This is a genomic window from Desulfuromonas acetoxidans DSM 684, assembly GCF_000167355.1.
In the GTDB taxonomy this organism is placed as follows: Bacteria; Desulfobacterota; Desulfuromonadia; order Desulfuromonadales; family Desulfuromonadaceae; genus Desulfuromonas; species Desulfuromonas acetoxidans.
On the sequence record NZ_AAEW02000001.1, the window covers coordinates 1 to 57,671 of the forward strand.

The 57,671-nt window shown below is 54.2% G+C and carries 50 protein-coding genes (1 of these 50 running past the window's edge); 20 read left to right on the forward strand and 30 right to left on the reverse strand.

Going from position 1 to position 57,671, the window contains the following annotated elements:
- Positions 1-22 precede the first annotated feature (22 nt).
- Positions 23-925: a DnaJ C-terminal domain-containing protein gene (locus DACE_RS00005; RefSeq protein WP_005997297.1), complete on the forward strand. Its 903-nt coding sequence runs from the start codon at positions 23-25 to the stop codon at positions 923-925.
- Positions 926-2,078: 1,153 nt separating this feature from the next.
- On the opposite strand, the gene DACE_RS00010 is transcribed toward DACE_RS00005, so the two are convergent.
- From DACE_RS00010 to DACE_RS00020, 3 genes are read right to left on the reverse strand one after another with little or no spacing between them, the layout of a single operon-like run.
- Positions 2,079-3,137, reverse strand: a complete 1,059-nt coding sequence (locus DACE_RS00010; RefSeq protein WP_005997302.1) for a type IV pilus twitching motility protein PilT — start codon at positions 3,135-3,137, stop codon at positions 2,079-2,081.
- Between the two features lie 39 nt (positions 3,138-3,176).
- Positions 3,177-4,622, reverse strand: a complete 1,446-nt coding sequence (locus DACE_RS00015) for a type IV pilus twitching motility protein PilT (RefSeq protein WP_005997307.1) — start codon at positions 4,620-4,622, stop codon at positions 3,177-3,179.
- A 19-nt stretch (positions 4,623-4,641) separates the two neighbouring features.
- The gene (locus DACE_RS00020; RefSeq protein ID WP_005997308.1) at positions 4,642-4,992 is read right to left on the reverse strand and encodes a DUF6812 domain-containing protein; all 351 of its coding nucleotides are present in this window, start codon (positions 4,990-4,992) and stop codon (positions 4,642-4,644) included.
- Between the two features lie 248 nt (positions 4,993-5,240).
- Between DACE_RS00020 and DACE_RS00025 the strand changes: the two genes are divergently transcribed.
- Complete coding sequence (locus DACE_RS00025; protein WP_005997309.1) at positions 5,241-5,930, forward strand: M15 family metallopeptidase; 690 nt, start codon at positions 5,241-5,243, stop codon at positions 5,928-5,930.
- Between the two features lie 359 nt (positions 5,931-6,289).
- The gene (locus DACE_RS00030) at positions 6,290-6,562 is read left to right on the forward strand and encodes a hypothetical protein (protein ID WP_005997310.1); all 273 of its coding nucleotides are present in this window, start codon (positions 6,290-6,292) and stop codon (positions 6,560-6,562) included.
- 18 nt (positions 6,563-6,580) lie between these two features.
- On the opposite strand, the gene DACE_RS00035 is transcribed toward DACE_RS00030, so the two are convergent.
- From DACE_RS00035 to DACE_RS00075, 9 genes are all read right to left on the reverse strand, one after another.
- Positions 6,581-6,976 carry a hypothetical protein gene (locus tag DACE_RS00035; RefSeq protein WP_005997311.1) on the reverse strand — a complete coding sequence of 132 codons (396 nt, stop codon included), beginning with the start codon at positions 6,974-6,976 and terminating at the stop codon, positions 6,581-6,583.
- Positions 6,977-7,021: 45 nt separating this feature from the next.
- Complete coding sequence (gene hemH / locus DACE_RS00040; protein ID WP_005997312.1) at positions 7,022-7,990, reverse strand: ferrochelatase; 969 nt, start codon at positions 7,988-7,990, stop codon at positions 7,022-7,024.
- Between the two features lie 142 nt (positions 7,991-8,132).
- Complete coding sequence (locus DACE_RS00045; RefSeq protein WP_005997313.1) at positions 8,133-11,201, reverse strand: sulfurtransferase; 3,069 nt, start codon at positions 11,199-11,201, stop codon at positions 8,133-8,135.
- Between the two features lie 27 nt (positions 11,202-11,228).
- The gene (locus DACE_RS00050) at positions 11,229-12,062 is read right to left on the reverse strand and encodes a hypothetical protein (protein ID WP_005997315.1); all 834 of its coding nucleotides are present in this window, start codon (positions 12,060-12,062) and stop codon (positions 11,229-11,231) included.
- A gap of 317 nt (positions 12,063-12,379) precedes the next feature.
- A complete protein-coding gene (gene hemE, locus DACE_RS00055) occupies positions 12,380-13,417 on the reverse strand; it encodes a uroporphyrinogen decarboxylase (protein ID WP_005997316.1) in 1,038 nt (345 codons plus the stop codon).
- Between the two features lie 46 nt (positions 13,418-13,463).
- Positions 13,464-14,573 (reverse strand): radical SAM/SPASM domain-containing protein, encoded by a 1,110-nt coding sequence (locus tag DACE_RS00060; RefSeq protein ID WP_005997318.1) that lies wholly within the window; start codon positions 14,571-14,573, stop codon positions 13,464-13,466.
- 71 nt (positions 14,574-14,644) lie between these two features.
- Positions 14,645-15,160, reverse strand: a complete 516-nt coding sequence (locus DACE_RS00065) for a shikimate kinase (protein WP_005997321.1) — start codon at positions 15,158-15,160, stop codon at positions 14,645-14,647.
- Positions 15,161-15,777: 617 nt separating this feature from the next.
- Complete coding sequence (locus tag DACE_RS16860) at positions 15,778-16,395, reverse strand: SH3 domain-containing protein (RefSeq protein ID WP_005997323.1); 618 nt, start codon at positions 16,393-16,395, stop codon at positions 15,778-15,780.
- 119 nt (positions 16,396-16,514) lie between these two features.
- Positions 16,515-17,567: an NAD(P)H-dependent flavin oxidoreductase gene (locus DACE_RS00075; protein WP_005997325.1), complete on the reverse strand. Its 1,053-nt coding sequence runs from the start codon at positions 17,565-17,567 to the stop codon at positions 16,515-16,517.
- Between the two features lie 165 nt (positions 17,568-17,732).
- On the opposite strand from DACE_RS00075, the gene DACE_RS00080 reads away from it, so the two are divergent.
- From DACE_RS00080 to DACE_RS00090, 3 genes are all read left to right on the forward strand, one after another.
- A complete protein-coding gene (locus DACE_RS00080) occupies positions 17,733-18,686 on the forward strand; it encodes a sensor histidine kinase (protein WP_005997328.1) in 954 nt (317 codons plus the stop codon).
- Complete coding sequence (locus DACE_RS00085) at positions 18,683-19,402, forward strand: response regulator transcription factor (protein WP_005997329.1); 720 nt, start codon at positions 18,683-18,685, stop codon at positions 19,400-19,402. Before DACE_RS00080 ends, DACE_RS00085 begins: the two co-directional genes overlap by 4 nt.
- Positions 19,403-19,543: 141 nt before the next feature.
- Complete coding sequence (locus DACE_RS00090; protein WP_040365798.1) at positions 19,544-20,536, forward strand: NAD(P)H-quinone oxidoreductase; 993 nt, start codon at positions 19,544-19,546, stop codon at positions 20,534-20,536.
- 91 nt (positions 20,537-20,627) lie between these two features.
- Here the strand turns inward: DACE_RS00090 and mltA are convergent, their stop codons facing one another.
- Positions 20,628-21,683 carry a murein transglycosylase A gene (gene mltA / locus DACE_RS00095; RefSeq protein WP_238326376.1) on the reverse strand — a complete coding sequence of 352 codons (1,056 nt, stop codon included), beginning with the start codon at positions 21,681-21,683 and terminating at the stop codon, positions 20,628-20,630.
- 329 nt (positions 21,684-22,012) lie between these two features.
- Between mltA and DACE_RS00100 the strand changes: the two genes are divergently transcribed.
- Together DACE_RS00100 and DACE_RS00105 are read left to right on the forward strand one after the other, a co-directional pair.
- A complete protein-coding gene (locus DACE_RS00100) occupies positions 22,013-23,218 on the forward strand; it encodes a DUF898 family protein (RefSeq protein ID WP_005997332.1) in 1,206 nt (401 codons plus the stop codon).
- A complete protein-coding gene (locus tag DACE_RS00105) occupies positions 23,215-24,279 on the forward strand; it encodes a M48 family metallopeptidase (protein ID WP_005997333.1) in 1,065 nt (354 codons plus the stop codon). The genes DACE_RS00100 and DACE_RS00105 overlap by 4 nt, the downstream gene beginning before the upstream one ends.
- Positions 24,280-24,299: 20 nt before the next feature.
- On the opposite strand, the gene msrB is transcribed toward DACE_RS00105, so the two are convergent.
- From msrB to DACE_RS00130, 5 genes are all read right to left on the reverse strand, one after another.
- Complete coding sequence (gene msrB / locus DACE_RS00110) at positions 24,300-25,406, reverse strand: peptide-methionine (R)-S-oxide reductase MsrB (RefSeq protein WP_394708507.1); 1,107 nt, start codon at positions 25,404-25,406, stop codon at positions 24,300-24,302.
- Positions 25,407-25,636: 230 nt separating this feature from the next.
- Positions 25,637-26,653, reverse strand: a complete 1,017-nt coding sequence (locus tag DACE_RS00115; protein WP_005997336.1) for a sensor domain-containing diguanylate cyclase — start codon at positions 26,651-26,653, stop codon at positions 25,637-25,639.
- 137 nt (positions 26,654-26,790) lie between these two features.
- The gene (locus tag DACE_RS00120) at positions 26,791-27,453 is read right to left on the reverse strand and encodes a DUF2959 domain-containing protein (RefSeq protein WP_005997337.1); all 663 of its coding nucleotides are present in this window, start codon (positions 27,451-27,453) and stop codon (positions 26,791-26,793) included.
- 28 nt (positions 27,454-27,481) lie between these two features.
- The gene (locus DACE_RS00125) at positions 27,482-29,692 is read right to left on the reverse strand and encodes a primosomal protein N' (protein WP_005997338.1); all 2,211 of its coding nucleotides are present in this window, start codon (positions 29,690-29,692) and stop codon (positions 27,482-27,484) included.
- A gap of 6 nt (positions 29,693-29,698) precedes the next feature.
- Entirely contained in the window at positions 29,699-31,036 is a 1,338-nt protein-coding gene (locus DACE_RS00130) for an alanine/glycine:cation symporter family protein (protein ID WP_005997339.1), read from the reverse strand.
- 234 nt (positions 31,037-31,270) lie between these two features.
- Here DACE_RS00130 and trmB point away from each other — a divergent pair, with 234 nt between their 5' ends.
- The 7 genes from trmB to DACE_RS00160 all read left to right on the forward strand — a co-directional run bounded on the left by trmB (position 31,271) and on the right by DACE_RS00160 (position 37,483).
- Positions 31,271-31,981: a tRNA (guanosine(46)-N7)-methyltransferase TrmB gene (gene trmB, locus DACE_RS00135; RefSeq protein WP_005997340.1), complete on the forward strand. Its 711-nt coding sequence runs from the start codon at positions 31,271-31,273 to the stop codon at positions 31,979-31,981.
- On the forward strand, positions 31,966-33,168 hold the full coding sequence (truD, locus tag DACE_RS00140; RefSeq protein WP_005997341.1) for a tRNA pseudouridine(13) synthase TruD: 1,203 nt from the start codon (positions 31,966-31,968) through the stop codon (positions 33,166-33,168). The genes trmB and truD overlap by 16 nt, the downstream gene beginning before the upstream one ends.
- A gap of 554 nt (positions 33,169-33,722) precedes the next feature.
- Positions 33,723-34,505, forward strand: a complete 783-nt coding sequence (locus tag DACE_RS00145; RefSeq protein WP_005997343.1) for an IclR family transcriptional regulator — start codon at positions 33,723-33,725, stop codon at positions 34,503-34,505.
- A gap of 130 nt (positions 34,506-34,635) precedes the next feature.
- The gene (locus DACE_RS16865; RefSeq protein ID WP_005997346.1) at positions 34,636-36,135 is read left to right on the forward strand and encodes a CHAD domain-containing protein; all 1,500 of its coding nucleotides are present in this window, start codon (positions 34,636-34,638) and stop codon (positions 36,133-36,135) included.
- Entirely contained in the window at positions 36,132-36,896 is a 765-nt protein-coding gene (locus DACE_RS00155; protein ID WP_005997348.1) for a ParA family protein, read from the forward strand. Before DACE_RS16865 ends, DACE_RS00155 begins: the two co-directional genes overlap by 4 nt.
- A gap of 16 nt (positions 36,897-36,912) precedes the next feature.
- A complete protein-coding gene (locus tag DACE_RS18390; RefSeq protein WP_005997350.1) occupies positions 36,913-37,089 on the forward strand; it encodes a hypothetical protein in 177 nt (58 codons plus the stop codon).
- Between the two features lie 28 nt (positions 37,090-37,117).
- The gene (locus tag DACE_RS00160; protein ID WP_040365799.1) at positions 37,118-37,483 is read left to right on the forward strand and encodes a helix-hairpin-helix domain-containing protein; all 366 of its coding nucleotides are present in this window, start codon (positions 37,118-37,120) and stop codon (positions 37,481-37,483) included.
- 6 nt (positions 37,484-37,489) lie between these two features.
- Here the strand turns inward: DACE_RS00160 and DACE_RS00165 are convergent, their stop codons facing one another.
- The 3 genes from DACE_RS00165 to coaE all read right to left on the reverse strand — a co-directional run bounded on the left by DACE_RS00165 (position 37,490) and on the right by coaE (position 41,877).
- Positions 37,490-38,752: a radical SAM protein gene (locus tag DACE_RS00165; protein WP_005997354.1), complete on the reverse strand. Its 1,263-nt coding sequence runs from the start codon at positions 38,750-38,752 to the stop codon at positions 37,490-37,492.
- On the reverse strand, positions 38,745-41,186 hold the full coding sequence (locus tag DACE_RS00170; RefSeq protein WP_005997356.1) for a glycosyltransferase: 2,442 nt from the start codon (positions 41,184-41,186) through the stop codon (positions 38,745-38,747). The genes DACE_RS00165 and DACE_RS00170 overlap by 8 nt, the downstream gene beginning before the upstream one ends.
- A 79-nt stretch (positions 41,187-41,265) precedes the next feature.
- Complete coding sequence (gene coaE, locus DACE_RS00175; protein WP_005997358.1) at positions 41,266-41,877, reverse strand: dephospho-CoA kinase; 612 nt, start codon at positions 41,875-41,877, stop codon at positions 41,266-41,268.
- 196 nt (positions 41,878-42,073) lie between these two features.
- On the opposite strand from coaE, the gene hemL reads away from it, so the two are divergent.
- The 3 genes from hemL to DACE_RS00190 all read left to right on the forward strand — a co-directional run bounded on the left by hemL (position 42,074) and on the right by DACE_RS00190 (position 46,523).
- The gene (gene hemL, locus DACE_RS00180; RefSeq protein ID WP_005997360.1) at positions 42,074-43,357 is read left to right on the forward strand and encodes a glutamate-1-semialdehyde 2,1-aminomutase; all 1,284 of its coding nucleotides are present in this window, start codon (positions 42,074-42,076) and stop codon (positions 43,355-43,357) included.
- Between the two features lie 268 nt (positions 43,358-43,625).
- Positions 43,626-45,197 carry a HEAT repeat-containing protein gene (locus DACE_RS00185; RefSeq protein WP_005997362.1) on the forward strand — a complete coding sequence of 524 codons (1,572 nt, stop codon included), beginning with the start codon at positions 43,626-43,628 and terminating at the stop codon, positions 45,195-45,197.
- 3 nt (positions 45,198-45,200) lie between these two features.
- A complete protein-coding gene (locus DACE_RS00190; protein WP_005997365.1) occupies positions 45,201-46,523 on the forward strand; it encodes an HD-GYP domain-containing protein in 1,323 nt (440 codons plus the stop codon).
- Positions 46,524-46,531: 8 nt separating this feature from the next.
- Here DACE_RS00190 and DACE_RS00195 read toward each other — a convergent pair whose 3' ends face one another.
- Positions 46,532-47,098: a HEAT repeat domain-containing protein gene (locus tag DACE_RS00195; protein ID WP_005997367.1), complete on the reverse strand. Its 567-nt coding sequence runs from the start codon at positions 47,096-47,098 to the stop codon at positions 46,532-46,534.
- Positions 47,099-47,147: 49 nt separating this feature from the next.
- Positions 47,148-48,572 (reverse strand): pyruvate kinase, encoded by a 1,425-nt coding sequence (gene pyk, locus DACE_RS00200; protein ID WP_005997369.1) that lies wholly within the window; start codon positions 48,570-48,572, stop codon positions 47,148-47,150.
- A 103-nt stretch (positions 48,573-48,675) separates the two neighbouring features.
- Between pyk and DACE_RS00205 the strand changes: the two genes are divergently transcribed.
- Positions 48,676-49,110 carry a hypothetical protein gene (locus DACE_RS00205; RefSeq protein WP_005997371.1) on the forward strand — a complete coding sequence of 145 codons (435 nt, stop codon included), beginning with the start codon at positions 48,676-48,678 and terminating at the stop codon, positions 49,108-49,110.
- Here the strand turns inward: DACE_RS00205 and DACE_RS00210 are convergent.
- Positions 49,074-49,619 carry an O-acetyl-ADP-ribose deacetylase gene (locus tag DACE_RS00210; RefSeq protein ID WP_005997374.1) on the reverse strand — a complete coding sequence of 182 codons (546 nt, stop codon included), beginning with the start codon at positions 49,617-49,619 and terminating at the stop codon, positions 49,074-49,076. The genes DACE_RS00205 and DACE_RS00210 overlap by 37 nt on opposite strands.
- A 138-nt stretch (positions 49,620-49,757) precedes the next feature.
- Here DACE_RS00210 and DACE_RS00215 point away from each other — a divergent pair, with 138 nt between their 5' ends.
- A complete protein-coding gene (locus DACE_RS00215) occupies positions 49,758-50,909 on the forward strand; it encodes a pyridoxal phosphate-dependent aminotransferase (RefSeq protein WP_005997376.1) in 1,152 nt (383 codons plus the stop codon).
- A gap of 1,354 nt (positions 50,910-52,263) precedes the next feature.
- On the opposite strand, the gene DACE_RS00220 is transcribed toward DACE_RS00215, so the two are convergent.
- The 6 genes from DACE_RS00220 to DACE_RS00245 all read right to left on the reverse strand — a co-directional run.
- Positions 52,264-52,845: an O-acetyl-ADP-ribose deacetylase gene (locus tag DACE_RS00220; protein ID WP_005997378.1), complete on the reverse strand. Its 582-nt coding sequence runs from the start codon at positions 52,843-52,845 to the stop codon at positions 52,264-52,266.
- Positions 52,846-52,902: 57 nt separating this feature from the next.
- Positions 52,903-54,315: an NADPH-dependent glutamate synthase gene (gene gltA / locus DACE_RS00225; protein ID WP_005997379.1), complete on the reverse strand. Its 1,413-nt coding sequence runs from the start codon at positions 54,313-54,315 to the stop codon at positions 52,903-52,905.
- The gene (locus DACE_RS00230) at positions 54,312-55,151 is read right to left on the reverse strand and encodes a sulfide/dihydroorotate dehydrogenase-like FAD/NAD-binding protein (protein WP_005997380.1); all 840 of its coding nucleotides are present in this window, start codon (positions 55,149-55,151) and stop codon (positions 54,312-54,314) included. The genes gltA and DACE_RS00230 overlap by 4 nt, the downstream gene beginning before the upstream one ends.
- Before the next feature lie 181 nt (positions 55,152-55,332).
- Positions 55,333-56,001 (reverse strand): cytochrome c3 family protein, encoded by a 669-nt coding sequence (locus DACE_RS18020; RefSeq protein WP_005997381.1) that lies wholly within the window; start codon positions 55,999-56,001, stop codon positions 55,333-55,335.
- Positions 56,002-56,129: 128 nt separating this feature from the next.
- Positions 56,130-57,311, reverse strand: a complete 1,182-nt coding sequence (gene purT / locus DACE_RS00240; RefSeq protein ID WP_005997382.1) for a formate-dependent phosphoribosylglycinamide formyltransferase — start codon at positions 57,309-57,311, stop codon at positions 56,130-56,132.
- 219 nt (positions 57,312-57,530) lie between these two features.
- Positions 57,531-57,671 carry the 3' portion of a carbon starvation CstA family protein gene (locus tag DACE_RS00245; RefSeq protein ID WP_005997383.1) on the reverse strand. Its footprint extends 1,284 nt past the window's final position, so 141 of the gene's 1,425 nt are visible here — the last part of the coding sequence; the start codon falls outside the window, past its right edge; its stop codon occupies positions 57,531-57,533.

Genomic DNA, 57,671 nt, shown 5'->3' on the forward strand with positions numbered 1-57,671 from the left:
ATCCGGAAGACAGGAGTTTTTCATGGCAAAAGACTATTACGCAACTCTCGGCGTGACCAAACAGGCTTCGGAGCAAGAGATCAAAAAAGCCTATCGCAAGCTCGCCGTTAAATATCATCCCGATAAAAACCCCGGCGACAAGCAGGCCGAGGAGAAGTTCAAAGAGATCAGTGAGGCCTATGCGGTGCTCAGTGATCCGGAAAAAAAGACCCAGTACGACCAGTTTGGTGACACGGGCTTTCATCAGCGTTATTCACAGGAAGATATCTTTCGCGGTGCTGATTTCGGCGATATTTTCCGCGAATTCGGCATGGGTGGTGACGACATCTTCAGCCAGCTGTTCGGTGGCATGGGTGGCGGCCGTGGACGGCGCTCGGCGTTTCATCAGGGGCGTCCCCAGCAGGTCAAGGGCCAGGATTATGTGATGCGCGTCAACCTGCCGTTTCGTCAAGCGGTAACCGGTGGCGAACGGATGATCAATTACAGCCACGACGGCCACAATGAGCAGATTCAAGTGCGGATTCCGCCCGGCATTGAAACCGGCCAGAAGCTGCGAGTCGGCGGCAAAGGTGGTCCCAGCCCCACCGGTGGCAAATCAGGCGATCTGCTGCTGGAGATTACCGTCGACAAGGACGCCCATTTTACCCGCGATGGCAACAACCTGCAGGTTCAGGTTTCGGTACCGTTCAGCGGTGCCTGCCTCGGCACCAGTGCAGCAGTGCCAACCCTTGATGGTGAAAAGCGGATCAAGGTTCCGGCGGGCACGACTAATGGCAGCCGTATCCGTTTGCGCGGTCATGGAGTGCCGGCTCATGGCAAACACCCGGCCGGGGATCTTTACGCTCAGGTGATGGTGAAGGTGCCCAAGCAGTTGACTGATGAGCAGAAGGCGTTGTTGGAGGAGCTGCAGAAGCAGGGACTCTAGCTGGCACGTTCAAATCGACACCAAAAAGGCTCCGCAATGCGGGGCCTTTTTTATTTCCCCCTATCACCAGAACGAAACAGATCGCATTGGCAAACATCATCCGTTCACCATACTTGGTACGCACGTGACGTGGGCTTCCGCGCCCACACCTCGGGCCACATTTTGCGTCGACAAAAGTGGCGCAAAATCGACTCCCAAGGGGTTGCCGACAACCATCGCGCTGACGTTCATTGCGTTCGGTGCTGCTGAACGGGAGGGCTTGGCTGCAAAATAACTCGCTGAAGGGTGGGCACTGCCCACCCGTTTTGTCGGAGCCACGGAAGAACTAGAAAGCGACGTCAAATCGTTATCAACGTTTTACGCCAGAGATGATGAATTGCACGATTTGCCGAGCTAAAGGGAGGCAAGCCGAATTCATAAAGCATAACGGAAACAGATACATTGTCGGTTAATCCAGGTCCAGGAGGTGTTCAAGCTGGTTTTTGCATACTTTTGAGCGGCCAGTCAAAAGTATGTCGGCTGCCGGGACGAAACCCGGCGACATTGACTTTGGTTTTCGGTGGTTCGTCATTCGGAACGGATTGCTCTGGCAGACATCATCCGTTCGCGATGGTGGTACGCACGTGACGTGGGCTTCCGCGCCCACACCTCGGGCCACATTTTGCGTCGACAAAAGTGGCGCAAAATCGACTCCCGAGCTTCGCGCTCTTCGAGTTCCCTCACTCCATCCGCTTACGCCGTGATATCGGCAAAAACTCGCTATCGCTCAAACAGTTTGCCGAAAACCATCACGACGACGCTCCTTGCGTTCGGCGCTGCAGTACGGGAGGGCGAAGGTGCAAAATAAGGAAGAGCAGGGTGGGCTCCACCCCACCCGTTAGATCGGTGCCACACCAGAGATAAAGAAAGATGAAAGAGTGTTATCAACGTTTTACATCTAAGATGATGAGTCGCAAGATTCGTCGACCTAAAGGGCGACGAGCCGAATTCGTGAAGCATCTCAGAAACAAACTCAGTGTAGGTATATCCAGGTTCAGGAGGTGTTCAAGCCGGCTTTTGCATACTTTTGAGCGGCCAGTCAAAAGTATGTCGGCTGCCGGGACGAAACCCGGCGACCTTGACCTTACCGCTCACAACTCCGAACAAAACGAAATTATCCTTCATCCTTCGGCTTAAACCGATTTTTATCCTGCGCCTTGAGATACGCCTCATCCGGGCTGATCAGTTCATCTTTGAGGTAACTGGCCAGCACATCATCCATCATCTGCATACCCAAGCTCTTACCACCCTGGATGATGTTACGGATATTGCCAATGTTATTTTCACGAATACTCGCCGCCAGCCCCGTCGTACCGATGAGAATCTCATTGGCGGCAATCCGCCCGCCCCCCTCTTTTTTCAGCAACAACTGAGCGCAGATGCCGCGCAGCGAATCGGCCAGCATGGTGCGCGCCATGCCCTGCTGATCTGAGGGAAATACATCGATAATCCGGTCGATGGTCTTCACCGCCGAGTTGGTGTGCAGGGTGCCGAACACCAGCGTGCCCATCGACGCGGCGGACAACGCCAGAGAAATGGTTTCGTAGTCGCGCATCTCACCGACCAGGATGACATCACAATCCTGGCGTGAGGCGGTATGCAGACCATCGCCAAACGAATGCACGTCACTGCCCACCTCACGCTGACAGAACACGCTACGCTTGTTGGGGTGAACAAACTCGATGGGTTCCTCAATGGTTAGAATATAACGCGAATAATTGTCGTTGATGTAATCGATGATCGCCGCCAGTGTGGTGGACTTACCACTGCCGGTCGGCCCGGTCACCAGCACCAGCCCGGAGCGCAATGCGGCAAACGATTTCAACACCTCGGGCAGGTGCAGCTCCTCCATGGTGAGAATCTTGGTGGGAATAACGCGAAACACTGCGCCCATACCATGCAACTGGCCGTAGTAGTTGGCGCGGAAACGCGCTTTTTCATCTTTTTCGTAGGCAAAGTCGAGATCTTTATTGGCCAGAAACTCGGTCCAGCGCTCCGGTACACAGATCTCCTTGAGGTAGCCAATCATCTGCTCCTCATTGATGGGCGCTTCGCCGTCAATGGCCACCATCCGGCCATGCTCACGGATCTTCGGCGGTTGGCCCTGCAGCAGGTGCAGGTCAGACGCTCCCCGGTCCAACATAATATCAAACAAGCGGTCAATCTGAGCCACAACATCCCTCCTTTGCGACAGCAACACAAACAGCCATCATCATTCCCCGGCCACCTGTTCAGGTTGATACTGCTTGAACGGTGATTTGTTGGCGGCGGCATACCACGCCTCGGTGCCGTCGATCTGCTCCTCCTGCACCAGCGTTTGCAGCGAATCCTCCAACTGACACATGCCTTTGTCGCGATTGATCTGCATCATGGTCGGCAACTGGAACATGCGATCTTCGCGAATCAGGTTACCGATGGCGGTGTTGTTATACATGATCTCCAGCGCCAGTACGCGCCCCTCACCCTCTTTACGCGGCATCAATCGTTGACAGACAATACCGCGAATCGACTCGCTGATCATCGAGCGCACCTGACCCTGCTGATCCGCCGGGAAGAAATCGAGAATCCGGCTGATCGTCTGTGCTGCGCCCGTGGTATGAAGCGAAGCAAACACCAGATGACCGGTCTCTGCCGCCGAGATCGCCAGCGTGGCGGTCTCTCGATCACGCAGCTCACCGATCATGATCACGTCCGGGTCTTCACGCAGTGCCGCGCGCAACGCGGCGGAGAAACTCATGGTGTGATCCCCTACCTGCCGCTGGCTGATATGCGACATCTCAGCGCTATGCACATATTCAATCGGATCTTCCATGGTGATGATATGGTCTTCACGATGCTGGTTGATCAACTGAATCATCGCCGCCAGAGTGGTAGTTTTGCCACTTCCCGCCGGACCAGCCACCAGCACCAGGCCCTGATGGTATTCGGTTAACTGCTTGAGATGCATGGGCAACTGCAATTGCTCAAATGTTGGGATGGTCTGATCAACAATACGAAATGCCCCGTCCCAGCCACGGCTCTGCTTGGCAAAGCAGGTGCGGTAACGACCCAGGCCGGAAAACTCGCAACAGGTATCCAACGCCAGTTGCTCATAGAGCAGTGATCTCTGATCACCATCCAAGGCACTGAACAACAGCGCTTCCGTTTCCTGCGCGGTAAACGGCTCCCGCTCCAGTGTCATCAGCACACCGTCTTTACGCAACAGCGGCGGCGAACCGGCATTGATGTGTAAATCCGAAGCCCCTTGGCGACGGGCAAAGGACAGATAATCCTCCAGAGTCGTCAATGACCCAACATCGTTCGGCGCAGCAGAGACCGCTGGTGATGGCGCAACCGCCGCTGCCGGTGCTGCCTCAGGTTCAAAAGCCGGTAACGCCCCTTGATCGACAGGTGGCGGTGGAGGCGGAGCGGCGGCTGGAGCAGGTTGAGGAGCCGGTGCCGCAGGCTCGGCAGGCGCAGCCGACGGTTGGCTGGCCTCAAACTTATCGCGAATCATCGTGACCTGCTGAGGTTTGAGCACCTTGGCCCGCACCAGAAGATCGGCCAGTTCCAGTTCAGGGTGGCTTTCCAGATAGGCTTTGGCTTTTTGCAGCAGCTCGGCATTCACCAGCTTGTTATGCACCACCACTTTTTCAACGAATTGATCAAACGGCGTCATTCGACTCTCCTGTTGTTACTCACTCAACATCAAGATCAAGTTCCTGCTGATCCTCATCCGTGTCGTGGCGTCGCTGAAGCAGCCAGGTTCCCAAACTGCCCATATCATCACACTCGCAGTCTACGGCATCGGCAGGAAGGATAATCTCAATCTCGTCACGGCTGACATTGATGAAACCCGCCTGCAGCAGATGGTTCCCGGTCTGACGCTCCCACACCTGCGCCTCAGCCACGGCAATAAACTGGCGCGCCTCACACACGGCATCGGTCAACCGGGCACCTTTTTTGACATACACCCGCCCGACAACCCGATAATTATGGGTCAAAATAACCACTTTCATCATGGTGTTTGGTTCACGACTGACAGTCATGTGCAATCCTCCCTCCCAAACCGGCTCAGTGATTCAATAGGTTGTATTTATTCTCAAATCAGGTTAACCGAAATGACTTGATCAGCAAACTGATTTTCAATTTTTTCGGGTAAATATGCCATTCACAGAAATCAGAGCAAAATTCCACTCGCTTCTTCATTGGGAAATAAAATTATTAAAGAAATTGTAAAAACAATCTAATGGGCGTAAGTTACGTATATATTTTTAGACAACCACCAAGGATCAGTGTGGACGTAATTAAGATAAAAATCCCCCGAGTCATTGTTGTTCTTTTTCTGTTACTCGCTACATTTTCTCCCCAGGCTGATGCCAATGAGATCGAAAAGCGATTCATATCGGCTGGGCTTGTTGACATTTCAACAATTGATTCCACGATACAAATTGACCTAGTCAACTCTGATCCTGCCAAAAACTTCTTTCGGGAAAACTTCTACAATGGTCTTAGTACCACCTACCTGCAACGCGAGGTGGCGATAAAATTGGCCAAAGCTCAGAAAATCTTAAAATCAAAACATCCCTCCTATTCCTTACAGATTCTGGACGCAGCACGACCTCGCAGCGTATCTCAAGCCATGTACGATAAAATGAAGGGCACCAAGTTCGAACGGTTTGTCGCCAATCCGGCAAAAGGATCTATGCATAATTACGGAATCGCCGTTGATATCACCATTGTCGATGGCACTGGTGAGGAGCTGGACATGGGCATCACACCGTTCAGAAGAAGCACTGTCCGACTTTACTGGGAATACGCCCTGAAAAAGCTCGGCAAACAGCTTTCACCAGAACAGAAAAGCAACCGACAACTTCTTTCCGAGACGATGAAACAGGCAGGATTTTTACCGCTGCGCTTTGAATGGTGGCATTTCAACGGAATGGAAAAAGACTTAGCTCGGAAGAAATACACCATCATTGAATGAGTTTTTGAAAATACATGGGGAAATTTTGTAAGTGCTGGCAAATTTTTTAAGTGCCGAACTTTTAAAACATTCTGCCGATGCGATCTTTGCAAGCAAAGGGAACATCCCTGAAAAAAAAATTACATTTCACTTGGCCTTCAGGGAATAAGATTCCTCTTCAATATTGCCGTTGGCACCTGGCTATTCTACCAGGCTAAAGACTTGAAATTTAATAGGTTCCTGTGGCCTTTGTTTGGTCTGGCAAAACCCTCTGGAGCCATTGTTATCTTTATGCTTATTCTAGTTTATGAATGCAGGAAAACCCAATCGGAGAATCTTGAAACGCAAGCCTGATTTTCACTATTTTTTGCAGAGGCAGGATGGGAAAGGATTATAAACCTTCGACGGGAGAAGTTTTATTTTTAGTTGCGGTTTCTTTATTTATCGCTCTCAATGTATTTTTCCGTCAGCTATTTATCAACACGTCCAACAGCCCCTTCTCTCTTGAAAATGTATTCACAAAGGAAAATCTCTTGCTCACGGCTGCTCAACTAGCATTTCTTTTCTTCGCTTATTTGATTGCACTCGGTATCAGGAAAAAAATGAGCTCATTCAAAAAAGAAAAGCAACGCCACAAAGACTTTAAATCTTAGAGCATCTCCTTTAAAGGCTCACCAAACCACCATATCAACATATTCACGATCTTTATACGTATCAAAACCTCTGATTTTGTTGAATTCAAAGGTCATGGGATTGACCTCCCACACCGCAGCATATTCACTCCAGGGGTCGACAAGAAACTCCACGATCTCTGGAGTTTTCACCCGAATGGCGTGAACCCACTTTATCTCAGCATGGTCAATGCGTTCGATTCGATCTGGCGTCCAAACGATTAACGACTCCCCGGCAATAATCGCCCAACGATGATTTTTGTCGATCAATCCGCAGCCGGGTTCACCGTACAAGTCATCCTCAAAGAGAACCTTACCCGTGGCTTTTTCTTTTAAGGTCACTGATTCGTAGTGATGTTCAAGAATCAGCAGGTCTGTTTCATCAAGAACCGGCATATAAATAACGCCTTTTGGTCAGAAGTTGTCCGCTCTTGTCTGTGGCTAATCAACGCCCTCGTCTTTATCAACCAACGCCGCCAAAGCCTCAATAAACGACTCCCGATCATTCAACGCCGGAACCCGCCCAAACCAGGACACTCCATGTTCCTCGGCATGGTCACGAAACTCCACATCCACCTCTTCAAGGGTTTCAATGTGATCGGAAACAAACGACACCGGAATCACCAACAAACTGCGTCGCTCCTTACCGGCAGCGGCAATCAGATCGAGCGTATCGGGTGACATCCATTTGACCGGACCACTGCGACTCTGGTAGCCGATCTGACACGGATAATCACCGACACGCTCCATTACCCCGGCCACGGTCTCTTCAACATGTTGCTGATACGGGTCGCCACGATCAATGAACTTCTGCGGCAGGGCGTGGGCGGAAAACAGTAAGGTCAATTTGCCACGTTTGGCCTCGGGTACCTGCGCTAAACCATCCTGCACACATTCAGCCAGGGCATCAAGGTATTGATCCTGATCGTGCCACTCTTCGATGTAGCGGCATTGCAAATCCGGCGCATGCTGACTGACGGCACGCTTGAAATCTTTGATACTGCTGCCGGTGGTGGCGCCGGTGTAATGTGGATAAAGGCTGACGACCACGGCCTCTTTAATCCCCTGGGCAACAATGCGCTGCACCACCTCATCGGCACGCGGCCCCCAGTAACGCATGGCGACAAAGGCCTGCCAGTCTTCGCCCAGTTTGTCACAGGTTTTTTCCGCCTGCAGGCGTGACCAGTGCAGCAATGGTGACTTACCACCGATACGGCGGTAATTTTCGCGCACGGTTTTGGCCCGGAAGTGAGAGATCATTTTGGCGAACGGCTTTTGCAACAGCGCGCCAAGAGGCAGTTGAATCAGGTCGCGATCGGAGAAGAGTTGGTAGAGAAACGGTTCAACGGCTTCCACGGAATCGGGGCCGCCCATATTGAGTAACACCAGCGCTTTTTTCGGTTCAGACATGTGGACCTCCTCTGGCGAATCATTTTATAGCAACACACGCTCTGGTCTGAATATCGCCGAGAGTTTACCACAGGATTGATCCATAAAAAAAGCCGACCTGAGCAATCTCAGGTCGGCGGAAATAACAATGAGGATCAGGAACCTATTCTGGCCCCTCAATCACAATCGGGTTGAGCACTGGATCGGCACCGGCATAATCAGAACCTTCACCCATACTCCATTCGAACCAACCACTATCGAAGTTGTAGTTGCGCTCGTAGCCCATCATGTAGCCGTAGAACCAGGCCAGACTGGAACGCCAGCCGGTGCCGCAGTAATAGCTGAGGGCTTTGTCAGAGGTGATGCCCTGTGAGGTCCAGTAGGTTTCGATCTGCGCAGGAGCAACCAGGGTGTTATCGCTATTGACATAAGCTTCCATGGTCCACGGGCCATCACCGGCTTTGCCCCACAGGGCACCGGGGATGCGACCAATGGTCGGGATGTAGCTATACGGTGCACCATTTTCGCTGTCACCGATATATTCATCCCAGGTGCGGATATCGACGATGACGCCATCGGCTTCAACACCGCTGACCACGTCACGCACGTAAGGAATCTCCGACTTGTAGTCAGAGTTGATGGCCACACTGCGCCCTGGAACCTCGGGGTCAAACTCGTCAACAGGAGTCCGCTCTGCGGTTTCAGTGGAACCTTCGTAACCGGCAGCTTCCCAGGCAGCATAACCCCCTTCCATGAGACGCACATCTTCAACTCCGGCATAGAGAAGTGTCCACACCAGACGGGCTGCTGCAGTCTGATCACTGCCATAAACAACCACGGTGGTCTCTTTGTCGATGCCCATGTAGGCAATGCCGGGCAGCAAGTATTGGTCGGGGTAGATGTTCCACCAGTTGCGCGGCAGTGAATCATCCGGGCCAAGACCTTTGGCAGCATCTTGCTCTTCAGTGGTACTGCGATCCCAGCACGCCGGATCACCGGCATCGACCGGCCAGTCGTTACGGGCATTAAAACAGTCGTATTCGATCTCATCGGTATTGACGTGGATGGCGCCGGGCACATGGCCGTTATTGTACGCATCACCCGCCGGACCCCAACCAACTTCGGCAATCACATAGGGGTTATCGAAGTTGTTGTTTTCCAACAGCACTTCTTTAACCCAGCGCGCGTCCACCACGTGGTTGACATTGGGATAGGCATCAAAGTCCCACTCGGGATGGACGCCAAAGGAAACCGGACGCACTGAACGTTCCTGACGCCAGCCGTCGGTGCTGCCGGGAACATCCTCTTCAGCGACGTAGGAGGCATCTTCGACGTAGTTGGTACTCCAACCTTCCCAGCCGTCGGAGTAGTTGCGTACATTGCTGATCCCCATCAGGTGAGCATAGAGGTAGCTGATACTCGAGCGGTAGCCGCTGCCACAGTAGAAAATAACCTCTTTGCTGAAGGTGGTGTCGGTGGCGTTTTCAATACCGATACCGTTCCACATGGTGGCCACTTCGCTGTAGTTGCGGAAGGTGCCGTCATCGTCGAGATACTCACGATCCGGGTTATCGGCATGGAACGCGTAGGTTGCACCGGGGATGCGCCCTTTGTTGACCACATAGCTGTAGCCACTTACTTCACCGGCATACTCCTCATACATCCGCACGTCGGCGACCAGGGTATGGGCATTGTCATAGACACCAGCCACGTAGTCCGTGGTGGCAACGACTTCGGGCAGCGTGCTGCCGTTGTAGGTGGTGGCAACCGGCTCGTTGATGGTGGTCTCACCGTCATATCCGGCGGCAGCCCAAGCATCATAACCGCCGTTGAGCAGGCGCACATCATCGACCCCGGCATAGAGCAGAATCCACCACAGGCGGGCGGCAAAAATCGGGCTATTGCTGTAGACGATGACGGTCGTGTCTTCGGTAATACCCATGTTGCCGACAGCGGCTTTCAGCTCGTCATCGGGCAGCATGAACCAACGCGGGTAACCGTTTTCATACACATCGGAGTTGGAGTGGATCGCTCCGGGGATATGGCCGTCGAGGTAGGAGGCATCGGCCCAGCCATTGGCCATATCGGAAAAGCTGCCCCACTGGGTTTCAAAGATCAGGTATTTGTGATCGCGATCATAACTGTAGTTTGCCGGAGCAGCGCTGGTGCTGCCAGCGGCATGATAATCAATCACCCCTTTGACCCAGCCGGGATAGACCAAATCGGCGTAGTTGGGCAACGCTTCCATGGGATAGGTGGTAGAGTCTGCAGCGGCCCAGTCCCACATGGAGGCATCATAGTTGGCAACATTTTCAAAGCCCATCAACCGGCCGAGGAAATACGCGAAACCGCTGCGAATACCGGCAGTGCAATACGCGGCCACCTGTTTGTCGGCGGTAATACCCCGCGCATCAAAGTAAGCCTTCATGGTGGTGTAAGGCACCAGGGTAAGATCATCGGCATAAGACCACTCATAAGGCAGATGCACCGCACCGGTGATGTGCCCTTCGCGCGCTTCACCGTAGAGTTGCCAGCCATTGTACTCTTCATCGGTACGGGTATCGATCAGTACAAAATCATTGTCGCCCAAGCGGGAGGCAATGGTTTCTTTGTCGATCACCACCGAGGTGTTGACCGAAGCGGTAAAGGTGGTTTCTTCAAGGGTGTTTTCAGCCAGTTCGGTGGTACGGCCGTCGGCACTCCATTTGTCCCAGCCACCGTTGAGCAGGTGGACATCGGTACAACCGAGGTATTCCAACGCCCAGAACACCCGCCCGGCAGACCCCCAGGAGGTGATGGTATCGTCGTAGAGAACAATTTTGGCGTCAGTCACCAGACCTTTGGCACTCAACAATGCTTCCAGCTCGGCAACAGATTTGAGATTGAGGCTGCCATCGGCCAGTTCGCTATGAGCCATGTGAATGGCACCTGGAATGTGACCGGCAGCGTAAGCATCAGCAGAGCGGGTGTCGATCACAATCAGGGTACCGGTGGTGGCCGCCGCAGTGGCCTCACCGGTCAGCAGAGTCGCCAGATCATCTGCGGAGAACAGCAGATCGGCGTTGGGATACGGAGTGGAGGCAGTGTCACCACCGTCATCACCGCCAGTGTTTCCACCGTCTGTTGTTGTGGTGGTTTTATGGGTCACGGATTCACCGCAGCCACTGAGCATGAAGGCAGTCATCGCCACCAGCATCAGCAACAGCAGCATCGATTTAAGTCGTTGCGTCATGGTCATCATCCTTTTCTACTGTGCGGGTTAACGAAGCTGATAGGTCAACGCTAGGGTGTAGGTGGCACCAACAGCGGTATTTTCACCGCACAAAGCCGGGGTGTACACGGCTTCCCAGCCCCAGGCATCATCAATACGATAGCCAACCGCCACATCAAGCTTGAGCAGGTCGTATTCGGTGGTAATGGTCGGATTACCTGAGGCATCGACCATTTCGTCGCCGTTGTTGGCACTGAGCAGACCATCGAGTTTGACCCGCGCATACCATTGGTCGGTCAGATCACTGCCTACCTCGATCAGGTAGCGGTATTCATCGCTGGGTTCTTCGAACCGCCAGCGATAGCCCAACTCAAAATTGCAATAGCCGGGAAACAGGTAGGCCAGGGAATGGCCGAACAAGATGCGCGCTTCAACATCGTACTGACCGTTGCCCAGCGGCAGGGAATCATTTTCATCGTACAGTTCAGGAATTTTGACCAAGCCCTGAACAGCCAGCACACCGCCGGAGAACTGCACCAAGCGGTATTTGAGCCCCAGATCGACATCACCGAAACCATAGGTTTTCATCTCAATCGTGTCGTCGTCGTGTTTGATCTGTTTGTAATAGACCGACGCAATCACCGTTGCAGCATCGGTGACGCCATATTCAACATAGTAGTTGAGGTTGACATCAGTGAACTTGCCGTCATTGGCCATTTTTTTACGGTCGCCATCGTCATCGAAATTACGATCGGCAGCATAATAATTACCGGAAAGACGATTGTAGGCGGTTCCGGCTTGTTGGGTCCAGGCACCGGCAAACACCTGGCTGGCACAGCACAGAACCAGCAAAAACAGTGGCAGTAGTGTTTTTTTCAACATCAGGGGGGAGACCTCTCTTCCATAGAAATACGAACTGATGAGAACAACAGAATGAAGAACACATCAGCTCATTAAGCTAAGCGATACTAGCCTCTTATTGCATAAGAAAAGTCGAAAACACAAATAAGTAATCCAGATGGAAAGAAGATTCATTATTTAATATTTTGATAGTGGCGACAAAAAGCGCCCTCGGTGGCATTAAAACAAACGATATCTGACCAGGCGATTAACTGAAACGGTTGGAAAAAACTCGGAAAGGAGGTCGCAGAGCAAAAAAAAGCCTCGCAGATCACTGCGAGGCCTTGAGGTTTATCTCATTACTTCTGGCTGAGGCGGTGTACCGCATCAACCATGAAAATGGCATTTTCCGGTGGCACCGTCGGCATAATGCCATGACCGAGGTTGAAAATAAAACCGGGACGACCAGCATTTTCATCAAGGATGCGTTGCACCTCTTTTTCAATGTACGGCTTGGGTGCGAAAAGCACGGTCGGATCAAGGTTCCCCTGCACGGCAACGTCTTCGCCGAGAATGTCACGGGCTTTGCCGAGATTGACATGCCAGTCGAGGCCGATCACGTCACTGCCGGCTTCTTTGACCAATTCGAGCATGGTGCCGGAGTTTTTCACGAAGTAGATCACCGGAATGTCTTTGCGGTTGAGCCCGGCAATCAGCTTTTTAGTGTAAGGCAGGACGAACTTCTCAAAGTCATGCGGTGCCACCAGGCCACCCCAGGTATCAAAGATCTGAATCGCCTGAGCACCGGCTTCGATCTGCATGTTGAGATAGCGGCGGTCCATCTCGGTGATCTTTTCCATCAGGGCATGATACAGGCTCGGATCGCCGTACATCATCTGCTTGAGTGCGGCGAAATCTTTGCTGCCTTTGCCTTCAACCATGTAGCAGGCCAAGGTGAACGGCGCGCCACCAAAACCGATCAGCGGCACACGCCCTTCAAAGGCAGTGCGCAAGCGCTTGATAATGGCCGGGACATAAGAAACGGCTTCAGCCATGTTCTCGGGAACAATAAGCTTGTCCACATCAGCCTGGGTGCGGATCGGGTTGGCAAACACCGGACCGGGGTTGAAGTCGAGGTCCATGCCCATCGGCTCAATCGGCGTGAGGATATCAGAAAACAGGATCGCCGCATCCGCATCGAGAATATCGATGGGCTGAATGGTCACCTCGGCAGCACGCTCGGGATCTTTACACAGATCAAGAAAGGTGCCTTCACCACGAGAGCGCACTTCACGGTACTGCGGCAGATAACGGCCGGCCTGACGCATCAGCCATACGGGGATTCGGTCGACGGGCTGGCCCCAGCAGGCCTTGAGAAAGTCGTATTCAGTCGCCATTGAACTCATTCCTTTTTTTTATTGATGAAATCGGGTTGTCTTTGCGTTATTCGCCGCGGTTTTCCGCAGCCTCTTTTTCCATGCGCAAACGTGTCTTGCGCGGGATGTAATTACAGAACGGCTCTTCGGCCATGTAATCGCCATACACCGCATCGGCACGGGCGCGGCAGCCGCCGCAAACGTTGATGAACTCGCATTCGCCACATTTGCCTTTGTATTTGGAAAAGTCGCGCAGATCGTTGAACACTTTGGAGTTAAACCACAAATCCTTGAACGGAATCTGCTTGACGTTGCCCACCGACGAGTGGAAATAGGAGCACGGCTTGAGATTGCCAAAGCAGTCGATCAGGCAGATAGTTTGAGCGGCAATACAGCCTTTACCACCACCAGTGGAAAAGGTCAGGCTACGTCGCTTGAAATCCACCCCTTCGGCCTTGGCCATCTGCGGCACAATGCGGTAATAGTGCGGTGCACAGGTGGGGCGCATGAGAATGTCGTCTTCGTTCTTCTCCTGCTCGTAGTGCCAGGAGAGAATCTCTTCGTAATCTTCCTTGGACACCAGCTCGTTCATGATCTCTTCACCACGACCGGTGGGCACAATCATAAACATGTACCAGGCCGTGGCTCCCAACGATTTAGCCAGTTTGAACGTATTGGCGATATCGTGCTGGTTGCGTTTGGTGAAGGATGAGTTGATAAGAAACTTGATACCGTTGCGGGTGAGGGTTTCCGCCGCGCGTTTCACCCCTTCAAAAGCACCGGGGCATTGGCGGAAATCGTCATGAATTTCAGCAGTGGAACCGTCGAGAGACAGGGACACCATTTTGATGTCAGCCTTGTTCATCTTGGCGCACACCTCATCCGTGATCAGTGTGCCGTTGGTGGCCATGCACATGCGCAGCCCTTTTGAGGTGCCGTACTCGGCAATCTCGAAAATATCGGGACGCATCAGCGGTTCGCCGCCAGACAGCACCATCACCGGTTTGGACACTTCACAGATGTCGTCAATCATTTTAAACGCTTCCTCGGTGGTAAAATCTCCGGAAGCGGCTTCCATATCGGAAGAGCAACGGCAATGGACACAGGTCAGGTTGCAGCGACGGGTGGTTTCCCAGGCAATCCACTTGGGGATAAATTTTTCTTCTTGATCAGCCATGCGGCGATTTTCTCCTGAGGGTCAAAGGGTTTAGCAGGTCTTTTCACCGTGTTTTTCAGCGAAACGCGATTCTAACCCAGATCGCTTTGTGAGACAAGTTCCGCGATGGTTTCGGCCATCTCGTCCTGATCCATCACATTGCCGTCTACGGTGACTTCCGCATAGCGACGATAGAGCTGCAAACGTTCCTGATAGAGATCTTCGAAGGTCTGGTTTTCGGCGCAGGCAATGCCCCGAGTATCGAAGTTATGAATTCTGCGGCAGATTTCATCGAACGACACATCGAGAAACACAATGGTGGAGATAGTTTTGAGGTGAGCCATGGTTTTTTCGCTGTATACGGCACTGCCGCCGGTGGCGATAATCTGATTGGTAATATTCAAGCGGAGAATTTCCTGTTCTTCAACCCGACGCAGGTTGAGATAGTCGGATTCATCGAGAATCTCCTGTAGGGTCTTCTGCTGGTTGATCTGAATCAGGATATCGGTGTCGATGTAACCCATGCCGAGGTTTTTGGCGAGGATGATGCCGATGGTGCTTTTGCCGGCACCGGGCATGCCGATCAGAGTAATGTTGCTCTTTTTCATGGGGTTCCTTTTTATGCAGTGCAATGTTGCGTGTACTTTAAATTCTTATGGTCAAGATCAAGGTCAAAGTCAAGACCGCCGGGTTTCGTCCCGGCAGCCGACATACTTTTGACTGGCCGCTCAAAAGTATGCAAAAACCAGCTTGAACACCTCCTGAACCTGGATCCACCGACAATGAATCCATTTCCGTCAAGCTTCACAGATTCGGCTCGCCGCCCTTTAGGTCGACGAATCGTGCACATCATCAACGCTAGCGTAAAACGTTGATAACATGCTCATGCCTCGCTCTATTTCTGGTGTGGCACCGTTCAAACGGGTGGGCAGTGCCCACCCTGCCTGGGTTTGTTATTTAGCAGCCAAGCTCTCCCGTTCAGCAACACCGAACGCAATGAATGTCAGCGCGATGGTTGTCGGCAACCTGTTTGAGCGTTAGCGAGTTTTGCCGACATCGCGGTGTAAGAGAATGGAGAGAGGGAACCCGATAGGGTGCAATGACGGGAGTCGATTTTGCGCCCCTTTTGTCGACGCAAAAGGGGCCCGACGTGTGGGCGCGGAAGCCCACGTCACGTGCGTACCAAGCTCGCAAACGGATGAAGCCCAATCAATCGTCCCCCTGATCAAGGCGCCACGACCTCACCCCGCACAAACTGCCGCCACACCCATCCAAATCCACCATCAGGCAGACGCACATAATACCACTCCGGTGCCTGCCCCAGCACGTATAATCGATCACCGGCTGCCACATGATCATTGACCGGATGCAACCGACTCGGTCCGCCACGCACATTGAGCACTTCCACAGTAACCGTGACGGTTCCAAGGGCCGATGCTGGAACCGCTGTCACATCCGGCTGCGGCGGAGGCGGCGCAGTCGGCGGCGCTTCAACCACGCGGTAGCCACGCCGTAGGGGCTCATAGTAGATATCGTTGTAGCGAGCATAGAGCCGGTTGCCGAAACGGACATCGACATAGCCATAGGGCAGCGTTGAAACCACCAGCCCAACCGGCGGATACACCACCCGGTAAAAGCTGTCATAGGGAGAATAGAAAATGCCGTTACGGTAAAAATAGGTGCTGCGATGATGGTGGATTTTATGGTGGCCGCGTGGCAACACCTTCACCACCTCGCCGTAGCCCGGACGATGATGGGAGTGGCCCCGTTTTGCCCAGACAAACGTGCTGCTTGTAACAAGCAACGCAGCGACGACCAATAAGAATAGGGAAAGTGGTTTCATGGCAAAGCTCCTTTCAAACAACGGGAGCTTCTATTTTACCACACAGGTCCACTACACATAAAAACAGCGCACCGTTTTTACGGTGCGCTGAACGATTCTTTACAATATGTGTTGAGATGCTAATCAAACAACTCGGCAAAAATTTCTGCCACGGTCTCCATCTTGTGAGCTTTCCAGGCATTGGTGCCGCAGAAGATCAGGCCGGTATCGCGGTCACCGCGCTGAGCACGATCCAGTGCGTGAACGATGCAGAACCGTTCTTTGTCTTTTTTATAGGCACACTTTTTCAGACAACCTGACGGGCAGGAGATGTTGCCGTCAATATCGTGAGCACGAACCTGATCGATATTGGCTTTGAGGGCACGGCCCGGCAGACCGGCGGGACTCATGATCAAACCGATATCTTCCTGGGTGCAATCAAGATAAGCTTGCTTGAACGCCGGGTCAGCATCACACTCTTCGGTGCAGACAAACCGGCTGGCCATCTGCACGCCATCAGCGCCTTCGGCCAGGGCACGTTCCAGATCGTCGCGATCCCAGATGCCGCCAGCGGCAATGATCGGCATGTCGAGTTGCCATTTCTCTTTAAAGTAGGCTTTAACACCGCGCACGGTTTCATACTGATCGTAATCGCCGTTGCCGATATTCTCCAGCTTCTCACCCAGGTGACCACCAGCTGTATCGGGATCTTCCACCACCACGGCATCGGGCAAACGACCAAAACCCTTGTGCCATTTACGGGCAATCAGTTCAGCGGCTTTCACCGAGGAGACAATAGGCACCAGAGCCACATCAGGATAATCCACAGTCAGACCAGGAAGATTGAGCGGCAGTCCGGCACCGGAGACAATCACTTTGGCGCCGGCTTCACAACTGGTGCGGACAATATCGTCATAATCAGATACCGCCACCATACAGTTGGTGCCGATCACGCCGTCCGGTGCAATTTCATAAGCTTTGCGAATTTCATCCTTGAGCGCGAGCAGATCGGCCTCAAAGTATTTCTTATCAGTATGATCGCTGTTGAGCGCCAAACCCGCAGTGGCAATCAGACCGACCCCACCACATTTGGCCACGGCTCCGGCTAATCCAGCCGCAGAAACACGCACTCCCATGCCTCCCTGGATCAGAGGATAAGGTACCGTATGCTTGCCAATGGTCAGAGATTTCATAGTGATTGAATCCTGTTATCGTTTTAAGCTATCTTTAATTTGTTATTTCGCCAACTTTAGAGCGCCATGCTAGCAGAAGCACGGCTTATCCCAATGTAATACTTGTGTAAAAGCTCCCACGCTTTGCGCTTGTATTCTCTAAAACAACAATGGTAAACCAGTGTCATGAAGCTGCAACGCCCCTCCATCAACCCTTTACTGGCCTTTATCGCCATCCAGTTCACCTGGATTGTCGTGGTCGTATTCTGGATTTACTGGTTTCTCGGCAGTCACCGCCGCCTGCGCAGTATTGCTGAAAAATACAGCCCGGAACTGCTGCAACCCGGCATCGACTGGGTCATCCTCACCGAGGGCCTGCTGCTGCTGTTTGTGATTCTTGCCGGGGTTTATGTCATTTTCCTCTACTGGCGTCGCCAACTGGCTCTCAACCGCGAACAAAAAAGCTTTGTCTCCCAGGTCACCCATGAGCTCAAGTCGCCGGTGGCATCCGTTCAACTGCATCTGGAAACGATCCGCCGTCACCACCCGGCTGAAGAACAGCTCGACGGATTTATCGATACCATGCTGGCCGATACCGAGCGGCTCAACAGCCTGATCAACAAGATGATCACAGCCAACCGCCTGGAACAGAGCCGCTGGCGACTGACCCTGCGACCTTGCAACCTGTCCGAATTTCTTGACGATTACATGCGCCAGTGGCGCAACACCCAAGATGACTCACTGCAGCTCAGTTGCGAAATTGCTCCGGATATTCATGCCAATATCGAACCCGATTCGTTCTCCATGGTTCTGCGCAACCTGCTTGAAAACGCTGTGCTCTATTCCGATCCGCCGGTTAAAATCAGCGTGGAGCTTAAAGCTTCCCATCAACGCTGCCATCTGCTGGTCCGTGATCAGGGCCGCGGCATTGCCGCCAGCGAGCAACACAAAGTATTTCGTCTGTTCTACCGCCTGCACCGCGAAGACAGCCACGTCAAGGGCTCCGGACTGGGCCTGTTCATTGTCCGCGCTCTGGTCAAACGTCATAAAGGTCAGATCATGCTGCACAGCCACGGTCCAGGCAAAGGGACAACCTTTCACATCATTCTGCCTGAACTGGTTACGGAGACGAACGCATGAGTGATGACACCATCCGCATCCTGCTGGTGGAGGATGAACAGCATATTGCTCAGGGGTTGATTTTCAACTTGCAGCAGGAAGGGTATGAAGTGATCCATGCGATCACCGGCGAAGAAGCGTTGCACAGCTTGGACAAGGAATCTTTTTCTCTGGCCATTCTTGACCGCATGTTGCCGGGAAAGATCGATGGCCTGGAGATCTGCCGCCACATTCGTCGCGCTGACCCGCAACTTCCTGTGCTGATGCTCACGGCCATGAACCGCGAACAGGACCGGGTTGCCGGACTGGGTGAAGGTGCTGACGACTACCTGGGCAAGCCGTTCAGCCTCGATGAGTTGCTACTGCGTGTTGCCGGCATGTTGCGCCGTCAGGCCTGGTATCGACCGGCAGCCCCACGCCAGAACAACTATCACCTCGGCCAGTATGATGTTGATCTGAAAACCGGCCAATTGACCGATGCTGAGGGCCACAATCAACAGACCCTGACCGAACTGGAACTGAAAATGCTCCGCCTGTTCATCGACAATGAAGGTGAAATTCTCAGTCGGGCGTTTCTGCTCAAATCGGTGTGGGGCATGGCACCGGATACCGAGACCCGTACGCTCGACAACTTCATTGTTCGACTGCGCAAATATTTTGAACAGCGCCCCTCCCATCCCCGCTATTTTCTCACAGTGCGTGGTCGCGGCTACCGTTTCACCAATCACCAACAATAATCTGAATCTGCAACCAGCCGGGCCGTATACGGTTTTCGGTTGCATGACACAGCGGATTCTCTATAATCAACACAGCGTTTTATTCCATGTTGAACCCTGTTCAACCGTGATTTTTCGATGCATTTTAAAGGAGATACCCGTATGAAAGCAGTTCTGCTTGACGATTTTGGCGGTCTTGACGTCCTCAAAGTGGGCGAAGTCGATAAACCCTCGCCCAAAGAGAAAGAGGTCCTTATCAAGGTCGTTGCGACCAGCATAAACCGTCCCGATCTGGTACAACGCGCCGGAAAATATCCGCCCCCTCCGGGCGATTCGGAAATTCTCGGCCTGGAAGTGGCCGGTGTTATTGAGGAACTCGGCAGCGAAGCCTCGGGCTGGCAAGTCGGCGACCGGGTTATGGCCCTGGTCGGTGGTGGCGGTTATGCCGAATACGCCGTTGCCTACGACAACCACGTGATGCCGATTCCCGACAGCATGAGTTTTGAAGAAGCCGCGTGCGTGTGTGAAAGCTACATCACCGCGTTTCTCAACGTGTTCATGATCGGCGATTTGCAGGACGGCCAAACCGCTATCCTTCACGGCGGCGGTGGCGGCGTCAACACAGCCGCTATCCAGTTGGCTAAAGCCCTGACCCCCAACACCAAGCTGATTGTCACAGCCAGCCCCGAGAAATTGGATCGCGTCAAAGAACTCGGTGCCGACCTGGTGATCGACTACACTCAGACCCCGGACTTTGCTCCCCAGGTCAAGGAATTCACCAATAAAAAAGGCGTTGATGTGATCCTCGACCATGTGGGTGCCAAGTATCTGGCGCCGAACATGAATTCACTGGCCTACAAAGGCAAGCTGGTGATCATCGGTATCATCAGCGGCATCAAGGCGGAACTCAATCTGGCCCTGATGATGGTCAAGCGCCAGCAGATCATCGGCTCGGTGCTGCGTTCCCGTCCGGTCTCGGAAAAAGGCGAGATCATCAGCGAGTTCACCAAGCGCGCCCTGCCCCACTTCGCCAAACGAGACATCGTACCGATCATCGAGAAGGTATTCACCATCGATGAGATCGTTGACGCTCACGGCATGATGGAAGAGGACAAGCACTTCGGCAAAATCGTTCTAAAAATTGCCGAGGCTTGATCACTCCCACGACACGGTAAAACCCACAAAGGCCGTTGCAGCAATCTGCAACGGCCTTTGTGTTGTCAACAACGAACACAAGCACTCACGCTTATCTTGCTGGCGGCTCCATACCCAGCGGCAACAGCAACCACAAACGCCCGGAGTATTTCATGCGTCCGGCCATGGCCCCGGCCTCGTCACCAATACCCCAGAAAAAATCAGCACGCACCCGGCCTTTGATGGCACCACCGGTATCCTGAGCGACCATGGCCTGCTGCAGCGGTTCATTGCGGTCCGGCCAGCGGGTGGCTACATAAACGGGTGCTCCCAAAGGGATATAGCGCGGATCCACGGCCAAACTCCGCCGACTCGACAACGGCACGCCCAAGGCCCCCGGAGGACTGCACACCTCACCATCCAGTTCACGGAAAAACACATAACTGGGATTTTCATTGAGCAGCTCCTGCACTGCGACTGGGTGTTGACGTCCCCAGGCTGCGATGTTCTGCATCGACATCTGGTCGCGGGTCATCTCCCCCCGCTCCAGCAGTAACGCGCCAATGGAACGATAGGGGTGACCGTTCTGCTCGGCATAGTTGACCATCACCTGAGTGCCGTCATCAAGGTTGATCCGCCCCGATCCCTGAACCTGGAGAAAAAACAATTCTACCGGATCGCCGACCCAGAACAGTTCTTCACCGTGCAATGGTTGTTTAAAACCGTCAATATCGCGACGCTCCCAGTAAGGAACAACTCGTTGGCCGTCGAGACGGCCACGCAGACGGTAATCACCCAGCTCGGGATACACCGATGACAGGTCGATCACCAGAAGATCGTCGGGACGACCATAGACGGGATAAGGATAACGGGAGCTGGATTGACGACTGCCTTCGAGATCGGGGACATAATATCCGGTAATCAGCCCTTCCTCCGTGCCATCCTCATTGATCAAGGCCCAGGGCTGAAACGAGCGCTCAAAAAAAACTCTTGCCGCTGCCGGAGTCTCAATGGTTGCCGCTTCTTCACACACCGCCTGCCAGCCGGAGCGATACTTGAGCGATTGGCAACTGACCACAAAGGTCTTAAGCAGTGCCAAAGGGTCATCTTCATTCCAACCCGGAAGATCGCGCCATCCCACCTGCTGAACCAAGTCAGCGGCAGACACGTCTTTTTTCTCTGCACGGGAAGGCTCTTTCTTCGGAGTAAGCGTACACCCCGTCACCACCAACATAAGGCTTAACAGCGCAAGCCACATCAGACGACAAACTCGCCGCCTCGTTATCACAAAATTCACACATCCTCCATGTGGATGACGTTCCTTCAATCATAGCCGTTGCCCAATTATCATCATGAGCTGAACCCGACTGTCAACCACCAGTGTCGGGAAATCACATTCGATAGTAAATTTTCCCTCATTGAATCGACAACGACTTTTTTTTATGATAGCGTGTTCACGATCTTTTCTAAAGTCTCCCCCCCAAGACGAGGAAAACGATGCCGACGATTCGCTGCCCCGAGTGTTCTTACAGTAAGGACACTGCACCCTCAATAATTCCAACAGGTTGCTACCTGATCACCTGTCCGGTTTGCGGCCATAGCTTTCCACCGCATCAGCCGGAAAAGCCCTCAGAAAAGCCCCTATCCAACACACCGGAAATTCGTGAGATTCCATTTACCTTTCATGGAAAAAGCGGCGAATACTTTGGCATCTGGATCGTCAACACACTGCTGAAAGTTCTGACTCTGGGGTTCTATTCACCTTGGGCCAAGGTGCGCAAGCGGCGTTACCTGTACGGCAACACCCAGCTTGAAAACCACCCGTTTGACTATATCGCCGATCCATGGGTGCTGTTCCGAGGGTTTCTGATCGGAGTCGCCTTATTCGTCAGCTATACGGTACTCAATCAGCTCAACCCCTTGCTGGCGCTGCCTTTGACGTTGGCCTTCTTTATTGCCATGCCCTGGCTGATTGTTCGGTCACGCATGTTCAACAACCGCAACACCAGCCATCGCAATTTGCGCTTTTCTTTTGCGCCAAACTACCGCGAAGCATATATGACCTTTGCCCTGTTACCCATTTTGACCACGGCGACTCTCGGATTGGCTGCCCCCTATGTGCTCTACCGCCAGAAACGCTTCTTGATGGAAAACAACCAGTTCGGCCGGACGCCGTTTTGCTTTGAGGCAACCGTCGGTGACTACTATCAGGTTTTTCTACGCCTTCTTGGCCTCGGGATTCTTACCCTGATGATCGTCACGGCAGCAGGTTATGCGGGTGTCGTCTACCTGGCACCAGCGACAGGATTGTCCCCCCTCTTATCCGGTGTAGGACGCTCGGAAATCTTCGCCGTGAGCTTTATGTTGGTATTTTTCCTGTTCTCTATGGCCAGCAGCCTGTATCTTTATGTGCGCTTGAACAACCTCAACTGGAACCGCACCCATCTCGACGGCCACTATTTCAACAGCACCTTGTCGGTGCGTGCCATGGCGTGGATTTTTCTTTCCAACCTGATTGCGATCAGCCTCAGTGCCGGCCTGCTGATCCCTTGGGCCACGGTCCGCCTGGCCCGCTATCGCGTTGAAAACCTCAGCCTGGTGGCCCACGGATCTTTGGACCATTTTCTGGCAGGCAAGGATGAAGAGGTCAGTGCTATTGGCGAAGAGATCGGCGATATCTTTGATGTGGAAATCGGCTTATGAGTCAGTGTCAGGCAACCTATTATGACGGTCACACCACGCTGAGCCGTCAGGTTCAACTCAGCACAACCAATGGTTGGCTGACAATCAGCGGACATGCGTTTGAACAACGCTATCCACTCATTCAATTGCGGTTATCACCGCCACTGGGCACATTGCAGCGAACCTTGTATCTGCCCGATGGCGGACGCTGTGATCTCGCCGACGATCAACTCTGTTGTCACCTTGAGCAATGTCTCAGCCAACGGCGCTTTGTGTGTTTTATTCATCGTTGGGAGTCGAGTCTGAAGCGGGCAGGAATCGCCTTACTTCTGACCATTGCCGTGGTCTGGGGTTTTATCGCTTTCGGCATCCCTATCCTGGCCGGGCAGGTGACGGAGATGATTCCACCAACGATTGAAGTCCGGACTGGAGAGGAAACGCTGAACCTTCTTGACCACGCCATGCTGCGCCCTAGCCATATACAGGCGGCCCGTCAAACACATATCCGTCAGCTGTTTTCAACGATTTTGCTTGATCTGGGGGATAATCGTCCCTACCAATTGCTGTTTCGCCAGTCAACGCCCATCGGCGCCAATGCTCTGGCCCTGCCCGGTGGAACCATCATTTTGACCGATGCCATGGTCAACCTGGCAAAATCGGATGAGGAGTTAATCGCGGTCATGGCCCACGAAATTGGCCATATCAAGCACCGTCACGCCCTGCGTATGGTGATCCAGAACACCTCGGCCGGTTTTCTAGTCGCCGCTCTCACCGGTGATCTGCTATCCACCACCTCTTTATCTGCGGCTCTGCCAACCATGTTGGTCGAGAGCAAATATTCACGGGATATGGAACGTCAGGCGGATGAATACGCGGTTCACTACCTGACCCAAAAACACATTGCCCTGACCCACTTTGCCGCAATCCTCAACCGCCTGACAAAATATCATGCCGAAGGGGCCGATAAAGATCGGGTCGATAGCTGGAACCAGTATTTGCGCACCCATCCCACCACCACGGAACGCATTCAGGCCTTGAGTCTGACACGTCGGCCAACGGAAATCACCAACCCTAAAAAATAGTCCCGCCCGACAGGCACCGCTTACGGAGCAGCCTCCGGATCTACCAGTTTAACCCAAGCACCGTAGCCCTCTTCGCTCATCGTCTCTAAAGGGATGAATCGTAACGCCGCCGAATTGATGCAATACCGCAGACCAGTGGGCGGCGGCCCATCTTCAAAGACATGGCCCAGATGGGAATCGGCTACTCGGCTGCGCACTTCAGTGCGCACAATGAACAGCTTGCGATCCTTCTTTTCAACCAGGGCATCTTCCGTCACCGGTCGATAGAAACTCGGCCAGCCGGTTCCCGAATCAAATTTATGTCGTGAACTGAACAACGGCTCTCCAGACACCACATCCACATACAGACCCGACCTTTTCTCACCATTGTACGGATTATCAAACGGACGTTCGGTGTCTTCATGCTGGGTCACTTGATACTGCAATGGCGTCAGTTGTTGTTTTAAGGTCGCGTCATCCGGCTTGTGAAATGTCTGGCGACGCTGCTCCCAGGTTGTAACCTGCATGTTATTATCTGTCATCTGTCGCTCCGTTCCCCACACCTGATCGAGATACTGGTCCCGACCGGAATAGTGGCGATAGGTGGTATAACGACGCTCAGAACGCTTATGGAAATCCTGATGGTAGTCTTCAGCCGGATAAAAGGCGTCATAGCTACGGATTGCCGTAACAATCGGCTGATCATAACGACCACTGGCGTTAAGACGCTGTCGCGACGCTTCAGCCTGTTGGCGCTGGGCTTCGTTGTGAACAAAAATTGCACTGCGGTAGTGTTGGCCGCGGTCAACAAACTGGCCGCCGGCATCCGTGGGATTGATCTGGCGCCAATAAATTTCCAGCAAGGTGTCATAATCCACCTTGGCCGGGTCATAGGTGATCTGCACCGCTTCCAGATGCTTGGTAAGGCCAGACGCCACCTGCTCATAGGTCGGATTCAGCTCTTCGCCACCACTGAACCCTGACACCACATCGACCACACCATCCAGCGCTTCAAACGGAGCTTCCATACACCAGAAGCAGCCGCCGGCAAACGTGGCTTTTTCGACTCGCGAAGGCACTGCCGCCACAACCTGCGGAAGCGGTAGCAACACCAGCAACCACGTCATGATGGATACATATCGTTTCAACATTGTCACCTCCATGATGCAAGATGCAAAAAAACTGCTCGGGAACATTTTCCCGATCCGAATCGGGAAGACTGTTTTGGGATGCCGGGTTGACCATTCGCCATTAAGGCCATAACGGATCGACCCATCGCACACGGTCCCTTTCAAGTATACATAACTATTTTGGTCATAAATGAAAAAAACTAGATCTTTATAAAATTCCGTCAAAGCTTCAGTAACGAACAGGGCAATTACACAGTGGTAAGATCGTGAAAAAAAACACAGCAGTTGCGCCCACGTGCCTTGGCAGCATACAGGGCCTGGTCAGCACGGCTATAGAGATCGTCGGCGGAAAGATTTTCTTCAGGACGGTGGAGATACACCCCGGCCGAGGAGGTGACCCGACCGTAGGGCAGGTTTTTGCGATGATCGATATTCATGTCTTCAATCGCCATCAGCAGATTCTCCATCATCAATGGCACATCTGCGGGATCATCAATGGCGTAGAGCACCAGAAATTCCTCTCCACCCATGCGAAACACGTAGTCTCCGGCCCGGGCCAGATGATTTTTCAACACCGTCGCCAGACGGGTCAACAACTCATCCCCTTTGAGGTGGCCATAGGTATCGTTGTACTTTTTAAAATAATCGAGATCGAGCATGGCATACACCAGCACCTTGCCATCGCGCCGTGCCCGCTGCATCTCATTGACAATGGTCTGATTGTAGTAGCCACGATTGTACAACCCGGTCAACGGGTCGGTCACAGAGAGGATCAGGGTTTTTTCCAGCAGGTCTTCGGAACGCTTCAACTCGCGCAGGTCAATATCAAGACAGTAAATTTCCTTATCACCCTGCGACGTGTGCACCAGCACATGTTGCGAGTAAACCGGCACCTGTGAACCGTCTTTATGGCGACGCACCACTTCTATGGCCGGCATCACCTCGCCCTGCTCCACCCAGGCATCGATTTTTTCTGCAGCAGCCTGGCGCATCTCCTCGGGGATAAACAACTCTTCCCAGGTTCGGTTGAGCACTTCGTCCTTGGAATAGCCGTACAGCTCTTCACAGTACAGGTTCCAATAAATCAGCTTGCGCTCACGGCTGTAGCTCTGCACGGCGATGTGGGGAGTTTTATCAAACAGATTGCGGAAAACACGTGTCGTCTCATCGCGCTGGCGTAAAATCCGTTGATTCTCTTGTGCCAGACGCTGGTTTTCCTCGCGCAGTTTGTGGAGTTCTTCTCTGAGGTCGTCCTGATGATCCACGTTGATCGCTCCTTTTGCTGTCACCTAAGCTAATAAAGCCTAACAAGGAAATTAAAAAGAGCAATAGGGGCGTGCTGAAAAACGTTTACGGAACATGGCGCAACCTCACTAATTTATTTCAGATAGTTCACCTCAGGTCATGATTGTTGTTCAAGTGTCCGGATAAACCGATCCGCTTCGTCCACAGCCACCTCCAGTTCATGGAGAAGGCTGGCCACATCGCTACGCACTTGCACTAACTCCTGACTCAAAGCATTGACGGCGCGCGCGTTGAGGTTGTGTTTGAGATAGAGAACCTGATCGCGCAACGGAACCAGCACCGGTTCAATTTTGGCTTCAGCACGCCGCATCTGACGAATCAGCTGATCGCAGCGCTGGCGGGTGGTTTTCAATTGCTTTTCACTGGAGCGGCGCAACGACAGGTTGTGATACTGGTCGAGTTCTTCCTGCCATTCGTCAAACAGCGCTTCGGCAACATCTTCCACGGCATCAATGCGCTCGCTCAATTCATCGGCCCGCTCTTCGCTGCGTTCCAGCACATCGTTAAGATCACGATAGGTGGCTTCAAGGTCACCGCCATCATAATTGGTCACAGCCATAAAGGCATCGAGAGCCGATTGAAACTGCTCTTTGGTGTCCTGTTGCGACTCGCGGGCATCTTCCACCCGGTCGATGAGGATATCGCGTTTATGCACGCCAACCTTTTCCATGGCCGAAAAATAGAGGCTCTGGCAGCCAGCCAACAGTGTCGTCAGAACCAACATTGCCAGAACAATCCGTCTTGAGGAGGTCATTGTCATCGCCATCTCCTTGTCATCATCTCATCCATCACATCATATCGGCCGGATCGACATCAATCGCCAGACTGACGGTCGCCGGAAAGATTGAACGCCATTGGGGACTTTCATTAAGCATATGCCGCAACGCTGCACGTGTTGATGCCTTGAGCAGTATCTGCACCCGGTAACGGTTGCGCAACCGGAATAGCGGACAGGGAGCCGGACCCAGAACTTCCACATCCTGCGCCGCCATCAGGCGCTCAGCCAGACGTCTGGCACAGCCTTCAACCGCCGGGCGATCCAAGCCGGACACCACCAGGTTCACCAGATAACCGTAAGGCGGATAAACCAGCAACTGGCGCATGGGAAGTTCCAGCTCAACGAAATGCTTGTAATCGTGGGTCACGGCACACTCGAGAACCGGACTGTCCGGGGCATAGGTCTGCACCAGAACTTCGCCGCGCACATCACCGCGTCCGGCCCGTCCGGCCACCTGGGCGAGCAGAGAAAAACTGCGCTCAGCCGCGCGAAAGTCGGGAAAGTTAAGCGCGGCATCCGCATCAAGAATACCCACCAGGGTCACGGCTCCAAAATCGTGGCCTTTGGCAATCATCTGGGTGCCAACGAGGATATCAACCTCACCGGCTTCCATGCGTGACACCAATTGCTGCTGGGCCCCTTTGGCCGCCGTGGAATCTCGATCCATGCGGGCAATACGGGCCTCGGGAAAACGTTCCTGAAGTTCTGCAGCCAGGCGCTCTGTGCCCATCCCCTCCGGTTCGATTGCCGCTCCGCCGCAACGGGGGCATAGCTCCTGCGGCGGCTCGACATAATCACAATAATGACAGCGCAACGCCCCGGCCTGGCGGTGCCAGGTCAAGGTGATATCACAGTTGGGGCAGCGAAAACTGGCGCCGCAATCACGACACAGCAGATAGGGGGAGAAGCCGCGCCGATTGAGCAGCAACAGGCTCTGCTCACCACGCTCAAGGCGAAGCTGCAACGCCTCAATCAACTCTTGGGACAGCCCATGCTCCACCTCGGCTTCGCGCATATCAATCAGCCGCACTTCGGGCAGGGTGCGGTCGCCGATCCGTGTCGGTAACGAAACCTCGGACAAGGCGCCCTGTTGCATGCGTCGATAGCTGGTCAACGACGGGGTGGCACTGCCCAGCACCACCGGAACCTGCTCCATCTGCCCACGTAACAGCGCCATGTCACGGCCCTGATAGCGAAAGCCTTCACCCTGCTTGTAGCTGTCGTCATGTTCTTCATCCACGACAATCATACCAAGCCGTGTCAACGGTGCAAATACGGCGGAGCGGGCACCGATGACAATGGTCACCTCATCGCGGACAATCGCCCGCCACATGTCATAGCGTTCTGCGGCTGACAACCCGGAGTGCAACACCCCGATCCGTTGCCCCTGTTGTTCAAAACGAGCACGAAAACGCGCCACCAGTTGCGGCGTCAATGCGATCTCCGGCACCAGAACCAGCGCTTGTTTATCAGCCGCCAACACGGCGGCAATGCTGTGCAGGTAGACCTCGGTTTTACCGCTGCCGGTAATACCATGCAGCAAAAACGGTTTAAAGTCCCCGCCATCGAGACCTTCGGCAATCGAATGGACAGCCGACTGCTGAGCTTCGTTAAGGGTGGGAGGCTGATCAGCGGTGACCTGACAACCGACAAACGGATCACGCAGCGACTCCTGTTCATCGCAGCAGATCACCCCAAGCTCCTCCAGACGTTTCAACACCGGGTAGGGAGAGGTAAACTGGTCACGCAATTGTGTCAGGTCAACGGGCTGATGTTGAACAATAAAGCTGAGAATCTGTTGCTGCAGAGTGCCGCGTAAATTGACCGAGGAATCCGTGGCCCGGTACACGCGGGTCTGGCGAATTTTCGGCGCCCCCTTCAATGACGACAGTCCGGCAGGCAATGCGGTTTTCAATGCCAGCCCCAAAGGATGGACATAATAGCGGCTGGCCCGCTCAATGAATTCCAGCAACCGTTCAGGCAGCAAAGGCATTTCATCGAGCACGGCATCAATGGCTTTGAGTCGCTCGCGTTGCACCGCTTCATCGTCTACCGCAAAGGGTTTGAGCGCCACCACCACGCCAACGGCGCTGCGTCGGCCCAAAGGCACTTTGACACGGATGCCAGGCGCCACACGCTCACCATCCTTATCCGGTAACCGATAGCTCAAGGTCCGGGGCAACGGCGCCAAAACCGCTACTTCTGCGTAATAAGTCTCCACAGGCGGTCAGTTCTCCCGTGCAGAGGAAAAATAGTCGCGGGTCAATTTGACAACAACTCCGGACAGGCCGATTAAGCCAAGCAGGTTGGGAATGGCCATGGCACCGTTCATGGTGTCGGAGAAATCCCAGACAAAACCGATCTTCTGCAACGCCCCCCAGGCGATAACGGTACAAAACAGATAACGATACGGTGTGCGCGCCGACAGTCCGAACACATACTCGATACACTGTTCGCCGTAGTAAGCCCAGCCGATCATGGTGGAATAGGCAAACACCGCCAGAGCAAGGGTGACGATCATTGCTCCACCGTGAGGAAGCGCCGTCTGGAAGGCCAGCGCAGTGAGCGCACTGGAGCGTTCGCCGCAGTCCCACACACCGGAAGTGAGGATCACCAGAGCGGTCATGGTGCAGACGATGATGGTATCAAAAAAGACCCCGGTCATGGCCACCAGCCCCTGACGCACAGGGCTGGTTGTGCGGGCCGCAGCATGGGCGATCGGCGCACTGCCGAGCCCGGCTTCGTTGGAGAACACGCCACGCGCCACACCGTAACGGATGGCCATGGCGACAGTGGCTCCGGCAAAGCCGCCACTACCGGCCGCCGGGTTGAACGCATGGGAAAAGATCAGGGCAAAGGCCTGCGGGATATGCGCAGCATTGATCACCAGAATCACCAGCGCCGCGCTCACATAGAGCACCGCCATCACCGGCACCAGTTTAGCGGTGACTCGGCCAATGCGGCGGATACCGCCGATGACGACAATGGCAGCGAGAAACGCCAGGGCGAGACCGGTCATCAGCGGACTGACACCAAAGGTGCTTTCCAGAGCTACGGCCACGGAGTTGGACTGAACCATGCTACCGATACCGAAAGCCGCCACGCTGCCCATAACGGCAAACAACATGCCGAGCCATTTCATCCCTAAGCCTTCAGCCAGGTAGCGCATGGGACCGCCCTGCATGGTGCCATCGGGCAAATGCTGACGGTAGTGGACCGCCAGGACCGCTTCGGCGTATTTGGTGGCCATGCCGAACACGGCGCATACCCACATCCAGAACACCGCTCCCGGCCCGCCAAGGTAGATGGCCGTGGCCACCCCGGCAATATTGCCGGTACCGATGGTCGCGGCCAGCGCCGTCGTCAACGCCTGAAACGGTGAGATATCCCCTTCGGAACGCTCTTCATCCTCGCTGTGGCTGAACACCAGCTTGAGCGCATGGGGCAATTGAGTCAGTTGTAAACCGGCCAGTCGTACGGTCAGCAGGACACCAGTTCCCACCAACAGGGCCAACATCACCGGCCCCCAGACAAAAGCATTGACACTGGACATCAAGGCGTTCATCGTCTCCCCCCCTTTTTTAGATAAGCAGCATACCAGAAAAATATCCTCACAGAGTAGCGAGGCTACCCTGTGAATTCAAGGATTTTCCTTGTATTGGACAGTGGTTAGAAGATTTTCGCCCCCCTGGAGAAATTGCTTTTCACCACAGGCTATGATAGTCTCCGATGTTTTTTATAACGGTTTTTTTTCGAGGAAGCCGCCTCACTTTACCAAACGACGTTAAACGGACAGAACATGACACAGCGACAGATCGAAATCACCTCCCCGACGTTTATTGACGCCTGGAAACTGCCGGCAGATCAAGACATCCACCAATTGTTCGACCAACAACAACCGCTGGCCCTGGAGATCGGCTGCGGCACGGGTGACTTCATTGTCCAGCGCGCCGCTCAGCAGCCTGACACCAACTTTCTGGCCATCGATATCTACAACAAGGGGTGTTACAAATCGTGCCGCCGCATTGACAAAACCGATCTGGCCAATATCCGGGTGATGCGCATGGAAGCCCGCTACCTGCTCAGCCGTTTCGGTCGTGCCGACATGCTCAGTGCCATCTACATCAACTGTCCCGACCCCTGGCCGAAGAAACGGCACCGTGATCGCCGTCTGGTCAACACCACCTTTCTCACCCAGATGCTCTACTATCTGCAGCCGGGTGGTGACCTGTATTTTGTGACCGATGTAGCCGACTACGCCGAACAGGTCGCGGAGCTGATCCCAGCTCTGCCCGGCTACCAGAACCAGCTGGACACGCCCTTTACACTGGAATTGGAAGGCTACCCGCTCTCCAAATATATGCGCCGGTTTCTCAGCCAGAATCTGCCGGTTCACTTTCAACATCTCAAGCGACGCGAGGACTTTATCCTGCCGAAAGAACAGCTTCCGGTCACGGAAAAAGGCTTTCGCAACCGCCACAATCTGGATACCCCATGTCACATTATCTGACCGAACATTTTCCCGGCACCGGCGGCACCATCAAAGAGAGTGCAGAGGATTTTATTGTTGAAGAGATTCCGGCTTATGACCCTTGCGGTGAAGGCGATCATCTCTACCTGCGCGTTGAAAAGCAGGGCATGAGCACCTTTGCCATGATTCAACGCCTGGCCACCGCCCTCGGTATCAAGGAGAAAGAGTTCGGCTATGCCGGGCTTAAGGATTCCAGGGCCATCACCCGTCAGTTAGTGTCCTTGCCGTTGATCGACGAAGCCCGCATCACTCACCTCGATCTCGAGGGGATCACGATCCTTGAAGCGCGCCGCCACACCAACAAGCTGCGCCTTGGACATCTGCGCGGCAACCGCTTTACCATCCGTGTTCACGGCGTGACTCAGGGCGCTGAGCAATGCGCCCTCGACATTCTGCACATCTTGGAACAGACGGGTGTTCCCAACCTTTTCGGTCCGCAACGCTACGGCGTTCTGGGAACCAATCACCTAGTGGGACGCGCCATACTCCAGGAACATTTTGAAGAGGCGGCGGCCCTTATTATCGGCGACCCGGCCGGCATCAGCAACGAACGCTGGAAAACCGCTGCAACCGCTTATCGCAGCGGCGATATGGAGCAAGCACTGCAGGCCTTCCCCGGCCGTTTCCGTGACGAACGCCGTCTACTCCACAGTCTGCTTAGAGGCCAATCCCATCAGCAGGCCGTGCTCGCACTGCCCCGCAAATTGCTGCGTCTGTTTCTCAGCGCCTATCAATCCCATCTCTTTGACCGCCAGGTGACCATGCGCCTCGACAGTCTCGATGTATTGTGGCCGGGTGATATTGCCTATATCCACAGCAAAGGAGCCTGCTTTCGCGTCGAAGACGCCGACGAGGAACAACCCCGTGCCGACCGCCTTGAGATCAGCCCCACCGGGCTACTCCCCGGAAAAAAAGCGATGACGGCCCGCGGTCAGACCGGCATCCTTGAAGAGAGCCTGCTGGAAAAAGAGCAAATCGAAACGGATCGTTTCACAGCACTGCCCGGCCTCAAACTCAGTGGAGAACGACGCCCCCTGCGCGTTCCTCTGCACCAGGTAAGCTGTCAGCAAGAGGACCCGGAGACCTTGCGGGTCAACTTTGCTTTACCGGCAGGCAGCTTTGCCACCAGTGTATTACGTGAAATCACCAAATCCAGCGACGGATAACCGCTGCACCCCACTGGTGACGATCGCTTTGCCGTGGCATTGTTATTGCAAATTCTCATGAAGTAAATAACGGCGAACGACCCCGTCGGTCAAGACCAATGGCGACAAAAATCCGTGGCCGCAGTTCTCGTATACGCAAACGGCCTGAATTGGATTGGTTTGCTCCGCTGAATCAGCCGAACAAATCTTATCATTTTCAAACTGTTATATTATCGTAAACGGTTCTATCCTACCTTTTAAACATGGATTTTTCAAAAAAGGGCCTGTTAACGATCCATTTTCGAACTAATCACCTTGACAGCTTTAAAACAACATTCTATATTTCAACTGAATGAACTTTCCAACCCTTTTTGACAACGGAGAGTCGAAACCGTCTACACTGCGACTTTGAACGACGATAAAACAGCCTTGAAAAATAGTAAAACACTATCAAAGGCAACAGATTTCGCATTATTTACCACGTAGACTTGACAAGTGAAAAACAATTCTATAAAAAGCCATCACTATAAATAAAACAGCATCTAGCCATTATTACGCAAGCAGGGGACACCAACATGCCCGCTAAAAAAGACAAATCGGAATATATAATTCAGGCTGTATCCCACGCCCTGGATCTGCTTGAGCAGTTCCACGACGATGTGGATGAACTGGGCGTTACCGAACTGAGCAAACGTCTGAAACTGCATAAAAACAACGTGTTCAGACTTCTGGCAACGTTGGAGTCTCGTGGCTATATCGAGCAGAACAAGGCAACGGAAAACTACCGCCTCGGCCTGAAATCCTTGGAGCTGGGTCAAACCTTCATCAAGCAGATGGGCCTGCTGCGTCAGGCAAAACTCACTCTGGAACATCTGGTTGAAGAGTGCAACGAAACGGCTTATGTTGCCATCTTTAAGGAAAACCATGTTGTCTATCTCGATGTGGTTGAAACCGACATGACCGTACGCGTTGTTTCGCGCGTCGGCTCACGCCTGCCCGCTTACTGCACTGCTGCCGGCAAGGTCCACCTCGCCCACATGTCTGACGAGGAACTCGAATCTGTCCTACCCAAGGAGCTACCGACCTTTACCGCATCAACCCACTCCAGTCGTGAAGGGCTGAAAAAGGAGCTGGCTGAAGTGTGTGAAAAAGGTTATGCCATGGACAATGAAGAGCTCGATCCCGGAGTTCGCTGCATTGCCGCTCCGATCCGCGATTACACCCGACGCATTGTCGGTGCCATCAGCCTGTCCGGCCCATCCATGCGCTTCACTGACGAACGGATGACCGACGAGTTGACCCCGCTGGTGATCGATGCAGCAGCCACCCTGTCTACGCGACTCGGCTACCGCCACTAAACCACGACAACGCACGATTAAAAGTTAAAAACCCATCCTGCCCGGATGGGTTTTTTTGTTTCTTCACAACGGTATCTTGAAACCCTCCCCATATTGATATACATTGTATATACATAACAATGAGGAGATCATGACCACCGCATTATCCTGGAAACTCAAAAAACCACTCACGCATGAGCAGATTTCCCGCCTGTTGGAACCCTACACCGTCGAGTGCATCGACACCAGGGAGATGCAGTGGTCTGTTCTTGATGACCCAGTCTGGCATATCTGGCAAAACGGCTGCACCCTGCTCTATGCCCACCACCAACCGTCTTTGCAACTGTGGCAAAACAATGCGCTTCAATTCAGCGATGCCAACGCTTCGCCCGAGGCGCGATTTCCCTACCAGCTCCACAACCAACATCTGGCAGAACGCCTACACCCCCTGCTCGGCGTGCGGGCATTTACCGAGAAACATCGCGTATTCTGGCAACAAACCACCCTGGCGGTACGCAATGACGACCGAAAAATCGTCTGTCGGCTGATCCTCATCCAACAGCCGCAAATCTTTTTGCTCAGCCTGCATCCATTACGCGGTTATCAGCAAGAAGCCAAAGCCATCCGCCGCCAACTGTCGACGCTGAACATGCAGCCCTGCGCCTCGCTAACCATGCGACAAATCCTTCTCTACAGCGGCCTTGAGGTTACGGTCCCACCCAAGCAATTGACCTTCAACCTCAAAGCGACAGATCCCGCACAGCAAGCGATTTTGCACATGCTCAAACATCTGGTCACATCAGCGCGCCAGCAGGAGCAGGGACTGGTTGACGATATTGACACGGAATACGCTCACCAGTACCGGGTGGCACTGCGCAAGGCCCGCTCACTGATCAGCCTGTTTAAAACCTGCCTGCCGCAACAGCCACGCAATGCCCTGAAACACCAGTTTAAACAATTGGCCCAACGCAGCAATCGCCTGCGTGACCTGGATGTGTTTCTGCTCGATCGCAACCATTATGTCACGCTCCTTCCGCCTGCACTTGGCCCCGGCCTGGACAAGGCGTTTCAGCGCATCCAGCGCCAGCGCAACCGAGAGCAAAAACAACTGACAGCCCTGTTGTCTTCTGCGGAGTATCAGGATGAAGTCCAACACCTGATGACCACTCTAGACCTGGCACAACAGCCGTTGACCAACAAAGGGACGAAAGCGATCAGGCCGTTGGCCGCCAAAAAGATTGCCCGTCACTACCGGCAGATTTGCCGGGATGGTCTAGACATTGACGACACCACCGCCGATGTCGTCATTCACGCATTGCGTATTGAATGCAAGAAATTGCGCTACCTGCTCGAACTGTTCAGCGAACTCTTTCACCGCAATCGGATCAAACGGCTGATCAAAAAACTCAAGCAACTTCAGGATATCCTCGGACGTTTCAATGACCTGACCGTACAACAGGCGTTTCTCAGCCATCTGGCCACCACAACCCGTGACTCGGCTCAAGCCATCAGCCTCAATGCGCTAATCGCGGTTCTCTATCAACAACATGTTCAGGAACGCCGACGGGTGGTGGGCGCCATTGCCGCCTTTACCGGTGAAGAGGGTGTCATGGACATTCAAACCCTGACTCAAGACGGAGACACGTTATGAAGACCGTCGCCTGTTACAGCATTAAGGGTGGAGTGGGTAAAACCGCTTCAGCCGTAAACTTTTCCTACTGGTCGGCCCACCAGGGCCATCGCACCCTGCTGATTGACCTTGATGCCCAGGGGGCTTCGTCATTTTATTTCCGGGTGCGTAACCCATCGAAAAAGAACTGGGCCAAGCGCTTCTTCAAGACCTATGAACAGTTGCTCGACCAAATCAAGCAGAGCGATTTCAACCAGCTCGACATTCTGCCGGCCCATCACTCGTTTCGTCATTTTGATACCCTGCTAGCTGAGCATGGCGGTAAAACCAACCGCCTGCGTAAAGTCCTTAAGGGGCTGGCGGTGCATTATGATGTGGTCATTTTCGACTGCCCGCCGAGTATCAGCCTGTTGGCGGAAAACATCTTTGCCGCAGCCGACCTGATCAGCGTACCGATGATCCCCACCACCCTGTCACAGCGCACGTTTGGGCAATTGCTTGATTTTTTTGACCAACAGGGGTATTCACAAGATCGGATACGCCCTTTTTTCACGTTGGCCGACGGCCGCAAACAACTGCATCGCGACACGGCGGCAACATTGCGTAAGGCGTATCCGCTGTTTCTCGAACAGGCCATACCACACTCCACCTACGTGGAAAAAATGGGCCTCCACCAGGCGCCCATTGATCTGTTTGCCCACAACAGCCAGGCTAACCGATGCTACCAGGCCTTATGGCAGGAGATTGCCTCGGCACTCAACCTGAACCACCCCTCCTCTTGACGAACAGGGAGCGACCATGAGTGACAAAAAGAAGAAAAAGAAAAAGGACAGCCAACTGTTGATCCGCATCAACAGTGAAGAACGGGATCGCTTTGTAGCACTGTGCGACGATCTGGACACCAGTGCGGCCCGCGAGATCCGTAAATTCATCAAAGCATTCATGCGCGAGCATGATGCAACGGAAAACGAATAACCACTTCCCCCACCAAGGAGACAAGACCATGACGACCCCGATCCTCAATGTCCGTGGTATCGGCCCGGCCACCGCAGCCCTTCTCGCCGAAAACGGTATCACCAGCGCTGAACAACTCGCTGCACAAAAAGTCGGTAGTTTGGCCGCGGTGAAAGGATTCAGCGAAGCGCGTTCACGCCGCGTAATTGCCGATGCCCAGGCATTATTTGCTGCTGTCAGCACAGAAACTGAAACAAAAACATCGGACGTTCCAGACCAAGACACGGCCAAGAAAAAGAAGAACAAGAACCAGAGTTCCGCGAAGAAAAAAGCAACTAAAAAGCCGGCGAAAAAGGTCGACAAAAAAAAGGGGAAGAAGAAGAAAAAAGGGAAGAAAGCAAAGAAGAAAAAGTAATAACAGCTAAGGCAACACCGGGTTACGCCACGGGCGCAACTTTTCATGATCAAGATTGCGGCGGCCATCAAAAAAACCGCAGGCGCGATAGTAACGCAGGTCTTCACGCCACAGGCGGTAAAAGGTGCGATCTTTCCATAGCCGCTGCATCAGACGACCCGGGGCCAGGCGCAGATCGAGCAGCGGTGAAAACAGCTCGGTCGGGTCGCGAAAGCATTCCCAGTCGCAACGGCGGCACTCTTGAGCTGCAGAACAGGACGGTGGGGTCATCTCTTCAAAGCGCCCCAGATCCTCATCGCCACGGTAGCCGCACGGGTAGCTGTGCCCGCTCTGGCTGTCAACAAAGAAGTAATCAATGCCACCACGGCAGGGTGTCGTCAGCTCCTCACGGCCACGATACTGTTGCAACAGGGCATGCAGACTGCAACGTGGGGTAAAAATACGGATGTTCTGCCGATGGCCGGGAATGGCATCAGACAAAGCTTGAAACAGGTTGAGCTTCTCTTCGTAGGTAAAACTCACCACCCGATCCGTGGCTGTGGCCGCATAGACGGCCTGATCGGACTCATCGTCACCATGCATCGGATAACACACATTGGCAATGGTAAAACCAAGCTCCGTCACAAAGCGGTAAAAGCGATCAAACCCGGCACGAAAGAACGGATAGTCGAGATGATCCCGATCTTTATCACGCCCGGCAAAGTTACGGTTGATGCCGAGGTTGGCCGACAGATACAGCCCCCGCTCGGCAAAGATCGGCAGGGCCTTTTCCACCCCTTTGATTACGCCGGGCAACCCACGCATCTGCTCGTGGGTTGCGACATCGGCGGAGTCGATACTCACCCAGATATTACGCAATGGGGTAGCGGCCAATTTATCGGCCAGCGTCTTCATACGATCGCTAAAATCCGCATTCTCGGCACCGCGAAACAGGTAGCCGTTGGTGCCGGTTCGAATATAGGGAATCTTATGTGCGCCGGCCACGCTTGCCAGACGGCAGACTTCATCCAGACACATAAACGGTTCGCCGCCGGTAAAAGACAGCGCGGCAACGCCGTGATCAGCGGCATGACGAATCATCTCAGCCACACGCTGTTCGGCCAGAGTGGTACGCGCAAAATCGTTGGTCACCCGCATGCCGCACTGCGGACAGGTGGCGTTACAACGATCAGTGTATTGAATGATCAACTGACCGGGCACCCGTCCGGAACGCAGCAGGCGGCCGGTGACTTTAAGGACCTCGCCCAGCGGAGAAATCTTTTCAGTCATAAGAGTGTACCATCATGTTGGAGGCCAGTTTCAGCAGTCCACCGAGACCGGGTTGATGACGATGCCGCGACAAACGCGGCAAGGGGGTATCCGTAGGGCGGGTCATGTCCAACAAAATGCTGTCCCAGCTAAAACGCTGCTCAACCCGTTGCCGAGCCGCCTGCGACAAGCGCTGATAGTCACTGCGATCCCCTTCCAGATCCGACAGCAGACCGTCAAGCCGATCAACCCAACCATCAATGGATTCGGAGGAAAGCACATAGCCGGTTTCACCATCGACGACAATTTCCTTGGGTCCTCCGATATCGGCGACCAGAGCCGGCACACCGCAGGCCTGGGCTTCAAGAACCACCATGCCAAAGGTGTCGCTGAGGCTGGGAAAAACAAACAGGTCATGGCTGTTATACACCGACGGCAGTTCGTCATAAGCGACCCGACCGAGAAACGCCACCTCGGGCAGGTCACGACAGGCCAGTTTCATCTCGCCCAGATAGGGACCGGCGCCGGCAATACTCATGCAGATGTCGGGATGCCGTTGGCGCACTTTGCGATACACCTCGAGCAGAAAATCGAGATTTTTATCTTTGGACACCCGACCAACATAGAGCAAGCGTCGTCGTCTCGACAGCTCCGGAGAAGGACGCTCCATCGGGCAAAAGTGCTCAGTACGCAGCCCACGCCGAAACAGGGCCATATGGCGATGACGGTAACCACGCTCCTTGAGCAGATGCATGTACTCGCTGGTCGGCACCAGCAGAGTGTCAAACTGGTTGAAAAACCATTTGCTGTACTGTTCGATCATGTCGCAGATTGCCGGTTCATCGATGATCGACTGCGACTCCACAGTAAAGTCGGTATGATAAATCCCTTTGACTTCGGTACCGAGCATGCGACCGATCAACAAACCGAGCAGCCCCACCGGTCCTGGGGTCGAGATGTACAGCTCATCGGGATTGTAATCGTAGACCATCTTCAGCATACGCAGCACCGACGGCACATTGACGGTAATGTCCTCGTAATGGGGCAAGGCCGTTGAATAGAGCGGCGGCACAATCAGTGTCGACTGCGGCAGTCCTGACTGTTTTTGTTCATCGGTCAGACTGGTCATAATCCGGATGGCAAACCCTTTTTCTTCGGCCAGATGACCAATGGTCTGCAAGGTCATGGAGACGCCGTTGAGATCGGTCAGCGTATCGGTCAGCCACAGGATGCGCTTGGAGTTGCGGGTGACTTGCTTGCCGAGGCTGGCATTAAATTCATTGATCAACTGACGATCGCCAAACATGTGCCGGAACGAGGAAAAAAACGGCACGGACAGGAAAATCCCCGGAATCGACGACGACAACCCCTGAATGATGCGGATGATATCCATCTCGGTAATATTGGTGTTCAGCGAGCCCAGCAGCGAGCGGAAATACTGGTCGGAAATATTGGCAATGCAGTCGTAGAGCAGATCAAGGCGCGAATCAATATCATCTTGCTGTAGCGTGCGACTGGTCTCGATGAGCTGCACCAAGTTCTGATAGACCTGATTGTTCTTTTTCGACTTCATCTTGTTCAAACGCAGTCGATCCTTGAAGCTGAGCTTTTTATCGCTGAACAGATAGCGGGTCAGATCGCTGAGGGTTGACTGGGCAAAGGCGGTGCTGTTGTGCTGGGAAAAATCGAAGGCGATTTTGTAGATGGCAAAAGTCAGCCCCTGAAAATCGTTCTGGCGTCCGCATGGCTCCGTGGCACCGCGTTTGAGCTGATCGAGAAACTCCTGAGGCGTGCGTGCTTCAACGCGGGTCGAAGTCTTGCCGATAAACAGCCCGGCGTGGTCATCAGAGCCTCCGGTCAGCCCTTTCAGCCACGGCGTGCGCCCCCAGGGTTCGAGATCGTGCTTTTGCGCCAGGCGTTCCACATCGTCCGGAGTCAGGCCCTGCAATACCTGGGAGAGAATATCGTTATTGAGGACGCTGCGGCTGCCGTTGCGTCCTTCAAAATTGTTGAACAACACGATCAGTTTTTCCAGATGATCAAGGGTCAGGCGATTGTTGACCGCGTAGGTGGCGTGCGCAACAACGCAGGCCAGATCTTCCTGGCGCAGATAGTCGCGCAATTTGTAAATGTTTTTCCGTTTCTTCTGAATCTTGCTGAACTGGTCGCGATCCAACCCGTATATCAGCACGTGAATTTTGCACTTGTCCTCGGGAAAATAAGCCGTGGCCTCCACTCCACTGAAACAATGCTGCGGATATTTTTCCACCAGCTCCAGCGATGCCTTGATGCGATTGTGGTCGGTGATGGTGACGAAATCCATGCCGCGTTGACGGGCCAGTTTGTAGATGGTCTCCGGTTCGGTGTAGGATTCGGAGGCACCGAGACGTTGCAGAAACCATTCGGAAGGGTGGTTGGAATACTTCGAGTGGACGTGTAAATCGATCTGTGCCATACAATTCTCTCCATCATCAGTTGTCGCTGATTATGGCGTTTCATATAAGGCACGGATGAGGGTTGTGTAAGGAGCCGGTTCAGAGCTGCGCAGCGTGAGGACAGAGCTGATAAAACAGTTGATGCACTTTGCTTTTCAAGGCAGGAAAATCCGCCGAATTATCAAGGACATAATCGGCACGGCGCGCTTTTTCCTCTTGCGGCATCTGGGCGTCAATCCGTTGCTGGGCGGCAACCGCATCACACTGATCACGCGCCATCAGCCGCTGCAGTTGCACCTCCTCAGCCACCGTCACCGTCAGAACCCGATCCACCCGATCTTCGGCACCCGCCTCGTAGAGCAATGGCGCTTCATAAACCACCAGGCCATCCGACCCCACCTGTTGCGCAGCCTGGTGAAGACAACGCCTGGAAAGCTCGGCAATCGCCGGATGAAGAATCGCTTCGAGATCACGCCGTGCCTCGGAATCGGCAAACACCAGACTTCCGAGACCTTTACGATCCAGGGTTCCATCCGGGTTAAGAATCGTTTCCCCAAACCGCCTAACCAGTGCGGCCAGCGCGGGTTGCCCTGGTTCCACCAAATCTCGTGACAACTGGTCAGCACTGACCACCTGGGCTCCCAGATCAGCCAATAAAGCAACAACAGTACTTTTACCGCTGGCGATTCCTCCGGTCACTCCTAAAATCATTGAAAAACCTCTCCCTAACCCCCTAAAAACAGGGGGATAATCACCAACGGCTTTCCTTGACAAGCGTCAAGACGATATGCTAGCGTCCAAAACGTCGCCCTGACTGCGCAGAGCGCGTAAAACCGGCACTGCAGCTGCGTTCGACACTGTACCACTTCATTGATTGAAACACCAACATCGCTCTGGGAGAGTTGTTATGAAACATGATTGTTCGCACGATTATTTTGCCAAGGCTAAAGAGGTTATCCCCGGCGGAGTTAACAGTCCGGTCCGCGCATTTAAATCGGTCGGCTGCGATCCGTTGTTTATCGAACGCGCCGAAGGTAGCCGCATCTATGATGCCGATCACCAAAGCTATATCGACTATGTCGGTTCCTGGGGGCCGATGATTCTCGGCCATTGCCACCCCGAGGTGGTTCGTGCGATTCAGGATGCCGCCGTCAACGGCGCCTCCTTTGGTGCTCCCACCTATAAAGAAATTGAACTGGCCGAAATGGTCTGCGAGGCCTATCCCAACATCGAAAAAGTGCGCATGGTGTCCTCGGGGACCGAAGCAACCATGAGCGCCATCCGTCTGGCCCGTGGCTGCACCGGTCGTGACAAGATCCTCAAATTTGATGGCTGCTACCACGGTCATGCCGATTCTCTGCTGGTCAAAGCCGGCAGTGGCGCGGCAACCTTCGGCGTACCCACCTCACCGGGCATCCCGGCAGACTTTGCCAAATACACCCTCACCGCCACCTACAATGATCTCGACGAGGTCAAGAGCATGGTCGCGGCCAACAAAAATGAGATCGCCTGCATCATCCTCGAACCCATCGCCGGCAACATGGGCTGTGTCCCGCCGCAGCCGGGCTTCCTCGAAGGATTACGCGAGCTGTGTACGGCCGAAGGGATCGTGCTGATCATTGACGAAGTCATGACTGGCTTCCGCGTCGCGTTTGGCGGCGCGCAGGAACGCTTCAATGTGCGCGGCGACCTGGTCTGCCTGGGTAAAATCATCGGCGGTGGTCTACCGGTGGGCGCTTTCGGCGGCAAGAAGGAACTGATGGACCAGCTCTCTCCCGAAGGCGGCATCTACCAAGCCGGTACCCTGTCCGGCAACCCTCTGGCCATGAGCGCCGGCATTGCCACCCTGAAGCTGCTCAAGCAGGAAGGGTTTTACGAGCAGATTGAAGAAAAAAGTGCTTACCTCGAAGCGGGACTGCGTCAGGCGGCAAGTAAGAGTGCCATTCCGACCTGCCTGCAACGGGTCGGCGGCATGTTCTGCACCTACTTCTGTGAAGGACCGGTCAACAACTTCAGTGATGCCAGCAAAAGTGACACCGAGGCGTTTAGCCGCTACTTCCGCACCATGCTCGACAGCGGCATCAACATGGCGCCCTCTCAGTTTGAAGCGGGCTTCATGAGCGTTGCCCACACCAAGCAGGACCTCGATCAGACCATTGAAGCGGCGGAAAAAGCGTTCGCCCTGCTTTAGCAAAACATCTTACCGTAATCTCTGCGCAGGGGCGGCCTCTTCAAAAGGTCGCCCCTGTTGTTTGATGGCACGACCCGCTTTTCATCTTTGCTTGTAAAACGTAGCCTGGCGCGCATCCAGGTCATCCTAAAAGGCGAAAAACGCATTAAGCCCTTCCAACATGTTGGAATCTTTCGCTTGGCAATTTACAAAACCACCATCTGACGTTATGGTGTTAGAGGTGTTCATTCTTAAAAAACAACGTTTTTTCGGGTAAAAGGAAGACTTGATGGAAGGATTTACTGATAACGCGTTGGAGCAAGCGTTGATTGGCTGGGCCAAGTTGTTGAAAAATGTCAGCTACTACCCTGACGGCCATCCAGCACTCAACACGGCAATCCACCAGTCAGTGGATCTGCTTCGCACCGTGCTGGCTCGCAACGACGCGCCTCTGGTTCTGACCGTCAAGCGCCGCCAGTTCCTCATCGACAACCACCCGTTGATCAGTAACAACCCGCTGCCCCCCGATGTGGCCAATCGGCTGTTTGCTCATAAAATCAAGACTCTGACTTTTTTGCCGGACCTGGTTGACCGTCACCTGTTAAGCCTGTGCCGCATCATCACTAGTGAACCGGCCACGGTCGTTATCGAAGGAGGGGTTCAAGAACTTCTCGAGCGACAGCAGGTAACAACGATCTGGACCAATGAACTTGATTTAGGTGCGATCAATAAACGACGTGAAGCACTGGAACAGAAGCATAATGGTGCCAGCCCAGGCAAAGAAGAATCCTCGCCGGAACAAAATGGGCAGCCTGGACAACTTCTGGAGTCTTCAGAGGCCTCTCTGCAGCAAGTTCTCGATAAATTGCAGGAAATTCTTCTGGCTCCAGCCAAAGATAAGGAGATGCCGTTTCTCCATGCCTTACGCCAGCTCACTCAGTCACTGCAGCGTCTGATGGGAGAGGGACACCACCAGCAAGCTCTGCAGATTCTCAAACAGTTGGACGTGTGGATTCAAAGCCCACAGACCGATGCCCGCTACGTGCGGGTTCTAAGGCAGGCGGTCGCGTCTCTGATTGGCCACCCGCTGGTGGATCTGTTGATTGATAACGCCAAGACCCGCCAGGAACAACACTTCGTAACGCGCATTATCATGGACCTTCCCGCAGAGCAGGTTGGTTCTTTGTTGATCCAGCGTCTAAGTGAAGAGCTGGACAACAAATTACGCAGATTCCTGAGTCAATTACTGGTTGCCATGGGTGCCAAGGTTTTCCCACTGCTGATCGACAGCTTGTCCGACGAACGCTGGTTTGTCACCCGTAACGCCATCACCATTCTCAGTGAAAGCCGCGATCCGGAACTGACAGAACAATTCATTCCCTACCTCGACCATCCCGATGGTCGCGTCGCCAAGGAAGCGATCCGTGCTTTGGCCCGCATCAAAACCGAACAAGCCAGCCAGGCTCTCATCGCCAAACTGGAAAGCAAAGACTACGAGTTTCCCAATCAGATCATTCTCGCTCTGGGGGCTCAGGCAGACCCGGCGGCAGTACCACCGCTGGTAAAAATTGCCCGCCAACGCGACCCCTTCCTCAACCAGAAGAACCAGGTGCGCGATGCCATCCTCGCCCTGAGCGAGATCGCCTCACCAGACTGCAGTCAGGCCCTCATTGACTTGGTTGAACGCGGCAAACTGGTAAAACGCAAAGAGTACAACGAAATTCGCTGTCAGGCCGCTGCGGCCATGGGCAACCTGTCCGATCCGGAAAGCCTCGCGGCTCTGCAACGCGCCAGCGACTCCTCGAATCAAAAACTGGCGTCCACGGCCCGTCAGGCCCTGCGCCAACGATCGGAATCCTGACCCATGTTTCACGATGAACTGAGCCAGTTTCTCCAGTCCCTCAACGGCATTCTCAACGGCTTGAAACTGTACCCACCCCAACATCCGGCCAACAACCGCTTCCACGACAACCTGTGGCAGGCTGTGCAACAGGTGTTTGAAGACACCAAAAGCTTAAAAATCGGCATTGTCGATGACACCCTGTACATCGGAGATCACCTGTTTGCCGACAATCCGCCGCCAGCCCAGGGCTTGCTTAAATTGTTGCAGGCACATCAGATCTACGGATTGGAAATTTTCCCTGAAGTGGCGGAAAACGAATTGCAGACCTTTGTCGAGATGCTTTACGCCGGTCAACTCAATGGTGAACTGTTTGATCATCAACTTGATCAGGTTGGTATTTACGCCATCCGTTACGCCAATGCGGGAGAGGGCAAAGAGGGCAGTCCGGCACGCAAGGTGTATGACCATGCGGTGAAAACGCTGTCGTCACTGTGTGATGATATTCAACTTGGCCGTATTCCACCAACCGGTCCGGTGGTGACGACGGTGGATAAAATGGCGCGGCAGATGGTTAAAACCCCCTATGCCATGCTGGCCCTGAGCATGCTCAAAGATTACGATGATTACACATTCAGTCACTCGGTTAATGTGTCTGTCATCGCCCTGACTCTGGGATGCGCCTGTCAACTGGATAACGATACCCTGCAAATCCTCGGTGTTGGCAGTCTGCTCCACGATCTGGGAAAATTGAAGATTGCCCCGAACATCATCAGAAAACCGGGCAAACTGTCGTCACAGGAATACGAAATCATCAAAAAGCATCCGGAGCTCGGCGCTGAAATCGCTTCACAGATGAGCGATATCGATCCGCGAATCATCAGTATGATTCTCGGTCATCATATCGGCTACGATCGCAACGGTTACCCTCAGGGCAGGATCAGCGAACCCGTGTCACCGTTGGTGGACATGACCACCATTGCCGACACCTTTGACGCGATCACCACGTTACGCGCCTACCGCCGCCCCAGCTCCCCGCTACAGGCCGTTGCCATCATGGACAACTTGTCCGGTGGTCACCTGCACCCGGACTATATGGAACAGTTTCGTCTTGCTTTGGGGAAATTTCCAGTCGGCAGTCTGGTGCGCCTGGTCAGCAATGAGATCGGTCTGATCGTTGATATGGATGCCCTCAACCTCGACAAGAGTACCATCCGTATCATCCGCGACCACCAAGGAAATGAGGTGGAAACGCCTTACGACCTGCAACTGGAAAAAAGCAATGAAGCCATTGCCGGTGAAGTTGATCCGCTGCGCCTCAACATCGACATTACCACTCTGATGTAACAGAAAAATTAATCGACGAGCTGCCCCAGAGCCGTTGCCGCCGCAGCTCGTACCGTAGCAGAACCACTGCTCAAGGCTTCAAGCAGGCACGCTTCAGCCGCAGCAAAACCCATCTCGCCCAACGCTTTGAGACAGGCGCACTGCAACTCTTCATCACCGCGCCGATAGATGGTTTCAAAATAGGGGACCAGCCGCGCATCTTTATAATGCGCCAACGCCTGGGCCGCATACACGGCAACCGCCGGATGGCGATCTTGCAGACAATTGACCAAATCGTTCAGCGCCGCCGGGTAACGTTTGCGCCCCACCACCTGAACCGCCACCGCACGGACATCCGCCTCATCATCTTTAAGAGCCCCGCACACAGCGGTTCTGACTGCATCACTCTCCACCGCCTCCAGGCCGAACAAGGCGGAAATTTTCTGTTGTGACGAACCACGGGCCAGATGCTCGAGCAACTGGTCGGCATGGCCGCGCTGATCCAACTGCGCCAAGGCCTCTGTCGCCGCCTGCCTCACCTGCTCGTGCGGGTCCTGTAGTAAAGGGACTAACGCTTCACGCCGCTGTTGTTCCATGGCACTCCCTCATTGCATTGATTTATTACGTTACTCACTGATTCAGGTTTTACGCTGTCGTCTCCGGCAATTCAATCACTTTGAGCAAATTCGTTGAACCGGATTGCCACAGCGGGGTTCCCGCCGTGACCACAATCCGTTGTGTCGCCGCGACCAGATGACGCTTAATCACTTCCTCACGCGCCTTTTCGAACATCTCATCGGTGTCGCTGCACGGCTCAATTGTTACCGGCAACACCCCCCACAGCAGGTTCATCTGCCGACAACGCTGTTCATTGGTGGTCAAACCGATCACCGGACAGTCAGGACGAAAGCGTGACACACATGAGGCGGTAAATCCTGACTGGGTATAAGCCACAATCGCCGAGGCGCGCAGATCTTCCGCCAGAGTCACCGCCGCCCGACCAACCGCCCAGGATACCTGGGGGGGATCGTTGCCATCATCCTGAATCAGACTCAGGGCGCTATCCAAGTGCGGTTCGGTGGAACGGGCAATGCGGTCAAGCATACGAGTTGCCGCCACCGGGTAATCACCGGACGCCGTCTCATCGGAGAGCATCAGGGCATCGGTTCCATCATAGATGGCATTGGCGACGTCCGCAGCTTCCGCCCGGGTCGGCCGTGGATTGGACACCATACTTGACAGCATCTGAGTTGCGGTGATCACGGCTTTGCCTTTGAGGCGCGCCTTATGAATCAGTTGCTTCTGCAACACCGGCACCTGCTCCAGCGGCACCTCCACGCCAAGATCGCCACGTGCAATCATCACCACATCCACCACATCAAGAATCTCTTCAATATGGGCAACAGCCTGCGGTTTCTCAATTTTTGCCACCAGCTTCGGCGCTTCAGGAACCTCGGCCAGCATGGTACGGATCTCTTTAAGATCGTCAGCACCGCGCACAAATGACAGGGCGACAATATCCACCCCCTGCTGCAGGCCAAACCGCAGATCGTCGCGATCTTTCTCCGTAAATGCCGGAATACTCAGATGACTGCTCGGCATATTAACGCCTTTGCGGCTGTAAGCGACGCCACCGCTGATGACGCTGCACTGAACCTGGGGCGCATCGATCCGCTCAACCTGTAATTCCATCAGCCCGTCAGACAGCATAATGGAATCCCCCACCTGAACATCCTCATGCAAACTGGGATAATCGACCGGCAGATCGCCTTCACCGGCCTGACCAGTGGAACACAAACTCACCGCATCGCCCTGATGCAGTCGCACGCCCTGCTCCGGCAATTGGCCGAGGCGAATTTTCGGGCCACACAGATCCTGTAGAATCGCCACCGGCTGATTGAGCCGCTTGGCCACGGCGCGAATCCGCTCAATCAGTTGTTGATGGGAATCGTGATCGCCATGGGAAAAGTTGAGGCGGGCTACATTCATACCGCTGCTGATCATCTGCTCCAGAGTGGCCTCATCCGCCGACGCCGGACCCACGGTACAGACTATTTTTGTTCGTCGCATAAAAAATCCTCACACACGCACCAGACCAACGCTGGATTTGCCGTGATGAAATGGTTAAAGTAGACGTAGCTCGTTTACCGTAACTACCATATCAGGTCACATCATGATGATCCACCACCAACATCTCAATATTCTTGCCTCTGTTATCTGGTACACAGGCAGTTTTGCCCTGTTTGCAAAAAGCGGTGAATTGTTTTTGGCCGCAGAGCAACTGTGCCCACAACAGTGGCAGCATTGGCTGGCGCCCGGCGCAGGAACAATTCTGGGAGGTGTCAAAGGACAGTGGATTTTTCGCCGCGCCTGCCGAAAAAACCGTCGGCGCATTCGCCAGCTCCGTCGGCCTCAACTCTGGCAATGTTATCGGGGAGTTTTCTATCTGATGCTTGCGACGATGATCGCCACAGGGGCTCTGCTTTCCTACTGGGCACAGGGTTCCTACGCCGGTCTGATCGCCGTGGCGACACTCGACATGAGTCTGGCGGTCGGATTACTGTATGGCAGTCAGGAATTCTGGAAAGACTGGCCACAGGCCGAATGACGACGTCGAGCCAGGCTCGCCTGCAACGCCTGGCAGATGCCCTCATCAACACAGGCAAAAAGGACGCGGTTCAGCACGCTACTCGGTTCGAGCACCGCACACACTTCACGCACCGCAATCTCGCTGGCAATCTCAATGGGAAAACGATAGACACCGCAACTGATAGCTGGAAAAGCAATCGTACTCAAGCCATGGGAAACTGCCAGTTTCAAGCTGTTGCGATAACAGGCCGCCAACAACATCTCTTCATTTCCCCCCCCACCGCTCCACACCGGGCCAACGGTGTGGATTACGTAACGGGCGGGCAGATCATAGCCGCGCGTCATTTTGGCTTCTCCGGTCGGACAACCGCCGAGAGTGCGGCACTCTTCGAGCAACTGCGGTCCAGCGGCACGATGAATGGCACCATCGACACCACCGCCGCCAAGCAATGAGGTGTTCGCAGCATTCACAATGGCATCAACCTGTAAACGGGTAATATCTCCCCGGACAATTTCAATCTGCTTCATAACAGTCTCCATATGGAGAAAAGGACTGACAAACAGCACGCAAAAGAGACAGCGTAACAACAGCAGCCTCTTGTCAAATATAGCGGCTTGGCGCATATTGTCCAGAGACCATCCTGCCACCCAAACCATGGAAATCATATGTCACTGCATCTTTCTCAACGAGCCTCAGAGGTTACACCGTTTCTCGCCATGGAGGTGATGGAACAGGCGAAAACCCTTGAAGCTGCAGGCCGCGACATCATCTACCTGTGTCTGGGGGAACCCGATTTTCCCACCCCGGGAAAAATCGTTGCCGCCGCCCAGCAAGCGATTACCGACGGTCATACCGCGTACACCCATTCACTGGGTTTACTGGAACTGCGTGAAGAGATCTGCCGCCATTATCAACGCCGCTATCAGGTCACCATTGATGCCGATCAGGTCATTGTCTCGTCAGGCACCAGTCCGTTGATGCTGCTGCTGTTTGCAGCCCTGCTCGATCCCGGCGATGAGCTGATTCTGACCAATCCCGGCTACGCCTGCTACGCCAATTTTATCCGCTTCAACGGCGGGGTTCCCGTGGAGATCACCACCCGTGCCGCTCAAGGCTTTCAGCCCGATCCGCAAGATGTACGCAACGTTCTGTCATCACGAAGCCGCGGACTGCTGATCAACTCGCCGTCCAACCCGGCCGGATCGTTATTGTCGACAGACTGGCTGCAACAATTGGCGTCGCTGCCGGTGCCGATCATCTCCGACGAAATTTATCATGGCCTGACCTATCAGGGCGAAGAGCGCAGCATTCTCGAATTCACCGACCAGGCATTTGTCCTCGGCGGATTTTCCAAGACCTACGCCATGACCGGCTGGCGTCTCGGCTACCTCATCGCCCCCAAAGCGGCGGTGCGCGTGTTACAGAGCCTGCACCAGAACTTTCTGATCTGTGCCGGCAGCTTTATTCAGCACGCCGGGATTGTCGCGCTGCGCGATTGTGATGACGATGTGGAACGGATGCGCCGGGCCTACGACGAACGCCGCAAATACCTCGTTGCCCGGCTCAAGGAGCTGGGATTTGTCATCCACAGCGAGCCGGTCGCAGCCTTCTACGTCTTTGCCGATGCCCGCCATTTGAGTCACGATTCCATGGCACTGGCGCGGGAAATTCTTGCTGAAACCGGTGTGGCTGTGACACCTGGTATTGACTTTGGCAGTGGTGGTGAAGGGTTCCTGCGTTTCTCTTACGCCAACAGTCTGGAACGGCTTAAAGAAGCCACGGATCGTTTGGAGCAGTGGTTGCAAAAACGTTCCTGAATGACAGCTTACTCGCAACTCTCTACTCTTAGCAGCCCTGCCCCCTCGTTCAGTAGCGCCGAACAGAGTGAACGTCGCTGCGATGGGTGTCGGCAAACTGTTTGAGGACTGTGGCACACAGGCCGAGTTTTTGCCGACATCGCAGGGTAAGTGAATGGCGTGAGGGAACCCGTAGGGGGCATTGGGGGTGTTATTAATCAGATGAACGAGAGGTGTTGCGTGAGATTTTTTGCGTCAGCAAGGCAGAGGGAGGAGCTATAGTTGTTCTATGGCGACGACCGATAACGCCGCTGACGTGAAAAAGATCCGCAACAACTCCGTGAAGGCTGATTGATGACAACCCCTTGGGGGTCGATTTTACGCTACTTTTGTCGACGCAAAAGTGGCCCGAGGTGTGGGCGCGGAAGCCCACGTCACGTGGGAACCAACTGGTGTGAATAGCTGATGTTCGCCAGCGCGACCTGTTCCGAAATCTGAACCACTGACGATCAAGATCAAAGGCAAAGTCAAGGTCGCCGGGGTTCGTCCCGGCAGCCGACATCCTTTTGACTGGCCGCTCAAAAGTATGCAAAAACCAGCCTGAATACCTTCTGGCCCTCAGATCAACCGACAATGAGTCTGTTTCCGTTATGCTTTGCAGATCCGGCTCGCCGCCCTTTAGGTCGACGAATCATGCAACGCATCATCTCTGGCGTAAAATGTTGACAACAATCTTCAGTCGCGCTCTATCACTGGTGTGGCACCGATCAAACGGGCGGGACGGTGCCCGCCCTGCAGTCGTGTGTTATTGAGCAGCCAAGCCCTCCCGTTCAGCAGCACCGAACGCAATGAACGTCAGCGCAATGGTTGTCGGCAACCTGTTTGAGCGGTAGCGAGTTTTGCCGACATTGCGATGTAAGAGAATGGAGAGAGGGAACCCGGAGGGTGCAATGACGGGAGTCGATTTTGCGGTACTTTTGTCGACGCAAAAGTGCCCCGACGTGCGGGCGCGGAAGCCCGCGTCACGTGGGTATCACCTTCGCGAACGGATGAAGTTCGCCGGTGCGATTCGTTGCGTATTACGAACCACTGAATCTCAAGATCACAGTCAAAGTCGCCGGGTTTCGTCCCGGCAGCCGACATACTTTTGACTGGCCGCTCAAAAGTATGCAAAAACCAGCTGAACTTCTCCTGAACCTGGGTTAACCGACACGGGATCAGTTTCCGTGATGTTTCACCTATCCGGCTCGTCGCCCTTTAGGTCGGCGAATCGTGCGCGTCATCACCTTTGGCGTAAAACGTTGGTAACAGTCTTTCGTCTTTCTTTATCTCTGGTGTGGCACCGATCTAACGGGTGGGCAATGCCCACCCTTCTTTAGACTGTTATTTCACAACCCGGGTAATTCGTGAAGCCGGGTTGTGGTGCTAAGTTGTCAACCAAAGGCATCATTTTCTCCGCAAGGAGTTGCTTCAACGTCCGCTCCACGGCATCACGATAACAGACAAAGATGACCCGTTCGATCTGATCATTCCCACGCAGACACTGTTCCACCACATCCATGGCGATCTCACAGGCTGTCGGCACGGGGAACTGATAACTGCCGCAACTGATGGCCGGAAAGGCCAGAGTTTTCAGACCATATTCACGTGCCAGACTGAAACAGGCCCGGTAACAGGAAGCCAGCAACGCCTGCTCATTGCCTTGGCCCTCGTCCCATTGTGGTCCGACGGTGTGAATGACATAGCGGGCCGGCAGATTATAGCCTGATGTGATTTTCGCGGTTCCAACCAGGCACCCTTTGAGCCGCCGGCACTCTTCCATCAGCTCCGGTCCGGCTGCATCGTGAATGGCCCCATCAACACCGCCACTTCCCAACAACTTTGTCGTCGCCGTATTGACAATCGCATCAACATTGAGCTGAGTGATATCCGCTTTGATAATCTCAATCCGTTTCATGATTCATCCTGTTTTCAAGTTGACGTTCGCAGCTTCCATCCCACCCCAGGATGCACGTCAGCCACCACTCAACATCTGATGAATCCGGGCCGCCGCCCGCTTACCATCACCCATGGCCAGGATCACCGTCGATCCGCCGCGGGTGATATCGCCCCCGGCATAGATACCCGGCAGGTTGGTCTGGCCGTCGTCGTCAATCCGAATCTGACCGGAAGGCTGCAACTCCAGATGGGGAGCCGTTGCCGTCAACAAGGGATTGGGCCGGGTTCCCAAGGCATTAACCACCACATCAACAGCCAGATCAACGGTTTCGCCGTCAATCGGCTCCGGCCGCTGACGCCCTGAGGCATCCGGCTCACCGAGACGCATTTTCTGACAGCGCAAGGCCGTTGCCCAGCCCTGGTCATTGCCGAGGATCTCCAGCGGTGAGCTGAGCATGACAAACTCAACCCCTTCGGCTTTGGCGTGATGCACCTCTTCACGGCGGGCAGGCATCTGCGCTTCGCTGCGGCGATAAACGATCATGGCCTGCTCGGCGCCCAGACGACGCGCGGTCCGCACGCAGTCCATGGCCGTGTTCCCGGCACCAACCACCGCCACTCGCTTGCCCTGGACAATCGGTGTCGGGCTGTCGGCCAAACGACCAGCGCCCATCAGGTTGACACGGGTCAGGTATTCGTTGGCGGCATACACCCCTTTGAGGTGCTCTCCGGGAATATTCATCATCATCGGCAAGCCGGCACCATTGCTGATCAACACCGCATCGAAATCCTCTTTGAGCTGATCAATGGTCAAGGTTTTTCCTACCACGACATTGCACTGAATCTCGACCCCCAAGGCTTCGAGTCGAGCGACTTCCTGATCAACGATGGTCTTCGGCAGACGAAATTCAGGAATGCCGTAACGCAATACGCCACCGGTATCGTGAAGGGCTTCGAAAATAGTTACTTTATGCCCCTGACGGATCAGATCCCCAGCAGCGGACAGCCCACACGGGCCACTGCCAACCACGGCCACCAGCTTACCACTGGCAGTAGGTGGAGTTGCCTGTTCCAGCCCTTCAGCATGGGTCATGGCCCAGTCCGCGACAAAGCGTTCCAGATAGCCGATGGCCACAGCCTCCCCTTTAACACCGCGCACACAGCGTGCTTCACACTGATTTTCCTGCGGGCAAACCCGACCACAAACGGCAGGTAAAGCATTATCCCGCTGCAGGATACGTGCGGCGCCGGGCAAATCATCGTTGGCCACAGCGGCAATAAATTCGGGGATGCCGACCTGTACCGGGCAGCCATCGACACACACCCGGCTTTTACATTGCAGACAGCGTTGTGCTTCCGCCACCGCCTGCTCATGATTGAGGCCAAGGTTGACTTCGGTAAAGTTGGCACTGCGCGCACCGGCATCCTGCTCCGGCATGATCACGCGTTGAATGGCCAGACGCTGTTTTGGCGTCATCGCTTCAGTCATGCCACACCCCCTTGGGCCATGGCGGCATCCAAATGACAGGTTTCATGCTCACGATACATGGTCAGACGATCCATCAGACCGGAAAAGTCCACCTGATGGGCATCAAATTCAGGACCATCGACACAGGCAAAACGCACCTCATCATTAATGGTCACCCGGCAACCACCGCACATGCCGGTGCCGTCGATCATGATCGGGTTGAGGCTGACCACGGTTTTGATCTGCCAGGGACGTGTGACGTCGGCCACGGCGCGCATCATCGGCAACGGCCCGACGGCAAAAACCGCCTGCGGGCGTTGAGCTTCGTCGGCAATCAAGGACTCCAGCGCCTGGGTGACAAACCCCTGGCTGCCGCGACTGCCATCATCGGTCGTCACCTGCACGGCATCACTGAACTGGGCCAATTCCTCTTCAAGGATCACATAGTCGGCCGAACGACCACCAATAATCGAGGTCACGGCATTACCCGCTTCATGCAGGGCACGCACCAGCGGATAGAGCACGGCAGTACCAACCCCACCACCAATGCAGGCGACCCGTCCCCAGTGTTCAATCTCGGTCGGCTGGCCCAAGGGACCGGCCACATCGCGCAGCTCACCACCGACTGGGGTGGCGACAATACGTTGCGTTGCAGCACCGGTGGCCTGAACAAACAGGGTAATGGTGCCGTCTTCACTATCGGATGCACCGATGGTGAGAGGAATCCGCTCCTCACCAACATCACGACGCACCATAACAAACTGTCCCGGTTGACGAGCAGCGGCAATGCGTGGTGCCACCACCGTCAGACGGTGTAAACCGGGAGCCAATATCGTGTTTTCAACAATCTCGAACATAGTCTCTCCAGACGCGTATACACAATAAAAAACCGTATACAATACGGGTACTTACTTCACCGTATCAGCAGTTTTTTCAAACGTCAAACGTATACATCATCTGGAGAGTTTCTCGTTGAAATTCATAAAAAAAAGCGCCCCGGATTGGGGCGCTTTGGTGTTCAAACATGGCCTGGAAAAACTATTTTTTGTGGCAACCACTACATTTTGTTGGACCGTTTTTCTCTTTATGGCAATCCTTGCACAACACATGCGCCGTTGCCTTACCCAGCTCAAAAGGTCCCGGCGTGTTGTCGCCATGACAGGTGGGGCAGCCATAGGTTTTACCGTGAAACGCATGAGTCAACGTCACGTTGCCATAGTTATTTTCGATCACCACCGTCTCTGGAGGAGTAACCGCGGAGGTGGCTGCTGCCGCTTTTTCTTCGGCTTGTGCCACCATGTCACCGGTAGCGCTTTCGGCTGTGGTTTGCGTTTCTGTCACGCTCTGGGCTTTTTGTGTCAGGCCGCTCAGCAGGGCGCTGCTGGTTTCAGCGGCTCCCTCAGTGGCTTCACTGACTTGCTTTTCAGCGCTGGCCGCCATGTCCGTCACCTGTGCTTCAACATCCTTGGCCGCGGTTTCCACATCTTCAACAGCCTGGGTTGCCACCTCTTTACCGGCGTCCACCACATCAGTCGCCGTCTCTTTCACCGCATCGACTGTTTGCTCCACGGTCTTTTCAACCGTTTGGACCGCAGATGTTTCCGTTGTTTCATGGGCGGGTTGCTCCGGTGCTTTGGCGGTTTTCTCCTCGCCACAGCCAGCCAGCATCAGCAGCAGGATCATCAGGGGAATCAGTGCAGTTTTCACGTTGCCCTCCATTGTTGGATTTTTAGTAAAATTTGTTAAACAAAAACAAAGATTACTGCGTTTCCCTCAACCTGTCCAGTCTGGTTTTTAGGCGTCAGCCCCTTGAAAAGCGTTCACCAAAAAATCCGTTACAGCACAGCCTCAATCGCGTCAGCCGCAATCATGGCCTTATGGCGCGCCGCATCCACCGAATGATCACGGGCCAACACCACGCCAAGGCGGCGTTTCCCGGTAACACCCGGTTTACCAAACAGCCGTAACTGGGTATCCGGTTGCGACAGAGCGATATCAAGCCCACTGAAACTGACCTGGGTTGAATGGCCTTCCACCAGAACCACCGCCGAAGCCGAGGGGCCGTGCTGGACGATATTGGGAATCGGCAAGCCGAGAATCGCCCGTGCATGCAGAGCAAATTCGGACAAGTCTTGAGAGATCAACGTCACCAGGCCGGTATCGTGCGGCCGTGGCGAGACCTCGCTGAAATAGACCTCGGAGCCCTGAATGAACAGTTCCACCCCGAAAATACCCCAGCCGCCCAGCGCATCAGTGATCTGTTTGGCCATCTGTTGCGCTTTGTCCAGTACCTCACCACTCATCGCCTGTGGCTGCCACGATTCACGATAGTCACCATCCTCCTGACGATGGCCGATAGGCAGACAAAAGCTGGTGCCCTCTTTATGGCGGACGGTCAACAGGGTAATTTCATAATCAAAGTCGAGAAAAGCCTCAACAATCACTTTGCCACCCCCGGCACGCCCGCCCTTCTGAGCATAGTCCCAGGCCGCATCGAGATCATCTTCACTGCGCACCACGCTCTGCCCCTTGCCAGAGGAACTCATAATCGGCTTGACCACACACGGAAAACCCAGTTCAGCCACGGCCGCCTGAAAGGTCACTTCATCTTCGGCAAACCGATACCTCGTGGTCGGCAGACTAAGGTCTTCAGCGGCCAGGCGACGAATCCCTTCACGGTTCATGGTCAACTGGGCGGCAAGCGCCGTAGGCACGACATTGAAGCCCTCTTTTTCCAGCTCCACCAGGGTCGCCGTGGCAATCGCCTCCACCTCGGGAACAATATAGTGGGGCCGCTCAAATTCCACCACGCGGCGCAATTCCTCGCCATCAAGCATGGAAAAGGTATAGGAGCGATCCGCGACCTGCATGGCCGGGGCATTGGCATAGCTGTCACAGGCAATAACCTCGACACCTAAACGCTGAAATTCGATAACCACCTCTTTACCCAGCTCACCGGAACCGCACAACATGACGCGGGTCGCTGTCGGGGAGAAGGGCGTTCCTATTGTCGCCATGACTGATCCTCCTGAAACGGAAAAAAGCTGTGGGTGAAGCAACCATCTCACCCTCTGCAGATTCATGTCGGGAAGCTGTGCCTCCCTGCTCAAGGAGCATAACAAACAGTAGCTCTATTGACGAGTTTGTAAACACAATCAACCCGTTTCCAGATCAAATAGCACAAGCCGCCCGGAACGATCCGGGCGGCTTGTGAATGCGGTGTTTTAAGAGGATGGTTAGATAGAGTCCTGATCCAGAGCCACATCAGGCTCACGACCAAAGCAGATCATGAAAATGGTCAGGCTAAAGATCGCGACCCCGAGACCAATGTAGGTCGCAATCTGCAGCGGCATGCCGAAACCAATCGGAGCATAGCC

Coding starts and splice junctions, on each gene's coding strand:
- DACE_RS00005 (WP_005997297.1), top strand. CDS start 23: ATGGCAAAAGACTATTACGCAACTCTCGGCGTGACCAAACAGGCTTCG.
- DACE_RS00015 (WP_005997307.1), bottom strand. CDS start 4,622: ATGACGCCGTTTGATCAATTCGTTGAAAAAGTGGTGGTGCATAACAAG.
- DACE_RS00020 (WP_005997308.1), bottom strand. CDS start 4,992: ATGACTGTCAGTCGTGAACCAAACACCATGATGAAAGTGGTTATTTTG.
- DACE_RS00030 (WP_005997310.1), top strand. CDS start 6,290: ATGGGAAAGGATTATAAACCTTCGACGGGAGAAGTTTTATTTTTAGTT.
- DACE_RS00035 (WP_005997311.1), bottom strand. CDS start 6,976: ATGCCGGTTCTTGATGAAACAGACCTGCTGATTCTTGAACATCACTAC.
- hemH (WP_005997312.1), bottom strand. CDS start 7,990: ATGTCTGAACCGAAAAAAGCGCTGGTGTTACTCAATATGGGCGGCCCC.
- DACE_RS00045 (WP_005997313.1), bottom strand. CDS start 11,201: ATGACGCAACGACTTAAATCGATGCTGCTGTTGCTGATGCTGGTGGCG.
- DACE_RS00050 (WP_005997315.1), bottom strand. CDS start 12,062: ATGTTGAAAAAAACACTACTGCCACTGTTTTTGCTGGTTCTGTGCTGT.
- hemE (WP_005997316.1), bottom strand. CDS start 13,417: ATGGCGACTGAATACGACTTTCTCAAGGCCTGCTGGGGCCAGCCCGTC.
- DACE_RS00060 (WP_005997318.1), bottom strand. CDS start 14,573: ATGGCTGATCAAGAAGAAAAATTTATCCCCAAGTGGATTGCCTGGGAA.
- DACE_RS00065 (WP_005997321.1), bottom strand. CDS start 15,160: ATGAAAAAGAGCAACATTACTCTGATCGGCATGCCCGGTGCCGGCAAA.
- DACE_RS16860 (WP_005997323.1), bottom strand. CDS start 16,395: ATGAAACCACTTTCCCTATTCTTATTGGTCGTCGCTGCGTTGCTTGTT.
- DACE_RS00075 (WP_005997325.1), bottom strand. CDS start 17,567: ATGAAATCTCTGACCATTGGCAAGCATACGGTACCTTATCCTCTGATC.
- DACE_RS00080 (WP_005997328.1), top strand. CDS start 17,733: ATGAAGCTGCAACGCCCCTCCATCAACCCTTTACTGGCCTTTATCGCC.
- DACE_RS00085 (WP_005997329.1), top strand. CDS start 18,683: ATGAGTGATGACACCATCCGCATCCTGCTGGTGGAGGATGAACAGCAT.
- DACE_RS00090 (WP_040365798.1), top strand. CDS start 19,544: ATGAAAGCAGTTCTGCTTGACGATTTTGGCGGTCTTGACGTCCTCAAA.
- DACE_RS00100 (WP_005997332.1), top strand. CDS start 22,013: ATGCCGACGATTCGCTGCCCCGAGTGTTCTTACAGTAAGGACACTGCA.
- DACE_RS00105 (WP_005997333.1), top strand. CDS start 23,215: ATGAGTCAGTGTCAGGCAACCTATTATGACGGTCACACCACGCTGAGC.
- DACE_RS00120 (WP_005997337.1), bottom strand. CDS start 27,453: ATGACAATGACCTCCTCAAGACGGATTGTTCTGGCAATGTTGGTTCTG.
- DACE_RS00130 (WP_005997339.1), bottom strand. CDS start 31,036: ATGAACGCCTTGATGTCCAGTGTCAATGCTTTTGTCTGGGGGCCGGTG.
- trmB (WP_005997340.1), top strand. CDS start 31,271: ATGACACAGCGACAGATCGAAATCACCTCCCCGACGTTTATTGACGCC.
- truD (WP_005997341.1), top strand. CDS start 31,966: ATGTCACATTATCTGACCGAACATTTTCCCGGCACCGGCGGCACCATC.
- DACE_RS00145 (WP_005997343.1), top strand. CDS start 33,723: ATGCCCGCTAAAAAAGACAAATCGGAATATATAATTCAGGCTGTATCC.
- DACE_RS16865 (WP_005997346.1), top strand. CDS start 34,636: ATGACCACCGCATTATCCTGGAAACTCAAAAAACCACTCACGCATGAG.
- DACE_RS00155 (WP_005997348.1), top strand. CDS start 36,132: ATGAAGACCGTCGCCTGTTACAGCATTAAGGGTGGAGTGGGTAAAACC.
- DACE_RS18390 (WP_005997350.1), top strand. CDS start 36,913: ATGAGTGACAAAAAGAAGAAAAAGAAAAAGGACAGCCAACTGTTGATC.
- DACE_RS00160 (WP_040365799.1), top strand. CDS start 37,118: ATGACGACCCCGATCCTCAATGTCCGTGGTATCGGCCCGGCCACCGCA.
- DACE_RS00165 (WP_005997354.1), bottom strand. CDS start 38,752: ATGACTGAAAAGATTTCTCCGCTGGGCGAGGTCCTTAAAGTCACCGGC.
- DACE_RS00170 (WP_005997356.1), bottom strand. CDS start 41,186: ATGGCACAGATCGATTTACACGTCCACTCGAAGTATTCCAACCACCCT.
- coaE (WP_005997358.1), bottom strand. CDS start 41,877: ATGATTTTAGGAGTGACCGGAGGAATCGCCAGCGGTAAAAGTACTGTT.
- hemL (WP_005997360.1), top strand. CDS start 42,074: ATGAAACATGATTGTTCGCACGATTATTTTGCCAAGGCTAAAGAGGTT.
- DACE_RS00185 (WP_005997362.1), top strand. CDS start 43,626: ATGGAAGGATTTACTGATAACGCGTTGGAGCAAGCGTTGATTGGCTGG.
- DACE_RS00190 (WP_005997365.1), top strand. CDS start 45,201: ATGTTTCACGATGAACTGAGCCAGTTTCTCCAGTCCCTCAACGGCATT.
- DACE_RS00195 (WP_005997367.1), bottom strand. CDS start 47,098: ATGGAACAACAGCGGCGTGAAGCGTTAGTCCCTTTACTACAGGACCCG.
- pyk (WP_005997369.1), bottom strand. CDS start 48,572: ATGCGACGAACAAAAATAGTCTGTACCGTGGGTCCGGCGTCGGCGGAT.
- DACE_RS00205 (WP_005997371.1), top strand. CDS start 48,676: ATGATGATCCACCACCAACATCTCAATATTCTTGCCTCTGTTATCTGG.
- DACE_RS00210 (WP_005997374.1), bottom strand. CDS start 49,619: ATGAAGCAGATTGAAATTGTCCGGGGAGATATTACCCGTTTACAGGTT.
- DACE_RS00215 (WP_005997376.1), top strand. CDS start 49,758: ATGTCACTGCATCTTTCTCAACGAGCCTCAGAGGTTACACCGTTTCTC.
- DACE_RS00220 (WP_005997378.1), bottom strand. CDS start 52,845: ATGAAACGGATTGAGATTATCAAAGCGGATATCACTCAGCTCAATGTT.
- gltA (WP_005997379.1), bottom strand. CDS start 54,315: ATGACTGAAGCGATGACGCCAAAACAGCGTCTGGCCATTCAACGCGTG.
- DACE_RS00230 (WP_005997380.1), bottom strand. CDS start 55,151: ATGTTCGAGATTGTTGAAAACACGATATTGGCTCCCGGTTTACACCGT.
- purT (WP_005997382.1), bottom strand. CDS start 57,311: ATGGCGACAATAGGAACGCCCTTCTCCCCGACAGCGACCCGCGTCATG.